This is a genomic window from Psychrobacter sp. SHUES1, from assembly GCF_001652315.1.
In the GTDB taxonomy this organism is placed as follows: Bacteria; Pseudomonadota; Gammaproteobacteria; order Pseudomonadales; family Moraxellaceae; genus Psychrobacter; species Psychrobacter faecalis.
The window spans coordinates 1-53569 of the sequence record NZ_LXWA01000028.1 but is presented as its reverse complement, the minus strand read 5'-3'; the positions used below and the strand labels follow the sequence as shown (position 1 = coordinate 53569).

Annotated in this window: 42 protein-coding genes and 1 pseudogene; 12 read left to right on the top strand and 31 right to left on the bottom strand. The window is 43.9% G+C overall.

Going from position 1 to position 53569, the window contains the following annotated elements; all coding sequences use genetic code 11:
• Positions 1-222: helix-turn-helix domain-containing protein (locus A7325_RS14205; protein WP_156508481.1), on the bottom strand; the 222-nt coding region annotated here is incomplete at its 3' end.
• Positions 223-522: 300 nt separating this feature from the next.
• On the opposite strand from A7325_RS14205, the gene A7325_RS13655 reads away from it, so the two are divergent.
• From A7325_RS13655 to A7325_RS02225, 3 genes are all read left to right on the top strand, one after another.
• Positions 523-675 carry a hypothetical protein gene (locus A7325_RS13655; protein WP_156508480.1) on the top strand — a complete coding sequence of 51 codons (153 nt, stop codon included), beginning with the start codon at positions 523-525 and terminating at the stop codon, positions 673-675.
• A gap of 111 nt (positions 676-786) precedes the next feature.
• On the top strand, positions 787-2358 hold the full coding sequence (locus A7325_RS02230; protein WP_068404228.1) for a M16 family metallopeptidase: 1572 nt from the start codon (positions 787-789) through the stop codon (positions 2356-2358).
• A gap of 51 nt (positions 2359-2409) precedes the next feature.
• Positions 2410-3963 carry a M16 family metallopeptidase gene (locus tag A7325_RS02225; RefSeq protein ID WP_227514922.1) on the top strand — a complete coding sequence of 518 codons (1554 nt, stop codon included), beginning with the start codon at positions 2410-2412 and terminating at the stop codon, positions 3961-3963.
• A 96-nt stretch (positions 3964-4059) separates the two neighbouring features.
• Here A7325_RS02225 and A7325_RS02220 read toward each other — a convergent pair whose 3' ends face one another.
• Positions 4060-5037 carry a D-Ala-D-Ala carboxypeptidase family metallohydrolase gene (locus tag A7325_RS02220; protein ID WP_068404226.1) on the bottom strand — a complete coding sequence of 326 codons (978 nt, stop codon included), beginning with the start codon at positions 5035-5037 and terminating at the stop codon, positions 4060-4062.
• A 275-nt stretch (positions 5038-5312) separates the two neighbouring features.
• Here A7325_RS02220 and rodA point away from each other — a divergent pair, with 275 nt between their 5' ends.
• Complete coding sequence (gene rodA / locus A7325_RS02215) at positions 5313-6455, top strand: rod shape-determining protein RodA (RefSeq protein WP_068404242.1); 1143 nt, start codon at positions 5313-5315, stop codon at positions 6453-6455.
• A 1219-nt stretch (positions 6456-7674) separates the two neighbouring features.
• Positions 7675-8022 (top strand): annotated as a pseudogene (locus A7325_RS14200) (septal ring lytic transglycosylase RlpA family protein); the annotation flags it as partial.
• Positions 8023-8187: 165 nt separating this feature from the next.
• Here the strand turns inward: A7325_RS14200 and radA are convergent.
• The 14 genes from radA to A7325_RS02140 all read right to left on the bottom strand — a co-directional run bounded on the left by radA (position 8188) and on the right by A7325_RS02140 (position 21060).
• Entirely contained in the window at positions 8188-9624 is a 1437-nt protein-coding gene (gene radA, locus A7325_RS02205) for a DNA repair protein RadA (protein WP_068404223.1), read from the bottom strand.
• A 426-nt stretch (positions 9625-10050) separates the two neighbouring features.
• Complete coding sequence (lptB, locus tag A7325_RS02200; RefSeq protein ID WP_197488858.1) at positions 10051-10761, bottom strand: LPS export ABC transporter ATP-binding protein; 711 nt, start codon at positions 10759-10761, stop codon at positions 10051-10053.
• A 205-nt stretch (positions 10762-10966) separates the two neighbouring features.
• Positions 10967-11455, bottom strand: a complete 489-nt coding sequence (gene lptA / locus A7325_RS02195; protein WP_180952567.1) for a lipopolysaccharide transport periplasmic protein LptA — start codon at positions 11453-11455, stop codon at positions 10967-10969.
• Positions 11456-11596: 141 nt separating this feature from the next.
• On the bottom strand, positions 11597-12181 hold the full coding sequence (gene lptC / locus A7325_RS02190) for an LPS export ABC transporter periplasmic protein LptC (RefSeq protein WP_068404219.1): 585 nt from the start codon (positions 12179-12181) through the stop codon (positions 11597-11599).
• Positions 12178-12744: a KdsC family phosphatase gene (locus A7325_RS02185; RefSeq protein ID WP_068404217.1), complete on the bottom strand. Its 567-nt coding sequence runs from the start codon at positions 12742-12744 to the stop codon at positions 12178-12180. The genes lptC and A7325_RS02185 overlap by 4 nt, the downstream gene beginning before the upstream one ends.
• 126 nt (positions 12745-12870) lie before the next feature.
• Entirely contained in the window at positions 12871-13863 is a 993-nt protein-coding gene (locus tag A7325_RS02180) for a KpsF/GutQ family sugar-phosphate isomerase (protein ID WP_068404216.1), read from the bottom strand.
• Positions 13864-14112: 249 nt separating this feature from the next.
• Positions 14113-14649: an RNA chaperone Hfq gene (gene hfq / locus A7325_RS02175; protein ID WP_068404214.1), complete on the bottom strand. Its 537-nt coding sequence runs from the start codon at positions 14647-14649 to the stop codon at positions 14113-14115.
• A 371-nt stretch (positions 14650-15020) separates the two neighbouring features.
• Positions 15021-16214, bottom strand: coding sequence for a tRNA (adenosine(37)-N6)-dimethylallyltransferase MiaA (miaA, locus tag A7325_RS02170; protein ID WP_068404212.1), 1194 nt, complete (start codon positions 16212-16214; stop codon positions 15021-15023).
• A gap of 61 nt (positions 16215-16275) precedes the next feature.
• Complete coding sequence (gene mutL / locus A7325_RS02165) at positions 16276-18039, bottom strand: DNA mismatch repair endonuclease MutL (RefSeq protein WP_068404211.1); 1764 nt, start codon at positions 18037-18039, stop codon at positions 16276-16278.
• A 51-nt stretch (positions 18040-18090) separates the two neighbouring features.
• A complete protein-coding gene (tsaE, locus tag A7325_RS02160) occupies positions 18091-18615 on the bottom strand; it encodes a tRNA (adenosine(37)-N6)-threonylcarbamoyltransferase complex ATPase subunit type 1 TsaE (protein WP_068404209.1) in 525 nt (174 codons plus the stop codon).
• Positions 18608-19243: a 6-pyruvoyl trahydropterin synthase family protein gene (locus tag A7325_RS02155; RefSeq protein WP_068404206.1), complete on the bottom strand. Its 636-nt coding sequence runs from the start codon at positions 19241-19243 to the stop codon at positions 18608-18610. The genes tsaE and A7325_RS02155 overlap by 8 nt, the downstream gene beginning before the upstream one ends.
• A gap of 153 nt (positions 19244-19396) precedes the next feature.
• Positions 19397-19726 carry a YnfA family protein gene (locus tag A7325_RS02150; protein ID WP_068404238.1) on the bottom strand — a complete coding sequence of 110 codons (330 nt, stop codon included), beginning with the start codon at positions 19724-19726 and terminating at the stop codon, positions 19397-19399.
• 11 nt (positions 19727-19737) lie between these two features.
• A complete protein-coding gene (locus A7325_RS02145) occupies positions 19738-20544 on the bottom strand; it encodes a PhzF family phenazine biosynthesis protein (RefSeq protein WP_068404204.1) in 807 nt (268 codons plus the stop codon).
• A gap of 54 nt (positions 20545-20598) precedes the next feature.
• Complete coding sequence (locus tag A7325_RS02140) at positions 20599-21060, bottom strand: methyltransferase family protein (protein WP_068404202.1); 462 nt, start codon at positions 21058-21060, stop codon at positions 20599-20601.
• Between the two features lie 279 nt (positions 21061-21339).
• On the opposite strand from A7325_RS02140, the gene htpX reads away from it, so the two are divergent.
• The gene (gene htpX, locus A7325_RS02135) at positions 21340-22254 is read left to right on the top strand and encodes a protease HtpX (protein WP_068404200.1); all 915 of its coding nucleotides are present in this window, start codon (positions 21340-21342) and stop codon (positions 22252-22254) included.
• An 86-nt stretch (positions 22255-22340) separates the two neighbouring features.
• On the opposite strand, the gene betT is transcribed toward htpX, so the two are convergent.
• From betT to nspC, 3 genes are all read right to left on the bottom strand, one after another.
• A complete protein-coding gene (gene betT / locus A7325_RS02130) occupies positions 22341-24581 on the bottom strand; it encodes a choline BCCT transporter BetT (protein ID WP_068404198.1) in 2241 nt (746 codons plus the stop codon).
• A 274-nt stretch (positions 24582-24855) separates the two neighbouring features.
• Positions 24856-26127, bottom strand: coding sequence for a saccharopine dehydrogenase family protein (locus A7325_RS02125; protein ID WP_068404196.1), 1272 nt, complete (start codon positions 26125-26127; stop codon positions 24856-24858).
• Positions 26128-26384: 257 nt separating this feature from the next.
• Positions 26385-27599 carry a carboxynorspermidine decarboxylase gene (nspC, locus tag A7325_RS02120; protein WP_068404194.1) on the bottom strand — a complete coding sequence of 405 codons (1215 nt, stop codon included), beginning with the start codon at positions 27597-27599 and terminating at the stop codon, positions 26385-26387.
• A 90-nt stretch (positions 27600-27689) separates the two neighbouring features.
• Between nspC and A7325_RS02115 the strand changes: the two genes are divergently transcribed.
• Positions 27690-28355 (top strand): DUF924 family protein, encoded by a 666-nt coding sequence (locus tag A7325_RS02115; protein ID WP_068404192.1) that lies wholly within the window; start codon positions 27690-27692, stop codon positions 28353-28355.
• 182 nt (positions 28356-28537) lie between these two features.
• On the opposite strand, the gene A7325_RS02110 is transcribed toward A7325_RS02115, so the two are convergent.
• Together A7325_RS02110 and lpxB are read right to left on the bottom strand one after the other, a co-directional pair.
• Positions 28538-29407: a ribonuclease HII gene (locus A7325_RS02110; protein ID WP_264753690.1), complete on the bottom strand. Its 870-nt coding sequence runs from the start codon at positions 29405-29407 to the stop codon at positions 28538-28540.
• 102 nt (positions 29408-29509) lie between these two features.
• Entirely contained in the window at positions 29510-30904 is a 1395-nt protein-coding gene (gene lpxB / locus A7325_RS02105; RefSeq protein ID WP_227514921.1) for a lipid-A-disaccharide synthase, read from the bottom strand.
• Positions 30905-31443: 539 nt separating this feature from the next.
• Between lpxB and A7325_RS02100 the strand changes: the two genes are divergently transcribed.
• Complete coding sequence (locus tag A7325_RS02100) at positions 31444-32526, top strand: 3-deoxy-7-phosphoheptulonate synthase (RefSeq protein ID WP_068404188.1); 1083 nt, start codon at positions 31444-31446, stop codon at positions 32524-32526.
• A gap of 137 nt (positions 32527-32663) precedes the next feature.
• On the opposite strand, the gene pepN is transcribed toward A7325_RS02100, so the two are convergent.
• A complete protein-coding gene (gene pepN / locus A7325_RS02095; RefSeq protein WP_068404236.1) occupies positions 32664-35279 on the bottom strand; it encodes an aminopeptidase N in 2616 nt (871 codons plus the stop codon).
• A gap of 395 nt (positions 35280-35674) precedes the next feature.
• Here pepN and pal point away from each other — a divergent pair, with 395 nt between their 5' ends.
• Together pal and A7325_RS02085 are read left to right on the top strand one after the other, a co-directional pair.
• Positions 35675-36193, top strand: coding sequence for a peptidoglycan-associated lipoprotein Pal (gene pal / locus A7325_RS02090; RefSeq protein ID WP_068404186.1), 519 nt, complete (start codon positions 35675-35677; stop codon positions 36191-36193).
• Between the two features lie 95 nt (positions 36194-36288).
• Positions 36289-37086: a 4'-phosphopantetheinyl transferase family protein gene (locus A7325_RS02085; RefSeq protein WP_227514920.1), complete on the top strand. Its 798-nt coding sequence runs from the start codon at positions 36289-36291 to the stop codon at positions 37084-37086.
• Positions 37087-37211: 125 nt separating this feature from the next.
• Here A7325_RS02085 and A7325_RS02080 read toward each other — a convergent pair whose 3' ends face one another.
• Entirely contained in the window at positions 37212-38057 is an 846-nt protein-coding gene (locus A7325_RS02080) for a hypothetical protein (protein ID WP_068404185.1), read from the bottom strand.
• A 615-nt stretch (positions 38058-38672) separates the two neighbouring features.
• On the opposite strand from A7325_RS02080, the gene A7325_RS02075 reads away from it, so the two are divergent.
• A complete protein-coding gene (locus tag A7325_RS02075; protein WP_068404183.1) occupies positions 38673-39431 on the top strand; it encodes an IclR family transcriptional regulator in 759 nt (252 codons plus the stop codon).
• Between the two features lie 205 nt (positions 39432-39636).
• Here A7325_RS02075 and mmsB read toward each other — a convergent pair whose 3' ends face one another.
• The 8 genes from mmsB to A7325_RS02035 all read right to left on the bottom strand — a co-directional run bounded on the left by mmsB (position 39637) and on the right by A7325_RS02035 (position 51634).
• Positions 39637-40590: a 3-hydroxyisobutyrate dehydrogenase gene (gene mmsB / locus A7325_RS02070; protein WP_068404181.1), complete on the bottom strand. Its 954-nt coding sequence runs from the start codon at positions 40588-40590 to the stop codon at positions 39637-39639.
• A 111-nt stretch (positions 40591-40701) separates the two neighbouring features.
• Positions 40702-41934: an enoyl-CoA hydratase/isomerase family protein gene (locus tag A7325_RS02065; RefSeq protein ID WP_068404180.1), complete on the bottom strand. Its 1233-nt coding sequence runs from the start codon at positions 41932-41934 to the stop codon at positions 40702-40704.
• 57 nt (positions 41935-41991) lie between these two features.
• Positions 41992-42774: an enoyl-CoA hydratase gene (locus tag A7325_RS02060; RefSeq protein ID WP_068404178.1), complete on the bottom strand. Its 783-nt coding sequence runs from the start codon at positions 42772-42774 to the stop codon at positions 41992-41994.
• A 79-nt stretch (positions 42775-42853) separates the two neighbouring features.
• Positions 42854-44014, bottom strand: coding sequence for an acyl-CoA dehydrogenase family protein (locus A7325_RS02055; protein WP_068404176.1), 1161 nt, complete (start codon positions 44012-44014; stop codon positions 42854-42856).
• Positions 44015-44208: 194 nt separating this feature from the next.
• Positions 44209-45693, bottom strand: a complete 1485-nt coding sequence (locus A7325_RS02050) for a CoA-acylating methylmalonate-semialdehyde dehydrogenase (RefSeq protein WP_068404175.1) — start codon at positions 45691-45693, stop codon at positions 44209-44211.
• A gap of 367 nt (positions 45694-46060) precedes the next feature.
• The gene (locus A7325_RS02045) at positions 46061-48157 is read right to left on the bottom strand and encodes a propionate--CoA ligase (RefSeq protein ID WP_227514919.1); all 2097 of its coding nucleotides are present in this window, start codon (positions 48155-48157) and stop codon (positions 46061-46063) included.
• 312 nt (positions 48158-48469) lie between these two features.
• On the bottom strand, positions 48470-50134 hold the full coding sequence (locus tag A7325_RS02040) for a fatty acid--CoA ligase (RefSeq protein ID WP_068404173.1): 1665 nt from the start codon (positions 50132-50134) through the stop codon (positions 48470-48472).
• 315 nt (positions 50135-50449) lie between these two features.
• Positions 50450-51634, bottom strand: coding sequence for an MFS transporter (locus tag A7325_RS02035; protein ID WP_068404230.1), 1185 nt, complete (start codon positions 51632-51634; stop codon positions 50450-50452).
• A gap of 438 nt (positions 51635-52072) precedes the next feature.
• On the opposite strand from A7325_RS02035, the gene A7325_RS02030 reads away from it, so the two are divergent.
• The gene (locus tag A7325_RS02030) at positions 52073-53116 is read left to right on the top strand and encodes a dienelactone hydrolase family protein (protein ID WP_068404171.1); all 1044 of its coding nucleotides are present in this window, start codon (positions 52073-52075) and stop codon (positions 53114-53116) included.
• Positions 53117-53569: the final 453 nt, after the last annotated feature.

Below are 53569 nucleotides of genomic sequence, written 5' to 3'. Positions count from 1 at the left end.
AATAGCCACAATAGTTATGGCGTTGTTAGCCCGTCTGTCACAAGCCTTGTTATTAGCATGCTTTGCTCGGTAACCTCGTAGGCTTTTATTGCGTCTAAGCTCTCTTGATATGGTACTGGGACTTCTGTTTAACGTCCTCGCTATAAAATTAATACTATGTTTTGCCCCTTTAAGGACATAAATCTGGTATCGTTCACCTAGGCTTAGATGTGTATAGCTCATGGTTGCAATCTCACTTTGGTCGGTGGATAAAAACTTTGATGCTAGCGCATCTAGGTCTTTTTTTCACCTTGCATTTGGTATTGCACTTCATGTGTTAATCTAAGTAATAAAAGCGTTTAGTAATTAAGAATAATCTTCCTAAGGATAGGTTTATAAATCTTATAATTGTCTAAGCAAGTTTCGCTTAAGGTTTGGACACAAAAATCTGACCTTTAATAAGCCAAACTTCGCCTACCCTTAGCATGATTATGCCACCCTATTTTGTTTACTTTACTTGGCCACTTATATTGGAAATGACCTATGTTATCACTATCGAACGATTATAAAAAAATGACCCAAATGGGCGCCGCTTTGCTTGTTGCTACTATCGCGTTGTCTTCAACTGGCTGTAGCACTACACAAGAATTTAAACCGACTGCTAGCGTGATGGTTGGAGCACACAAGTCTTTATAATGGCGTTATGTTTATCATAAATAGGCATATTCATCTAAGCATAAATATACGCCATTCTCATTTTATCACTCAGTCACTTATCAGCTACCTTTTATATAAGTAGAACCTATCATGTCCTCATCTTTACCTACTATCTCTTTACGCTTTGCCTGCGCTTTAGCGATGGCGACTACCCTTGCGGCTTGCCAAACCAGCGCAGTTTCTTCGACAAATGAAGTTGCTACGACTAAAAATGCCGCAACAACACAGGTAGTGAATAAAAATCAAACGCTAGAAAATACCGAACAATCTTCAGCATTGACCATGGATATGTCTGGCCGCCACGAATACCAGCTCGAAAATGGTCTAAAGATAGTGGTCAAAGAAGACCACCGCGCGCCTGTGGTCATGACCCAAATTTGGTATCGCGTCGGCTCAGCAGATGAGCCTCTCGATAAAGGCGGCATCTCACATGTGCTTGAGCATATGATGTTCAAAGGCACCGCCGATGTATCAAGCGACGATTATGAGCGTTTGATTGCCAAATTTGGCGGCGTCAATAATGCCTTTACCAGTTACGATTTTACCGGTTATTACGAGCTATTCCCTGCCAATCGCTTGCCGTTAGCCTTAGAGCTAGAAGCAGATCGCATGACCAATTTGGTCTTTGATGACAAAGCGTTTGCCAAAGAGCATCAAGTGGTCATGGAAGAGCGTCGTCAGCGTACGGATGACAATCCGATTGCCAAAGCTTATGAGTCATTTCGCTTGCTGGCAATGCCAAACAGTCCAAAAGGCGAATCGGTCATTGGCCCTATGAATGAGCTAGCATCAATCACCCTTAGCGATTTAAAAGACTGGTACAAAACATGGTACGCACCTAATAATGCGACGTTGGTTATCGTCGGCGATGTCGAACCAACCGACGTATTAGAGCAGGTCAAACGCTATTTTGGGGAGCTAAAACCAAGCGCGTTACCTAAGCGTCCTATGGTCACGCAAAAGGGCTTTCGCGGTTATCAGCAAGTAGAATCCGAGCAAGCGGTACAAGTGCCAGTTTTATTAATGGGTTATAACGTACCCAGTCTGGTGAGCGCTGGTGCTAATAATGAAAAACAAGCCTATGCGCTATCACTTGCGCAAGATGTATTGGATGGTGGTCTATCAGCGCGGCTAGAGAACAGGCTGGTACGCGAGCAAGGACTGCTTACCACAGTTGGTACGTCTTACGATTTGCTCGATCGCGGCGATGGGCTGTTTTTGATACAAGCAACCCCGCGCGAAGGCATCAGCTTGGCGCAGGCACAACAAGCCATTATCAATGAGATTAATAAGCTATCAACCGACCCAATTGCTGCCGATGAAATCGAGCGCGCCAAAACCAATACTGTCACCGGCTTGATATACGCACAGGATAGCATGGAAGGTCAGGCGCGTATGATAGGCTCCCTGCAGTCTATCGGTCTTGATGACAGGTTACTGGCCAAATTGCCAACCAAGCTTGATAGCGTAACCATTGCAGATATCCAAGCGGCAAGTAAAAAGTATTTGGTCAAAGATAATTTAACGGTCATGCATATCATCCCACCTAAAGAGACTGCCAATAGAAATAAAGTTAGCCAAAATAAAATGAGCAAAGACACTGTTAATAAAAATGTTGCTACCGATAGCGCTACTAAAGAAGCGGCAAGCAAAGCTAAATAACATCAATGTGCGATGCAATTATCTTGGCAAAAACCCAATACTGATGACCTTATGAATAAGAAGAAAGACATGACGCAAATACATTTTCTCAAAAAAACCAAACTATCTTCTCACTTCAAGCAGCTGCCCTATTTGGGTGCTTGCGCCTTCTTTGGGATGATGAGCTTGACCACTGTAGCGCAGGCAGATATGGCAGGTAGCGAAGATGCTCGTACGCCAGCTGCTGCAGTCGATACCAGTGCGCCAATTGCCGCTCTGTCTAAGCTGAGTAGTCTTGAAAATGCCAAACCTTTAGAAGTCACGGTTCCAAAAATTCAGAGCTTTAAGACCAAAGCCGGTATTCCTGTGCTTTTCGTGCCGACCACTACCTTGCCCATTGTCGATATTGACTTGCGCTTTAACGCCGGTAGCGCACGTGACGGCAGTATCAGTAAATCAGGCTTTGGTATTGCCAATATGACCGCGACGATGCTTGAACAAGGCTCCAAACGCTTAGATGAAAACGCGTTCACGCGGGCGGTCGAAACCTTGGGTATCAGTTTAGGTAGTAGCGCCTATAAAGACATGTTTATTGTGTCGTTGCGTAGCTTATCTGATGATAAACATCTACTGCCTGCGGTTGACTTGATGACGCAAATGCTTACTGAACCGAGCTTTGATGAGCAAATCTTAGCCCGTAATAAAGCACGCTTATTGGTCGGTTTACAACAGCAAAAGCAAGACCCTGGCAGTCTTGCCAGTATCGCCTTTAGTAAGGCATTGTATGGCGACCACCCTTATGCGCATCCATCGGTTGGCACGCTTGAAAGCGTTCCTAATATTGATAGAAAACAGCTAATTGATTTTAAAAATCGCTATCTAGTCGCTGCCAATGCGTCGCTTGCCATGACGGGTAATTTGACTTTGGCACAAGCGAAAAATTTGGCGGAAGAAATTACGGCAGACTTGCCAGCGGGTCAAGCGGCGGCGGCCCTGCCCGAACCAAAGCCACTAAACCAGCCTCAACATATTCATATTCCGTTTCCTAGCACTCAAACTACGGTATTGATGGGACAACTGGGCGAAAAGCGTGCCACCGACCCGCAAGCGCAGCAAAAGCAAACCAACTTTGCCGTCGGTAATGAAGTGCTAGCAGGGGGCGATTTTAACGCGCGTCTGATGACCGAAGTCAGGCAAAACCTCGGCTATACTTATGGCATATCAGGTTCTATGAACCCGATGTTGGCGCGCGGTCCTTATCAAATTGGATTTTCAACCCGTAATGACAAAGCACGCGCAGCAATTGATGTCAGCCTAAATGTGATTAATGAGACATTAGATAAAGGTATTACCAGCGATGAGATGAAATTAACCACGGATAATTTAAAAAACAGCTTTCCGATGGGATTTGCCAGTAATGCTGGAATCAACAGCTTAATTGGTATGATGAATTTTTATCAGCTACCTAACAGCTACTTGACCAACTATGTCAATCGCATCGAACAGGTTAAACTCTCAGAAGTCAACCAAACCCTGCGCGACACTCTAAAGCCTGATAACTTTTTGATCGTGACTGTTGGTGAGGTCAATCCATGGGATGAGAAGAAACCTAAGAAAAAGTCGTAGAGCCAATATTATTTTTACAGACGCTTAAAAAATAGCTCAATAAAAAAGCTCAATCAGTAATCACTGGCTGAGCTTTTTAAATTGAAGAGTCTGCTTTTAATAGCGGCAAGCGGAGCTGCTACTGGCATGATTAAAGCCCCATTTGCGATAACCATCGGTATCAAGATGAATAGCACCGGTAGAATACAGTCCTAAACCAAAGTTATGCGACTGCCCTTGATATTGCCAAAACTCGCAGAGACTATCTTGCATGCGACTTAGCTGCCATAAATTGCCTTCATATTCAGGCACCCAGATATCCATCGCGCCTGCGGTCATGTGCTTACTCGCACTCGCCCCGCCCGCGCAATTATTTAACCCCGGACTGCGATATACTGAACGTATCTCGGTACTGGCAGGTAAAATACCTTGGCGTTTTAGCTGACTATAAAGCTGCAAGGTCGGTACAATATTTGCCCATAACTCCTGCGGTGGTAGCTGATAAGGCTCATAACCACATTTATCCCAACTACGAGCGGTCGTCAACAGCTGAGATAAGGGCGGTACATTTCTTGCGCCGACGCGTGAGCTTAAATATTGTTGATAATTGGCCACTTGGCTTGCGCGGTAACTATTACTATTTAACCATACATTAAAATCCATACTGGTAAAATCGTTATAATTACTATTTCCAAAGTTATTATTACCGCTGCTATAACGTGGCGTCCCTCTATTGGTAATGACGCGTTTGTTTTCTTCTATCGATACTGCGCTATCGAAGTTAAACTCGCGCTGTTTTTGTTGAATCAGCCCTTGCATACTGTCGCCGCTAATACCATTTGACCGACGAGCGCCTTCACTCAAGATGGTTGCGCCGCCGCTATAGCTATTGCTTTGACTGCCATAACTGCTAGCGGGTGTGATATAAGCATTGCCACTATTATTGGTCGTACCACTGCCATGACGGATTTGGATGCGGCGCTCACTATTATCACTTATAATAGCGGCGTGCACGGAAATACTGCTGGCACAAATACCTAGGACGATAATAGGCTTATAAATGTGCCCATAAATAAATTTTTTTGTCTTTATCATTACCAGAAACTACCGCTAAAAACGTTTTATCGATACTATCAAATTTTAAGCAAGCAAGCTAAACTATCGCAGCGAATTGATGGTCACTGATTCGTTATTAACACTTATCCTTATAATGTTTATATTGTCGTTACTTTATTACGGGTAAATTATGGGTTTTGCTACCAAATTCTTAATTAAGCTGCCCGATAAACATTTTGCCCTCGCTGATTGCTTACTTATCGTTTGTCAAAGCAGACTTTTCTTTCACGCCAATTATCAGTCACATATCACCTATGCCTTCTAACCTCCAGTACCGTTTTTCTCGTCAAAGCCATCACTTTGGTCGAGGTCGTGCGCCGACGCTTTGGCAACGTATCCATATTGATCCGTGGCTGACCTTATTGCTATTGACCGTTTGTTGCATTGGCTTGACGATTTTATATAGCGCAGCAAGCCAAGACACTGATATGGTCATCCGCCAAGTCATTAGTTATGGCGTGGCATTTACGGTGATGTTTACTATGGCGCAGATACCGCCTAGCCTTTATCGTACCTTTACGCCCATATTTTATGTATTGGGGCTGATATTGTTGGTGTTGGTCGATATCATTGGCGAGGTGCGTATGGGTGCGCAGCGCTGGATTAACTTACCTGGTTTTGGTAGCGTTCAACCTTCAGAGTTTATGAAGCTTGGTATGCCAATGATGTGTGCGTGGTTTTTATCCAAACGTGACTTACCGCCTTCATTATCAAGTATTGCCATCACCTTAGCGTTAATTGTCGTGCCGGTATTATTAATCGCCAAAGAGCCTGACCTTGGTACTTCCTTGCTGGTCGCAGCCAGTGGCATTTTTGTATTGTTTTTAGCGGGTCTATCATGGCGCTTGATTGCTAGTGCAGCAGCATTAGCCGTGCCATTGGTGGCATTTGCTTGGAACTTTTTATTACACGACTACCAACGTACGCGCGTTTTAACGCTATTCAATCCTGAAGCTGACGTCCAAGGTGCTGGATGGAATATCATTCAGTCCAAAACCGCCATTGGCGCGGGCGGTTTGACCGGTAAAGGCTATTTAGAAGGCACGCAGTCGCATCTACATTTTTTACCAGAAGGTCATACTGACTTTATTATTGCTGCCTTTTCCGAAGAGTTCGGTCTGCTTGGCGTGATATTGTTGATGTTTATATATGCTTGCCTGCTTATGCGTGCTTTATATATTGCATTTTCGCACCCTGATGTTTATAGTCGATTGCTGGCAGGTGCAATTGCGATGTCTTTTTTCGTATATATTTTTGTCAATGTCGGCATGGTTGGCGGCATCTTACCCGTTGTTGGGGTACCTTTACCTTTTATCAGTTATGGCGGTACTGCTATCGTGACGTTAATGGCAGGTTTTGGCCTACTAATGTCAATTCATACTCACAAATCCAGCTAAGCCATAGCAGGTATTATTTACAATCTATTCACCTGTAAAGTTCATCTTTAATAACCAATATTACATTCGATAATCACGATAAACTTGGGTTTAAATGTCTATATAACTCCCTTATATAGATAGGGTTAAAATGATACGTTAACAAATTTGCCTATAATCTGAAGCAAAATGTGCTTGGCTAAGTAATCTAATGTAATAGCGAAATTGCTCAAATTAAATGAATATCTACTTTTTTAAGCCTTTCTTATTTGTCGTTAATTCTCCATAAATTACTATTAAAACCTTAACTTTCTTACTTTAGAAATAACCATAAGTTGTTGTTATTTATAGCTATTATTATTCTTATGTTTTGGCAAAACCCAGATGAAGCCCTATTACTGACCGATTAGTACTGTTAGGTTTTATTCCTTGTTTTTTACAAATAATTGCGTTACCCTCCTTTTATTGTAGTTTGATACACAACGCGTACATAGCTACTAAGAAAGATATCATTTAATTATATTGCAGTTGTAGCTCGTCCGTATAGTTAGCAAATTGTAGATTTTGGGCTTGCAAAGTCAGTACTTAATTAACGGTTTAATAACAAAGTAATACGCAACATACTTTAAACCCTTTATTAACTTAGCAATGCAAAAAAGTCCTTTATCGATTGGTGCAACCTTACTTTGGTTGTTTGATTACTATTGTTAACTATCATTTGAGCGTGTCATAAGTGGGTTTTGCGAGTCGTATATAACGATAATTCCCGAGCCACTTATGATGATATAAATGAAAATTACCATATGTTAGAGCTTATAAAAGCCCATATTTACTATCATCGTGATAAAACAGATAGATGATAGAGCGGCTTTCGAGTTTGCGGCACTGTTAGAGTGGTCTAATATTGTCTCGCTCCCTCTAAGAGGTTTTAGAGTTAGGTTCTAATGTATACGCTATAGAGGTATTTATGAATAAGCGTTTATCTGGTTTACTTACAATGTCAGCCGTTTTATTTGCTGGCTCTGCAATCGCTACTAATGCAAATGCTGTAGAATCAAAAACCTCCCTTGCAACGATTTCGCAAGATAACGCCTCCCGTATTGACCGTGTGCTCGGTGAACTTAGTCGTCAACATGACGGCGCATCAAGCTTAGTTAAGTCTGCTCGTCAGCCCACTTCATTAGCGCTTAGCAGCCCATTGCTCGCCAGCGACACTGCCCAAGTATCCAATGATGAAGATGTTTTAGAGCGCTTAACGGCAGTCGCTTCTAATTCTGTAAGCAAATTTAAACAAACTGGTTTGGCTTCTTGGTACGGTCGTCAGTTTCATGGCCGCAAAACTGCCAGTGGCGAAACCTTTGACATGAATGGTTTAACCGCTGCTCACCGCTCGTTACCCTTGAACTGCTACGTTAAAGTTACCAATAAAACCAATGGCAAAAGCGTCGTCGTTAAAGTAAACGATCGTGGTCCATTCCATGGTAACCGTGTGATGGATTTATCTTACGGTGCTGCCAAGCAACTTGGTATTACCAATAAAGGTGTGGGTAACGTCTCTATTGAGCGTGTTTCAGGCCCCTCTTCTTAAACCATTAACGTTTTAGACCATTCGCGGTTTAAACCTTTAACGGTTTTTTATCGAAAAAACTGCTTAACGTTAGTTGTAAAAAAAGCGCCTAACTCATTTAAAGTTAGGCGCTTTTTCGTTTTTAACGTTTGACGCTAAATAGTTAACATGGGATAGCTTTTAAAACTATAACTCAAATGCGCTTTCAATCGCATCATCGAGACGCTCAACCGCGATGACATTGATACCCTTAAACTGCGGCGCATCTTTGGCAGGCGCATTGGCTTTAGGAATAATTGCGTGTTTAAAGCCGTGTTTCATCGCCTCCTTTAGGCGCTCTTGTCCGTTAGGAACCGGTCGAATCTCCCCTGATAAGCCGACTTCACCAAAAACGGCAAGTGATGAGGGTAAAGGCTTTTCTTTGATACTAGAAGCACAAGCCAATAGTACGGCCAAATCAGACCCGGTTTCAATCACCTTAACGCCGCCAACGACGTTTACATACACATCTTGTCCACTGGTATGGATACCGCCGTGACGATGCATGACCGCAAGCAGCATTGATAGGCGCTGAAAATCGAGCCCTAAAGCCATACGTCTTGGTGAACCTTGTGAGTCATCAACCAAGGCTTGCACTTCAACCAGCAGGGGTCTAGTACCTTCACGGCTTACCATCACCACAGAACCCGCTACGGGCTTATCATAACGGCTTAAGAATATCGCTGAGGGATTGGCGACTTCTTTGAGTCCCATATCGGTCATGCCAAAAATGCCCAGCTCATTAACCGCACCAAAACGGTTTTTTACCGCGCGAATCATACGAAAGCGTGAATCGGACTGACCTTCAAAATATAAAACCGTATCAACCATGTGTTCGAGCACACGTGGCCCTGCCAGCGTGCCTTCTTTGGTCACATGCCCGACTAAAAATAGTGCCGTGCCAGTTTGCTTCGCATAACGGGTCAAAATAGCTGCCGACTCACGAATTTGACTAACGCCGCCTGGGGCAGAATTAATGGCATCGGTATAAATAGTCTGAATCGAGTCAATAATAGCAATCGCCGGCTGCTCTTGGGTTAAAGCCGCACAAATGGTTTCAACATTGGTCTCCGCGAGTACACGTAATCTATCCGCTGGCAAATCTAAACGCTTGGCGCGCATCGCTACTTGGGCGAGCGACTCTTCACCTGTCACATACAGCGCGCTACCTGCCAATGAATCAGCCTTTGCCATATTGGTCGCAGTTTGCAGCAAAATCGTCGATTTACCGATTCCTGGGTCACCGCCGATCAAAACGACCGAACCGGCCACCAGTCCGCCGCCCAACACTCGGTCAAACTCACTAATGCCAGTGGGCAGGCGTGTATCTAGCGTCACGCTTACCGCATTGAGTGGCATGACCGCACTGTGCGTACCCGAATAATTGCCAGCAGGTGCACCCGCACTACGAGAAACCGCTCGGCTAGCATTCGCTTTTGCGCTACTCTTATTATGGTGCGGCATACTGACATTTGGCGCTTCGACCAAACTGTTCCATTCACCGCAGTCTGTACACTGCCCCGCCCATTTGCCAAAATGCGCCCCGCACTGCTGACAGACATAACTGCTTTTATTTTTTGCCATAACGTATGAACCTTATTGAACTGGTCAATCGAAAGTAATAAATTGCGAATAATAAGTAGAATTTTAGAATGCTCTATATGAGCTTAAGTGAAAAAATGCAAGAAAGGATGTATAGTGAGTGAAAAGTAATATAGAGACATCACGCACTGCTGATATCAATTTTTCTTGCTTGCTGTGCCTGCGCAGACAGAGGCTACAAAAAATTGATACCAGCAATACCGTCGCGTTTTTAGGATATTTTGACTATACATGCCTTTTTTTATAAACAGACAAGAGATGATGAAAGGCAGACAGTAACTTATAATGTGTTATAGATGTTAAGACTAAATAACCAAATATCCGTTGCATCATGCAGTAATTAGATATTTGGCTAAAGTTTCAGATAAAGGTTTATAGAGAACACTATCTAAGACCCAGGGAAGTTTTTTATACTCGAAAGTCTTTACCAAGATAGACAGATTTTACCAAATCATTTTCTAACACTTCAGACGATGTCCCTTCCGCAATGATGGCGCCTTCTGAAACGATATAGGCTTTTTCGCAAATGGCGAGGGTATCGCGCACGTTATGGTCGGTGATGAGTACACCAATACCGCGATTTTTTAGGGTTAAAATAACGTCTTTAATATCACCAACAGAAATAGGGTCAACACCGGCAAAAGGCTCATCTAATAGGATAAATTTTGGATTGGCCGCCAACGCGCGCGCAATCTCACAGCGGCGGCGCTCACCGCCTGAGACACTCATACCCAATGATTTGCGTACATGTTCTAAATGGAACTCGCCTATCAATTTTTCAAGCTCTTGGCGCTGCTCAGCGGTACTTAATTCTTTACGGGTTTGCAGAATGGCTAAGATATTATCTTCAATGGATAATTTACGAAAAATAGAAGCTTCTTGCGGCAAATAGCCAATACCAGCACGCGCGCGCTCATGCATGGCATATTTTGATAAATCCATTTTTCCTAGAGTGACACGGCCCTTATCCATATTGACCAGTCCAACCACCATATAAAAGCTAGTAGTTTTGCCCGCGCCATTTGGTCCTAATAACCCAACAACTTGCCCTTGCTCAACAGAAAATGATACATCTTTTACCACCCAGCGTTTGCCGTAGCGTTTGCCTAAATTTTGCATCGTTAAACGGGCGACAGGCTCGGAGCTATTGGTTGCCGCTACAGAACCATTATTAGGCTCGTTGCTATTAATTTCGTTGCTATGAATTTCATTAGTCTTAACAACGTTGTTTTTAATATCGCTCATCACTTACCTGTCAATTACTGTTAAAGTTGCAAAGTTTTTAGTATTACTATCGCTTACTTTTATATTAAAAATACTGTGCTTAGCGTATGCTGCTTCGGTTGCTGCCGCTATTGGGCGGGAAGACCAATTCTACGCGCTGACTGCCACCAGCAGTTGCTTCTACATCGCCAGCTTTTAAGCTATAACGAATGACGTTACCGGCAAAACTGGCGCCATTTTGTACCAATTTTGCATTACCCGTAAGCGTCACTATACCCGTGACCGCATTATAATCAATCTTATTGGCCTGCCCTTTTGCCAAGCCCTTTTCTTGCGTCACTACCTGCTGCATAGTGGCTGGACGGCCGGTGGCGACTGCCGAGTTGATACTACGGCCTTGCGAGAGATTGACCGTAATATCATCGGCGGTCATTTTGAACGTACCCTGCGTAATCACGACAGTGCCTGAATAGCTGGTGATACCTGTACGTTCACTATAAGTAGCCTTATCTGCTAGCAGCTTAATGGGCTGATTGGCATCTGATGGCAAGGCATGGCTGTATAACGGCAATGCTAACAACATTAGCATCGGTAGCGTTCGCAAACCGTGTGTTACTTGGATAGAGCGTGTCGATAGCAAGCGTAAAGTAGGCAAAAAAGTAGATTTCATAAAAGTTACTCGTATCATTATGGGTAGTGGCGTTTGCAAACTTCCTGCTAGGTGCTGCTGTTAAAATAAAGCTTTATCTTGGCGTTTCGCGGGCGTAAATGCAACCGCGACTTGACCAAATTCATAGTCCCCAGTTTCAAGGTTGGCTTTCATGCTTGACGCCTCAAAGCGGTTCATCCCTTGTTCAACTTTTACTGGCGCATCACTATAGACTTGACCTGTTTTGGTATTGCCTTTTAAGGTAGTGCCCATGACTTTAATCGGCTCAATATCAGACTCGCCCGCTTTGCCTTCGCTAACTAAAGTAAAACCACCTGATAAGCTCATCTCACCTGTCTGTTGACTGATGGCGGCGCTGCCCGCTTCAACACGGTAACGCTGCTCGTCTGATGGCTCCCAATTCATGGTGATGCCTTTCATCTCATCTTTATTGGTCACAGGATTATGGGTCAAGGATTCTGCACTCAGCTCGTACTCGGTCTCACCTTTTTCATTAGTCTGTACCGCCTTAATGTCAGTGGCTTCATAATCCACATCCGTCGGTTCCATACTAACGGGCGGCGTAATCTCCCCTTGCTGCTTAAAGAACCAGCCAGCAATCACAGCAATAATTAATGCCAGAACGATTAAAACACGAGTATTCACGATAAGTTATCCTCAGGTTTCGCTGCATCAAGCGTATAGTGCGCGATAAAATCTTGATAGTGACCATGACCTTTTAAAATAAGATCACATATTTCCCGTACTGCGCCGGTACCACCTGCGCGGGTGGTCACCATATCACTGCGCTTTATCACCTCTTGATGGGCATTTGGGACAGTGGCCGCAAAGCCTACCGTTTGCATCGCTTTAATATCTGGTAAATCATCGCCCATATAAGCACATTCAGCAGCGGTAATATTAAGCTCAGCATCAAGCGTCGCTAATAGCTCATTCAATGCAATCAGCTTATCATCACGACCTTGGACGATATAATTGACACCCATTTCAGCAGCACGCTTGTCTACCATAGGACTGCTACGACCAGTAATAATAGCGGTCAAAATACCATAGCGCGCCAACGATTTGACGCCGACACCGTCCTGTACCGAAAAGGCTTTGGTTTCAGTACCGTTGGCATCATAAATAATTTGACCGTTTGACAAGATACCATCAACATCCATGACCAATAACTTTACTTGTCCGGCCTTTTTTATTAAGTCTTGCATCAATTTTCTCTTATTAATGATTTTATTATGAGACGTATTCTTATTAAATACTCTTTTATTAAGGCTTTTTTAATATGTTACTTCTTAATTGTGCCCATTATTAATACATTGTTTATTAAAATAGGGCTACTTAACACCGGCTTGTAATAAGTCATGTACCGTAATAATGGCCTCCAAACGCTGTTCCTCATCGATAATCAGCAGCTGGCTAATGCCATTTTCATTCATCACACTTAAAGCATCGGAAGCGCGCATATCTTTACTGACGCGGCGTGGATTGCTGACCATCAGCTCACGCATCGGGGTTTGCAAATCAATGCCTTTTTCTAAGCCGCGGCGCAAATCACCATCGGTAAATACGCCGACGACTTTTTGTTCGTCATCAGTTACCACTGTCATTCCTAAACGCCCAGAAGACATGGTAAATAAAGCGTCTTGTAACGGTGCTTGTTGATTAATAAGCGGTAAATTTTCTGAATTGGTATGCATTAAATCTTCGACCCGCGTCAGCAGCTGGCGTCCTAAGGCGCCTGCAGGATGCGATAAGGCAAAGTCTTCTGAAGTAAAATTACGCGCATGTACCAAAGCCACAGCCAATGCATCGCCCAATGCCAAGGTCGCTGTGGTACTAGAAGTCGGGGCAAGGTTGAGCGGGCAAGCTTCTTGTGATTTACCTAGCGTCAAAATGATATCCGCCGCTCGTGGTAGCATACCGCGTTTGTCTCGGCTAATACTAATCAGGGGAATATTTAGACGCTTAACCACGGGCAGCAGCATTCTAATTTCATCTGACTCGCCCGAGTTTGAGATAGCCAGTAGGACATCGCCCTGTACCAACATCCCCAAATCGCCATGCCCCGCTTCCCCAGGATGCATGAAAAACGCTGGCGTGCCCGTAGAAGCAAAAGTCGCCGCTATTTTACGACCAATCAGACCCGATTTGCCCATCCCGGTCACGACAACACGTCCTTTGCAGGCTAGGATAATATCGCAGGCTTGAGCAAATCTATCATCGATTTGTTCCGTTAACAATGCTAGCGCCGCCATCTCCGTATGAATTGCTTCGATAGCAGTGCTAATAAATTGTTGATGGGTCAGGTTGCGGTGCGGATTACTCATACGTTAGCTCTATATTTTCGGTGAATCAATGAAACATTTTACTATACTATGGCTGATATTAATAATATAGGGCAAGACGTCGCTTTCATCATTGCCTACTTACTAAGTAGGGTAAATAGTCGCTTGCTCAGCCATGATTATACGTCTATTTATACAAAAAAAACCCACTATAATTAATAGTAGGTCTTAATCAGCTATACAACATTTTAATAACATACTTTCAATCAAATACACACCAGATAGCGTTGTTTATTGATTGCTATCGTCTATATCATCGTTTGATTTGTTTTCAAACATAGCATTGTCTGAAGAATTGTCAAAGCCACGATCTTGACCAAAGCCGCCGCGCTCAAAGCCGCGCTCTTGACCTTGTCCAAAGCTACCTCGCTCAAACCCACGATCTTGACCTTGACCAAAACCGCCACGATTAAAGCCACTACGATTGGCAAAGCCGCGCTCTTCAAAACCGCCACTACCAGCAAGGTTACTACCACGCTCAAACCCACTACTCATACCACCTTGGTAACCAGCAGGTGCGCCCGTTGAGGTTTGCGTACCCGTGCCAGTCGTCGTGCTGCTTCTAGGATTACGAGCTGGCACAACTGTGGAAATGGCATGTTTATAAACCATTTGACTCACTGTATTTTTTAACAACACCACATATTGATCAAATGATTCAATTTGACCTTGCAGCTTAATACCATTAACTAAAAAAATAGAAACAGGAATGCGATCTTTGCGCAACGAGTTCAAAAACGGGTCTTGTAAAGTTTGTCCTTTTGACATGACATCTCTCCTAAATATTATATAATTATTTTTAGTGCCAATTATTATAAGTATTTCTTTAATTATAATGGCTAAGGGCAGATACAATAATAAGTTTTATTTATAAAACGTATCTAAATAAGCACTAATTCTTGTTAAATAATTTCACTTTACCGTGAATACGTTATTATTGTAAATAATTAAGTAACCGCTTATTTTTTAAGACTTCCTACCAACAAAAGTTAATTAACGACCGTTAAAAAAGCAATGATACCGATATAATTCACACTATTTTACTATGATTTAAATTATAGCAGTTATCCAACCTTTATTTTGAAACTAATTGTCATTATTTTTACGGGGCTAATTAACGCGCTTTATATGATTTGGTTTTAATATAAATACTCTCTTACTTGGGTCATAGTAGCAAACGTTTTTATTTTGATATCACCGCGCATAAGCTTGTCATCGTTTTCATTTAGCTTTATTGCAATATTTGCCGCATTATCAGGCAAATTGGGCAACTGAGTAAGTTTGCGCAGCCAAGTATATTGACGCTTCGCCAACTGTCTGGTCGCATATAATGCCTTATTTTGCATTTGCTGACAAGCAAGTGCCTCGGTTTGAGCGCTGAGCGTCAATGGCTGATCGAGCGCTTGAGTAGTGGTGTCTTGTGGTCGTTTACTTGCACTCGCCGCTTCTACTTCTGAAAAGGCCTCATAAAATTGCGCTTTATCCAAGTGCGGCTGTTTAAATATTGGATGCTTAATATGGACTAGGTATTCTAACACTTGGCGATAACCGACGCAGCGCATAGAGGGTAAGTTTGGTGTCAAAGGGTACTGCTCAAGCAATCCGATCACTTCCGCCACTAGCCCATCATGCCACATTATATCCAAACGTTGCTCGATACGCTGATGTAGCCATGAACGTTCTGGCATCACCGCCAGCGCATGCCATTGCTGATTGGGATTATGCGCCAAGGCTTGTTTGGGCTTTTGCTGCCAGTCACTGATGGGTATATTGGTTTGCAGATAAACTTCAACCGCGCGCGTGATACGCTGAGTATCGGTCGCATTAAGACGCTCGTGGCTTATCGGATCTATTTTTCCTAGATAATCATATAGTGCACCAATACCTTCGTCTTGCCGCCACTGCTCCACACGCGCGCGCACGTCATCATCACTGTCAGGCACGGGCGATAGCCCATCAATAAGCGCCATGTAATACATCATAGTACCGCCAACGAGCAAAGGTATTTTACCTTTCTTATGACAGCTATCAATTAAACGAGCAACATCATTAACGAATTCAGCGACGCTATAACTTTGCATCGGGTCAATGATATCAACCAAATGATGCGGATAGCGTGCCAACTCTGCAGCGGTTGGTTTGGCTGTACCGATATTCATATCACGATATATCAATGCTGAATCGACCGAAATCAGCTCATAACGCCCAGTATCGTATAGCTCATACGCTAGAGCTGTCTTGCCACTCGCCGTCGGTGCCATCAAGCACACCACGCTATTATATGCCAAATTGGGATTGAGGCGATAAGATGAGCTAGCAGACGAGATTTGCATAGGATTACCTTTATTTTTTATAGGACTACTAAAACGTGTCCTCAATCTAATCAATGGACATCTAAATGGCTGTAGATGATAGCATCAACGCAATTAAAAGCTGGTTATTTATAGACTTAAAAGCATGTTTAGCAAGTAAGTCTTCGATATCTGCGTTAAATGCCCATAAATCTTCTGTAGGCATTTTTGTGGCTAAGTCAGTAAGCTGCTGATTGACAGCATTCGCATCATTAAATGAAACCTGCTCTCTAAATATATCCGACTCAAACAATAAGCTTAATTGCGCCTGCCATATTTCAGCGCCAATCAGAAAAAATTGGCTGCAACTATAAAACAGCAACCACGGTAGCGTTTTATCACTGACATTTTTAATTGCATCTAAATTATGACTCGTATTTAAAATAACCTCCAAACAATATGGTAAAGGAGCATTTTTTATCGATAGATTTTGTGACGTATTGGCCGTGCTTATTAATGTGCTACCCGGATTTATATTTTCAGTAAAAGTAGCCTGTTCTGATGATTGCGCATTATCGGTATTTTCTGACAACTGATATGGCTGTTTGGGCGCTTGTACTTGCTGACTTTTCGCTGAATAAATGGCTGATGACGTCTGTTGCCTTACAGTAGCAAAGGCGTTATTGATAGATAGATGATTATCTAATACCTGACTACTTTCATCAGCGGAATTGATGGTCTGATTGATGTTCTGTTTGGTAGCAACCGTTTTAAGCTTTGCTTGAATCGCATGACTAAGATGCGCCATGATGTTATTTAGCGGGCTGATTTTGATACGCTGTTTGGACGGATGGACATTGATATTGAGCCAATCAGTTGGTAAATCAAAATACAGCGCGTAGCCAATACCTGATAACTGCGCACTTTGGGCAAGTTGACGCAGCTGATTGCTAATCAACGCTTCTTTTACCAATCGTCCATTCACATAAATTAATTTTGGAAAAGTACTTTGAGAGTCATTGCTAAGCCATAACCAACCGTTAATGCTCACTTGACCAGCAAAGTTATTATTCACATAGTCTTTAGGCAATTGCATCAAACTGGTAAGGTCGATGGATATTTCTAAGGCGTTGTCCGTTAATGTCAACCCAGTCGCTTGCTCAAGACGTGATAAAGGCAGACGATGAGCGTTATTATTGCTGCTATTGGTATTATCGTTATCATTTGCAGACATTGCTCTTGAAGACAGCGATAACCGCTTTTTATTGTCATGAAACAAGGTTAGCGCCACATCTGCACGCGCCAAAGCCACTTCGCGGACAATGGTTTCGATATGACCGAACTCGGTCGCAATAGATTTTAAGTTGCCGCGGCGTGCGGGCACATTAAAATATAAATCTTTAACCGTGATAGTCGTGCCGCGTTGATGCACAACTGGCAACAATTTTGGCACCTCGTCCAATACACCGGCAACTTGCAACTGGCGACCAATCCCACTGTCGTCATGACTACTGGTTAAAGTCAAACGAGAAACTGCCGCAGTCGCTGCTAACGCTTCACCGCGAAATCCCAGTGTGGTAATACCATGCAAATTAGCCACATCGGCCACTTTACTGGTTGCATGGCGAGTAATGGCCATGACCATATCATCAGGATGAATACCCGTGCCGTTATCCAGCACTTCAATCATACCCATGCCGCCTTGGGTAATACGTATCTCAATATTGCTCGCGCCAGCGTCTATCGCGTTTTCAAGCAGCTCTTTGACCACAGCGGCAGGACGCGTCACCACCTCGCCCGCTGCCAATTGATTGATAAGCAGCGGCGATAGTTTTTTGATGCGGCTATTGGAGGGATTATCTGGCATTAGTGAGCGTCATACTTTTATAAAACCTCAGAGGCTGTGATGCGGTTTAACCTAAAGGTTAAGAGAAGACAAATCTAAGCCTTGCGCTTGACCCGCCTTCGATAGTCTCAGCTCAACCTGACGCGCTTCTTTATCATTATCATCGCGATCGGCTTGCGTCATATCAATAAACAAACTCGGCGGTGGTAAATAGCTGTCCGCACGGCTGGCCCATTCAATAATAACTAAGGCATTTGCTTCATCCAAATATTCATCGAAACCAATAAAGGATAGCTCTTCTGGGTCTTGCAGACGGTATAAATCTGCATGATAAACAGGTTTAATTGAACCATCTTTTTGCTCAATACTATAAGGCTCGACCAAGGTATAAGTTGGGCTTTTGACCGCACCTGTATGGCCGAGAGCCTGCAACCAATAACGCGTCAAGGTGGTTTTACCAGCGCCTAGATCACCCGACAGCCAAACACTACCCGATAAGGGCAACGCTGCCAATTGCACCGCCAAGCGCTGGGTATCTGCTTCAGAATGCAGCGTCAAGGTTTTCACATGTTGGTCTTGTTTTATATTATTAGGCATCAAACTTACCTTCCCTTACTTGCGTCTGTACTTGCGGCTGTACTTGCATAGTCACGGCTGGATTGATAAAGCTTTCACCGCGAATCAATTTGGCATATAGCTCGGGGTCATGCCATTCTGCCTTCACTTGCTCACTAAATTCAAAGTCTTCTAGATGAAGCTCACCCATTTGCGCGTTTGCCACATCGTCCGCAAAGCACTGTGCGTAACCGGTTGCGGTTTCGTGGGCAATCACCGAGTAAACGCTGACATCAGATTCACCGTTTTGCATTTGGGTTTGTTTGAGAATTTCTTGTGCCCAAAAGAAGATAACGCGTGAGAACTGCTCTGCTGACGGCGATACCGGCAAACTGATCCAGCGCGCGCTGAATTTTTTACAGGCGGCGATATATTCAGGGTCGTCTTTATTCCAAAAACAAATCGCATGATCAAAGCTATCAATAATGTCTTTAATAGACGATTTTAATAGACCAAAATCATACACCATTTGCCCATGGTCTAATCGCTTAGCTTCAAGAATCAGCTCGATCTGATAGCTATGACCATGAATAGAATGTTTGCAGCGCTCAGAGCTACAATTACGCACGATATGCGCATTTTCAAATTTGAACAGTTTACGAATACGCATAATAATTGACCAAAACAGTAAGCTTTACTGTGTTAAACATGAATATTATAAGGGTTTGCCGCGACGACACATCGGCGTGCGGCTCATTATAGCAAATCGTAATGACTGCGTAAGTAGTCACTTACTAATAGCAATATTGGCAAAATCCATTCACTAATGACGTGGTGCAAACATAATAATTGCCATGCCTAAGAGCGCGACGATAGAACCCAATATATCCCACGTGGTTGGTCTGATGCCGTTCACCGTCCACAGCCAAATAATAGCCATCGAAATATAGACACCGCCGTAAGCGGCATACACTCGACCAGCGGCGGTGGGATGTAAGGACAGCAGCCAAACAAAAGCGACCAAGCTTAGTGCACCTGGAACCAGCAGCCAAATCGTCTTACCTTCCCGCAGCCATAAATAAGGCAAATAACAACCGATAATTTCAGCCAGTGCGGTCAGCGCAAACAGTCCAACGGTTTTTAATTCAGTCAAACCAACCACTCCTAAACCGTGATAAATCCTGTCATATATTGCACAGCATTGCCAGAAATTAGCACCCTATCGCCTACGACGACGCAGTTTAAAATACCGCCTCGTTTTGATGCTTGATAAGCTATTAATTCATCTTTACCCAAACGCTCTGCCCACAGTGGTGCGAGCCCCGTATGAACCGAACCCGTCACTGGGTCTTCATCGCCACCATTGGCAGGCCAAAAATAACGTGAAATAAAATCGTAATCTTTATAATCAGCGGAGGTGGCTTGACAGGTGACCACCACGTTTAATGGGGCGAGTTGTTTTAACTGCTCGTTATCGCGCGTTACGTTTAAGACATCGGCTTCAGCATTATAAATCACAAAATAGGCTTGGGTGTTTTTATAAACTTCGACTGGTGCAACAGACAATCCTGCCAACAAGCTATCGGGAATATCTTTAGCCTTTTCAGGCTTAGTGTTTGGAACATCCATTTGTATTTTGCCATCGTCTGTTTGTACGATGGTCAAAACACCAACGGCTTTGGCGTAAAACCTAATGGTTTCTACATCAGGGCTTTTGTTAAATAGCACAAAGGCTGACGCTAAGGTTGCGTGCCCGCAAAACGCAATCTCAGTCAAAGGAGAAAACCAGCGAATATGATAAATACCGTCATCATCACATACAATAAAAGCTGTCTCCGATAAATTATTTTCAAAAGCAATAGACTGCATTAACTTATCAGAAAGCCAGTTATCTGTGATAATAACGGCTGCTGAATTGCCTTTAAAAACGGTATCCGTAAAAGCGTCGACGACATTAATTTCTAGTTGCATATTATGCTCTTCTTTTTTATTAACATTAATTTTGGCTATTTTTTATCCCGCTGTTTATACCCAACGTCTGACTTTTGCCTTATAAACCTGATAAGCCTTGCCAAATTTCTGTGCCAACATCCGCTCTTCTGGTTGGATTTGAAAACGGGTCATATGAAGTATAAATAGAGGCAACAACACAAAGGCAAGAAAGTGCGACAGATATAATGCCCAGCTAAATAATATAAGCACTAAACCCACATACATCGGATTTCGGCTATATTGATACACACCACTAGTCACTAAGCTTGAAACTTTTTCAAGCGCTTGCGGATTGGGTGTGGTCTGCGCTTTTTTAAATTGAGTAACACCTAAAATGGCGCTACCCACTCCTATGGTGCCCAAACCCATTGCCAATGCCGCAGAACCTTTCAAAGAAAATTTCAAAGCAGGTGCGACTTTAGAGACACCAGCCATGGTCGCTGCAGTAACGATAACTTGCGCGACTGGCGGTACTTTTAGTTCTAGAGATTTCATAATGAGACCTTATATAGAATTAAATAATAAATGAGCGCTTAATTACTTATTATAGTATTCAGTGTTTATTTAGCTTTTCGCCTTTTATTCTTCATTAGTTAAACACTTTACGCCGCTGTTGTCCCTACTCTACAAGTTTTAAGTGACGATTGATATTAGAATGAGCGGCTTTATTATCCATAGAAGGTTATAATTGCCATTTGTTTCATTTTTACCCTTTACTCTAGTGAAGGTGTTGTTTCTAAGATGTAGTTGAACTTAAATGAGGAAGTTAGCGTCATGATGCGTATCGGATTGTTCTTATTAACCAACTTAGCGGTGATTGTGGTTTTTAGCATCGTGTTTGGTATTTTATCCAGATTTTTTGGGATTGGCGGCGTCCATGGCGCAGGCGGGCTAAATTATACTAGCCTTGCCATTATGTGCGGTATATATGGCATGGTTGGTTCGATGGTCTCGCTGTTTATCTCAAAATGGATGGCAAAAAAATCAACGGGCACAGTAGTCATTGAAACGCCAAGAAATGCTACGGAAAAATGGCTGGTTGATACTGTCGCCAAACACGCACAGGTGGTAAATATTGGTATGCCGGAAGTAGGAATTTTTAATAATTCTCAGCCAAACGCCTTTGCAACCGGTTGGAACAAAAACCAAGCATTGGTCGCGGTCTCCTCAGGGCTACTACAAAGCATGACACCCGATGAAATAGAAGCGGTGCTCGCGCATGAGATTGGTCATGTGGCCAATGGCGATATGGTGACCCTTGCGCTCATTCAAGGGGTGGTAAACGCCTTTGTCATGTTCTTTGCGCGTATTATTGGTAGCTTCGTCGACCGTACTGTCTTTAAAAATGAAGGGGACGGCCCGGGTATCGGTTATTTCATCACCAGTATCGTGATGGATATTTTGCTGGGTTTTTTGGCGTCTGCCATCGTCATGTGGTTCTCGCGCCTACGTGAATTCCGTGCTGATGAGATGGGGGCAAAGCTTGCCAGCCGTGAAAAAATGATTAGCGCACTGGATGCCTTGCGTCCTTCTGAGCAGCGTCCAGACCAGATGCCTGAGAGCATGAAAGCGTTTGCAATCTCGTCTGGGCAGTCTACGGGCTTTAGTATCGCTAACCTTTTCCGCTCACATCCAACGCTTGATGAACGTATCGCGGCGTTGAGAAAGTATAATCCTAGCAAGGCTTAAGCCGCAGCCCTAACATACATGACAGATGATAGCGGATGGCTAGAACAGCGCCGCTATTATCTGCATCGTTTGACCGTTATAAACAATCAACCTTTACCTGTAATTCCTACTGCCGCGGTGGCTGTGTTCACATCTGTCGCTGGCGGACTGGTAATAAAAGTCAGATACGCTTCATATTGTTCAAGCACATCATCAATCACTTGCTGCTTGGTCAAGCCCATCAAATCATAACCGCCGGAGCCGGTTTGCGTCGTTACTTCTAAACGATAATAAACATCGCTAACTGGTGACATCTTGCCACTAAAGGTCGGTGACGGCGTCTCGACCATAGACACTTGATAGTAAAAGTCGTTTTGCGCGTCAGTAGATACCTTTAATAATGGCCCACCAACATCAATATCGCCCGCTATATGAGGAATATTATCACGATCAATCTTATAACCTTGGCGCTCAAACTCATTGGCGACATCGTTTAGCGCCGGACGAACGACACGCTCAAGAAATTGCTCTGTTTCTCGTTTGCTCGGATAAGCCAGCATTTGTCCCAAGCGCTGCTTCCAAGAACGCTCCGGTATATGCCCGCCACTTGGCGTAACAGAAGGACGACGCAGCACCGTACCTTCGCGCTCAGCCCGTTCTATTTTTAACGCTTTAGAAAAAGAGAACATCACCAGATAAACAATAATCGTCACAGGAAGAGCAAAGATAAGCGTGGCATATTCCATGGTAATGACGCCGCCTGCAATCAACATAGAGATGGTCAATACTGCCGTCAACACCGCCCAAAAAATACGTAGCCACTTTGGGCCATCTTCGCTTGGATCAGGGATAGAGGTTGAAAAGTTCGACATCACCATCGCCCCTGAGTTAGCACTGGTGATATAAAACAGCAATCCTGAAAGCGTCGCTAACGCTATCAAAATAGTCGCCCCCGGAAACAACTCAAGTAGCGCGTACCATCCGCGCTCTGGGCTTTGAACCGCAAGCTCGGCAAAAGCGGTATTTCCTTGTAATACCTCATAAAGGGCGGAATTACCAAAGAAAGAAACGATGATAAAGTCACATAATACCGGCACTGTAATCGCGGCAATGACAAACTCACGTAATGTGCGTCCACGCGAAATACGCGCTAAAAACACCCCAACAAACGGCCCCCATGCGAGCCAAAACGCCCAAAAGAATAGCGTCCAACTGCCCATCCAATCGCTACTACCGGGAACATAGGCAAAGGTTTTAAACATCCGAGCAGGTAGCGTGACAAAGAACTGACCCAAATTTTCAACTAAGGCATTTAACAAAAACGCCGTCTCGCCAGCGATTAGGATAAACGCCATCATTGCCACCGCGCTCCATAGATTGAGCTCGGAGATCCAGCGGATACCGCGATCAACCCCCGAAGTGGTGGCCAAAATGGTCAAAACAACCGCACCAACCACGAGGGCAATCTGTAACGTTAAGCCTTCTTCAAAACCAAATAACTTTGAGAAACCAACGTTTAAGAGTACCACGCCGATACCCATGGTCGTCGCCACGCCGAACACTGTGCCGACCAAGGCAAGAATACTAATACCATGGCCGATAGGACCTTTTACCCGCTTACCGAGCAGCGGATAAAGCGCCGCCCGAATGGATAAAGGCATGCCCCAACGGTAGGCAAAATAACCCATTGCCATACCAAGCAGTGCATAAATAGACCAGCCGGCAATGCCGTAATGGAACATTGTCCAAACCACAGCGTCTTGCATAGCAGCAGCACTTGCTCCTTCACCAGACGGCGGGGTCAAATACTGTACGACGGGGCCAGTGACTGAAAAAAACAGCATGTCAATGCCTACCCCAGCGGCAAATAACATCGCTGCCCACGTTCCCAGTTTATACTGTGGCCGCGAATCATCAGGCCCAAGGCGTATGCTACCTGCTTTAGACAGTGCTACCCACAGCACAAAACCGATGACCATCACCATGGTAATCACGTAATACCAGCCAAGATTGGTCGCAATCCAATCAACGACTGTTTTCATCGTTGTACTGGCATTGATAGGCATCAAAATTGCCCATATCGAAAACGCCACAATCACAACTGATGAGACAATCAGTACGCTCCAATTAATATGAGCCACACTGTTTTCTGACAGCTCCTGTGCTCCTTTTTTCAGATCGCTGCGGGAGATTGGCACATCTTCATCAAACGGTTTTGATTGGCGTTCTGTACCGCCAAACTGCCTGCGCTCAAACGGCGGGCGCGAGCTTTCGCTAGGCTCATTTACTGATGGATTATTTGACTCGTCAGCCTCCCTTAAGCCATCGTCATTCGGTTTGTCGCTCATTTATATTCCTTATTTTTATATGACTGTCCGTATTAGGTTCACTATATTCTACCCCTAGTTTAATGTCATTATGCTGAATGTGTTTATCCAATGATGATATAGGCTTAGCGTCAGTAGTAAAGCATCGTGAGAGAAAATCATACGTATGAAACTATTTAAAGCTAAAGTAATGAAAAAGGGCACTTTCATTCACTATAAAGTTTGTTGCATAAAAAAAGCCCACCTAACGCTCTTATCGAGAAATTAGACGGGCTTTTTTATGGCTTAAGATATATTACATATCAAACTCAAGCGCTCTATCACCGTTGGCGTCTTGGATACGCGTTGGCAAACCAATCTCATTTAGCAAGTTGATAAATGGCTTTGCATCAAGTTCTTCAACGTTGACCATTTTGCCCGCATCCCACTCGCCCGTCGCGACCAACATTGCAGCAGCAACGGGTGGCACGCCTGCAGTATAAGAGATGCCTTGGCTACCGACTTCGTTATAAGCGTCTTTATGATCGGAGATATTGTAGATAAATACCTCGCTATCAACGCCGTTAATTTTGCCTTTAACCTTGTCGCCGATGCAGGTTTTGCCCGTATAATTTGGCGCAAGCGAACTTGGATCCGGCAGTACGGCTTTCACCACCTTAAGCGGAATCACTTCTTGCCCTTCAGCAGTCATCACCGGCTGCTCAGACAATAGACCTAGGTTTTGGAGCACAGTAAACACATTAATATAATGCTCACCAAAGCCCATCCAAAAGCGAATATTTGGCACATCTAGGTTAGCCGATAAAGAATGAATCTCGTCATGACCACTTAGGTAACTGTTTTGCTCGCCAACGACTGGCAAATCATCGGTACGTTTGACTTCAAACATCTTATTCGACTGCCACTTACTGTCTTGCCAAGAATAAACCGTACCGGTGAACTCACGGAAATTAATCTCAGGGTCAAAGTTGGTGGCAAAATACTTACCGTGGCTGCCAGCGTTGATATCGATAATATCGATATCCGTCACCGAACCTGCATCCATCATGTCATAGCCAAGTCGCGCATAGGCATTGACCACACCAGGATCAAATCCAGCACCCAAAATCGCCGTGATGTTCTTGTCGGCACAGCGCTGTTTACGCTGCCATTCATAGTTGTCATACCATGGCGGCGTCTCGCAAATCTTGCGCGGATCTTCATGAATGGCGGTATCAATATAAGCCGAGCCTGTTTCAATACAAGCCTCTAAAACGGTCATATTGACAAATGCCGAACCGACATTGATAACGATTTGAATACCCGTCTCTTCAATCAGCTGTATCAGCGCTTGCGTATCCATCGCATCGACTTGATGGGTATGTAATACCGCAGGCAGCTTAAAGCTATTCTTCTCTTTGACACTTTGGGCGATGGCATCACATTTATCTTGCGTGCGTGAGGCAATATGAATCTCGCCAAGGACGTCATTATGCATCGCACATTTATGCGCGACCACTTGCGCCACACCGCCTGCACCGATGATAAGCACGTCTTTTTTGCTAGGGTTGGTTTGATTTGTGTTCAATGAACAATCCTCCTTTGTGTCCCTGTCGATACCATCGATGGTGGCGAGTCAAAACAGAAACGAGTGAATGATATGCGTGAATTAAAAAGGAAGACCGAGGAAAACCCACACACCCGTCGGGCAAAGCAGTATTTGGCTACTTGCTTTTACCCGCGGCGATTATAACAATTTTTACCCACCTTTCGGCAATAATTAATCGATAAGATGACATGCAATTTTATTATTCAAATCTTACCAGCTTATTATTAATAGCAAAATTAAGACAAGCTGGCCTTATAATCTTGATAATCAAACTCACGCTGCACATCTATCGACCCATCTAAACGGCGGATAACGATTGCAGGCATGCCCACACCATTGAACCAGTTTTTCTTGACCATGGTATAACCGGCAGCATTGCCAAACGCAATGGTATCGCCAATTTTCAAATTACTCGGTAAGGCGTACTCACCAAAGATATCGCCTGCCAAACAAGAACGACCGTAAATAATAGTATTGTCTGCAGCGCCCTCTTTTTGATCTTTATTTACCGGCATCATATCTATTGATTCTTCATTAATGGACACAATGGGAGCAGACTCGCGATAAATCAGTAAATCAAGCATATGTGCTTCGATAGAGGCATCGACGACGGCGAGATTTTTTTCATTGTGCATGGTATCTAAGACGGTCGTGACTAATGAGCCAGCACCATGAATACTTGCTTCGCCCGGCTCAAGATAGACTTGTACGCCGTATCTCTCGCTAAAGCCTTTTAATCTATCAGCCAGTTTTTCGAGTGGATAATCAGGCGCGATAAAGTGAATACCACCGCCCAAGCTCACCCATTCAAGCTGCGCCAGCACCTCACCAAACCTGTTTTCGATATCGGCTAAGCTTGCGCTAAATGCTTCAAAGCTATCATTTTCACAGTTGTTATGAATCATGACGCCTGTGATATCAGCAAGTACGGCGGTAATCTTATCTTTATCATGCTCACCTAAGCGGCTAAAGGGACGCGCAGGATCAGCAATAATAAAGGACGAATTACTGGTCTTTGGATTTAAGCGTAGCCCTACTGGTATATTTTGTGCTTTGGCTTGGTCTTTAAAAGCATTCAGCTGCGAGATGGAATTAAAGATTATTTTATCGGCATAGCTCAATACTTCGTCGATTTCATCGGCGCTATAAGCAACGCTATAAGCATGGGTTTCTTTTTTATTATCACCGCCTTTACCTTTACCAAAGGTCTCATAGCCCAACCGCACTTCATTCAATGAAGACGAGGTTGTACCATGCAAATAAGGCTGCATGACATCAAACACGCCCCAAGTGGCAAAACATTTGAGCGCGAGCAAGGCTTTGGCGCCAGATAGCTCGCACAGACGCGCGATAATCTGCATATTGGCAACGATTGCCGCTTCATCAAGTAGATAATAGGGCGTTGCAGGCAAAGATGAAGGGCTGGTTTGTAACGGTAAATTTGTATTCATAAGAGGTTACCTAATAGCTGCGGTCGGTATCATGACAGACCTAAATAATTGCGCTATAGTAGACTAAATTCATCATAATTAGAATATCTTATGGCACTCTCGACCGATTATTCTACGGCTAAAAACCCAGCCAACCTATCCCAGCTAGACCCACAAAACATCAGCTTAGAACATCTTGCTGCGGATGCGCGTGCGGTATTGGATTTTTGGTTCGATAAAGACAATGAGCAGTATTGGTTTGCGCAAAATGATGCTTTTGATAAAAAGATAAAAGACAAGTTTTATGATATTTGGCAGGCAGCAAAACAGGGTGAATGCGTGTCGTGGCGTATCGCAGATGCAGCGACTGATAGCAATAGCTCAGTCACAGCGCTAGCAGGACGCTTGGCAGAAATTATCGTGTTAGATCAGTTTTCGCGTAATTTATGCCGTGAGCAAGCGTGCGCTTTTGCCCAAGATGGCATGGCGCTAGCATTGGCACAAGAAGCCATTGGACAACCATATTTTGATACGCTGCCAGCGCAGTGGCGCAAATTTATTATCATGCCATTTATGCATTCTGAATCGGCCATGATTCATGAGCGCTATCTGCCGCTGTTTAAGCAATTAAATGATGCAACAACCTTAGAGTTTGAAGAGCGTCATAAAGAGATTATCGATAAATTTGGACGCTATCCACATCGTAACGACACGTTGGATCGTGAAACGACTGACGAAGAAGAAGCGTTTTTAAAGCAGCCCAACTCATCGTTCTAAGTATTTTTGGGACTTTGAAGGTTTCTGTTGTTAAAGGTTTAAATAAAAAAACCCTCTGTTCTTAATAAACAGAGGGTTTTTTTATGACTAAAAGCATTTTCTTATTTAAATTTATTTGCTTAGGCTATTTTATTAAGCAGTCTCATTCTGCTAGCTAATGATCATTTTTAGGTCAGGCAATATTAACTTTCAAGCACTTTTCTTACCGGTGCAAAGCTACGTCTATGCGCGGCTAATACGCCATGAGCTGCAATCGCTTCCATATGGGCGCGCGTTGGATAGCCTTTATGCTTGGCGATGCCATATTCAGGATGTTCGGCATCAAGCGCATACATAGTCTTATCACGGCTGACTTTTGCTAAAATACTGGCCGCCGCGATACTGGTATGTCGGCCATCGCCTTTTACCCACGCTTGACAGTCAATCGCTGGCTCTTGAATACCATATTTAGCAATGCTTACATAATCTAAATCCGGGCAACGATTGCCATCAATCAATATCTCAAAACGTGCTTTCTGTTCTTCATCAAGGTATTTAGCGACTACTTCCAATAAAATCTCAGTACATAAGCGCATACCAAGCATGGTTGCTTGCAAGATATTGACTTGGTCGATGACCGCTGGCGGTATATCAGCGACGATGTGCGCGACTGCATGCTGCTGAACCAACGGATAAAGAATATCGCGCTTTTTTTCACTCAGCTGTTTCGAGTCCGTCAGTATAGACAATGGCGTATTTTTTAGTGGCTCATTTTCAATTAAACCTGACCACGCCGCAGGTAATATTGCCGCAGCGACAGTAACGCTACCTAGCAGCGGGCCACGCCCTGCTTCATCCACGCCAATTTGTAAGGTTGCTGGTTGCAAGTTTTCTAAACTTAATGAGTATTGCGCAATCAGTTCTGCGATATTGATTTGCCCTGATAACTGTATGGGAGCCGCCAGTTGTATGTATTGTCCTTTAATATCAACTTGCTCAATAACTCTTTCAGTCTGAACGGTATGCTTAGGCATAGCTGGGCTTTTTATAGGGTTATTTTCTGTAGAAGACATAGTACTCATAACTTTATTATTTCTTAACTTTACGGTTTAATGAATTTTTTGCGTGCCTAACATAATTAGCGCTTGATTACTGAGCTTAGTTATTAATCTTGATTACTGAGCTTGATAATTGTCTTGGCTGTCGTAATTTTCTTGACTGACATGACCGTCTTGTCCATTAAAATCATGACTTTGATAACTGTCGCGGTTTTGAACAAACCACTGTTCGATGACGCTATGCGCAGGGTCATGATTGCTTTGTTGTTGCAATGCATACTTGGTATCAATCAGCGCTTTTAATTGTTCAGCGTACGCGCGCGGCTGCAACAAACGCATCACGGTACGACAGATATTATCACCACTTGCCTGCTCTTGGATAAGCTCGGGCACGATTGCGCTGTCTGCCAAAATATTGGGCAAACCGACATAAGGGACTTTCACCAAACGTTTTGCTATCTGATAAGTCAGCTGATTTAATTGATAAATCACCACCATTGGACGCTCAAGCAGCATGGCTTCCAAGGTTGCAGTACCCGACGCTAACATAACCATGTCTGATGCCGCCATCGCCAGCTGACTAAAGGCTGGCTGACTTTCATCATAGACCACCGCAATCGCCGCCCGCAGTTGCTCTGAGCGCTTATCGATCACATCTTGCACGATATATTGATGGTTTTGATCGACAGTTGGAATGATAAAGCATAGCTTAGGATCTAACAGCAAAAGTCTTTGGATACCATCGAGCATAAGCGGCAAAATAGCCGTTATCTCACCACGCCTAGAGCCGGGCATGACGCAAATAAGCTGACTGACCTCATCAAAGCGGTCGATGAAAAACTGCTGCAAGCCATCATTATGCCAGACCAATTCGCTACGGCGCTGATTGATGGGCGTCTCAAGTAAGGTCTGATCAATGGTTCGTAGTAGCGGATGACCGACGCAAATCGCGGGATGATTATAACGCTCGTAGACCGGCAGCTCAAATGGGAATAGGCAAAGTACCAGATTGGTCGCTGCCATAATGTTATGAATACGCGACTCACGCCACGCCCAAATAGAAGGGCTGACATACTGCACGCAAAACACGCCCTGCGGCTTTAATTTCTTTGCCACTCTAAGGTTAAAGTCGGGTGCATCAATGCCGATAAACCAATCAATACTTGCCGTTTTAAATGCCGTCAGCAGCTCTTGACGCGCTTTAAGCAAGTCCGGTAACTGCGCCACTACTTCGACCAAGCCCATCACAGCTAAGCGCGATAACGGAAAAATACTTTGTAGCCCTTGCGCTTGCATCTTTGCGCCGCCAACCCCAACCCAAATAATATCATCACGCAGATTATTCATCTGCTGCATAAAATCTGCACCCAAACTGTCGCCTGACACTTCCCCGGCGACAATCCCTATCACCAGTGGCAAGCTTGTAACCTCAGGCAATTTATCAAAAGCACCATAAGCATCCGGTGCTGGCGTTGTATCAGCAGGTTGGTGAGGCGTAGCAGGATCTGTCATGATAAGCTCTCAATATTAAAGTGGTACAATTTAATTGGTGCCATTTGAGTAGCACAGTTAAATGAAACAAAAGATAAAATGCGTCTATCATAAAAATGATTATATAAAATATAACATAGCTTAACCGTAATAAGATGCCCATTAAAAGGCATCTTGATAGCATTCTATAATGCTCGAACTTAGTCGTTTATATTGCCATCATACGTGACAGTGCTGGAAATAGCTAAAAATAGCGAAATTAGTGCACAAAATCCATTCAGTATCACTCATTTATATCTGCCTATAAACGTTCTGTTTAATGCAAATTTGGACTTAGGTTAGCGATAAAGCATCATTTCACCTATGCTTTACACTGCCTTATTATTCTTATATACCTATGAGTGACAGCATGTTAAGACGGGATGCAGCCATTAGCCATAACAAAGTTTTGGTCGCCACATTCCAGTTAGCAGTCAATTAACTGTACGACTGCCCTTGTCAACCAGCGCTTTTGTCCGCATAATGAATATCCCTATAAATCAGCTAGACGATATATAATCATGACAACACCAGCTACTCATAATGCAGATATTGACGACGTGAATATTGAAAAATTCATTCCTTTAATCACACCCGCTGAGCTAAAGTCTGAGCTACCTTTGTCGAATGACGCCTATAACACGGTTCTAAAAGGTCGCAATACCATCCAAGATATCCTCGATGGCAAAGACAAGCGTCTATTTGTGGTTATTGGCCCCTGCTCTATTCACGATATTAAAGCCGCCCACGAATACGCCGATCGCTTGGCGGTATTGGCAAAAGAGATTGAAGACAGCATCTTCGTTGTGATGCGCGTTTATTTTGAAAAGCCGCGTACTACGGTTGGCTGGAAAGGCATGATCAATGACCCTGATATGAACGACAGCTTTGATATCGAAAAAGGTCTGCGCACTGCTCGTAAGCTACTGCTTGATTTGAATGAAAAAGGTCTGCCGTGCGCAACCGAAGCCTTAGACCCAAATACGCCGCAGTACATTCAGGATTTGATTAGTTGGTCAGCGATTGGTGCGCGTACCACCGAAAGCCAAACGCATCGTGAAATGAGCTCAGGCTTATCGTGCCCAGTTGGCTTTAAAAACGGCACCGATGGCGGCATGACCGTTGCGGTTAATGCCATGCAAGCGGTAAAAGAAGGTCATAGCTTCCTCGGCTTATCAGCAGATGGCAAAGTTTCTATCATCAAATCTAAAGGCAACCCCTACGCGCACGTAGTCCTACGCGGTGGTAATGGTAAGCCAAACTATGATGAAACCGCTGTTGCACAAGTTGAAAATGAGCTAGCAAAAGGCAAAACCAATAGCAAAATTATGATTGACTCAAGCCACGCCAACTCAGGTAAAGACCCGTATCTGCAACCAATGGTCATTCAAAACGTTGCCGAGCAGATTAAAAACGGTAATAAATCTATTATCGGTTTGATGATTGAGAGTCATTTAAAAGGTGGCAATCAAAAGCTAACGGCAGATTTGAGCCAGCTTGAATACGGTAAATCTATCACCGATGGTTGCCTAGATTGGGAAAGCACCGTTAGCGCTCTACACAATCTACGCGATATGGTTAAAGACGTTTTGCCGAATCGTTAGTAGTGACTGGTCAGAATTAGTCGTTATCGACCATTCATAAAAAAGCCCGTTTAATATCAGATATCAGACGGGCCTTTTTTATGTCTTTTAACTGACTAATCTTGCTTTATAAGTATTAACTTATAAAGTACTGCTCTTTACGCAGTTGCAGAACCTTCATTTGCCGCACCTAATACACTGTTTAAGCTTTCAATTACATGCTTAGAAGTCGCTTGCTTTTGTAGTTCATGCAACTGCTCATGCGCCATTTGACGGTGCGGTTCAATCAAAGTATTCCAACGTGCCAGCACTTGCAATAAGCGTGACGCTAACACCGGATTGGCGTCATCCAGCTTTTTAATCACAGCGATATAAATATCTAAACCCTCTGGTGTCCACAACACCGTAGGCTGCGAGGTAAAGGCGCTGATGACTGAGCGCACACGGTTGGGCGTATTCCAATCAAAATCGTTATGCGCAAGTAAGGATTTAATAGTATCAGGCGTAACCGCATCAGCAGAGGCTTGCACACTAAACCATAAATCAATGACCAAATCATTATTTTGGAAGCGCTGATAAAAATCCGCCAGATACTTATCAGCGTTTGCCAGTTGATGATTGACCATCGCCTTTAACGCGCCAAAACGCTCGGTCATACAGCTGGCGTTATGATACTGCTGCTCTGCCCATTCAGTAGCGCCATCGACGTTAGCGGTCAGTGCCATATCAAGCACCACATTACGTAAAGCGCGATTGCCACGAGCTTCCGCACTATCTTCATAAACCTGTATTGGTAACTGCTTATAAAGCTCAGACCACTGATCTTTTAGCGCTGTCGCCAGCTGTTGATATAAGCTTTCACGTTGTGCTTTTACCAGCTCTGGATCGTATTCTTGATGAATAGCAGCTGCCAGCTCCTGTGATGATGGAATATCCAGCAAACGTGCCGCCAACATCGCATCATTAGCAGCCAGTTCAGGTAAGGCCTGCGCCACTGCTTGTAGATACACCTCAGGACTGCTTTTCGCGCCGTGACCTTGCAGTAAAATACGATTGACCAGCATTTGCGTAACTTGCCAGCGGTTAAAACCGTTGGTTTCATATTTGAGCAAAAATGCCAAGTCTTCATCTTGATAATCATAATTCAGCTGTACTGGCGCGCTAAAATCGCGTAACAACGACACGACTGGCTCGCTCATTACATTTTCAAAGGTAAAAGTCTGCTCTGCTTGATCCAGTAGCAGCATACGTTCAGCGATGATATGACCAGAATTTTTATCAAATAATGCGGTCGCTACGGGTATCGGCAAGGGTTTTGGTGCATCAAAACCTGCAACCTGACGGGTTTGCTGACTCAAAGTAATAGTCAATGTCTGCGTCGCGCTGTCATAATCTTGGTGACCAGACACCACTGGCGTACCGGGCTGACGATACCAGGCGATAAAGTCCTCAATCTTGCTATCGGTAATACTAAGCGCCGATAAAAAGTCTTCAACCGTGACCGCTTGCCCATCATAACGGCGGAAGTACTCGTCCGTACCTTTACGAAAGTTATCAGGCCCTAACGTATTGGCAATCATACGGACGATTTCAGCGCCTTTCTCGTAAACAGTGGTGGTATAAAAGTTATTAATCTCAACGAAACTCTCAGGACGTACAGGGTGCGCCAATGGTCCGGCATCTTCAGCAAATTGATGCGCGCGCAAGGTTGCCACGTCATCGATACGTTGGACAGCACTTGACTGCTGATCGGCCGAAAATGATTGATCCCGATAAACGGTAAAGCCTTCTTTTAGACACAGCTGAAACCAATCACGGCACGTGATACGATTGCCTGTCCAGTTATGAAAGTATTCATGAGCAATGATAGATTTGACACTAAAGCTGCGTGCATCTGTGGTCGTTTCAGGACTAGACAAGACACAAGCGGTGTTAAAGATATTTAAACCCTTGTTTTCCATCGCGCCCATATTAAACTGACTGACGGCAACAATCATATAACGGTCTAAATCATACGCGCGGCCATAATTGACCTCATCCCACTGCATCGAGTCTTTTAATGCTTGCATACCGACAGCACATTTATCAATATCTTCAGATTTTGCATAGAGCTCAAGCTTCACCTCGCGTCCTTCGCTCGTCGTATAGCTGTCAGTCAATACATCTAAGTCGGCGATGACACAAGCAAACAGATAACTTGGTTTATTGGTCGGGTCTTGCCATATCGCGTAATGACGCTCAGGCGCATCCGACACTTCACCCGCTTCGAGCAAGTTACCATTACTCAATAGCGTCGGGAAACGCTTATCGGCTTCAAGACGCGTGGTAAATCTTGCCAGCACATCGGGACGGTCTGGATAAAAGGTAATCTTGCGAAAGCCCTCAGGCTCACATTGGGTGACGAACATAGTATCGTCACCACTACCGGCGATATATAAGCCTTCAAGCGCGGTATTGGTATGCGGATGGATACGTACTTGTAGTTGTAATTTGCTATGCTCCGGCGCATCGGTAATGGTCAATTTACCATCCGTTTGCGTATAGCACTCGCTGTTAAGTATTTCACCATTCAGCTTAATAGATAACAGCTCAAGTCCTTCGCCATACAGCACTAAGTCGCTCTCAGTCTGGCGCTGCATCATCAAAGTACTATCCACAATAGCATGGTCATCGAATAACTTAATATCCAAATCGACGGTTTCGACCGCAAAGCTTGGCGGTTGATAGTCTTTCAAATGTATTTTACTTGGCGCATGTGGCGGCACATCTGGCATGTCAGGATTGATAATTTGTGCGTCAGTTTCAGTAGTGGACATGGAAATTCCTATTATTATTCACGTTTTAAACAGTCAATTGATTATTTTACAGTGCCCTATTAATTAGCACGGTGTTCGTTATAAACAAAGTTTTTAAGATAGTTACATTGACCTAAACTATGAAATTTCAAGTACGATGAGTAATTAAATTGGTTAAGGTAGAAATCAATTCAAAGGTTTTAATCAGAATGCTACATATCTTTAGGTAAACTCTCGAACTATTTACAGTAATACTACTTACATAAAGTAACATTTAGTATATGGTAGATAGTAATTACCTAAGTTTTACCGTAAGCAGTTCAAAAACAACAAATGCCATTAAAATCAATGCTATTAAAATTTTAGGAGCTTATATGTCTACCAGTATTGCAAAAGTTGCTGCCCTCGCAGTATTATCAAGCGCTGTCGTATTTGCGTCAGGTTGTGCTAACAAACGTGCGACATCAGAAGTGGTCGTTGCCCCACTAGGTATCCCAGGTGGTCAAGTTGGTTATAACGGTGCGGTTATCGTTGATAATTCAAATGCCGTTATCACTGGTGCAGAAAATCTACAAGCCGTGGTTTATTTTGCTTTTGATAGCAGTGAAATCACCTCAGAAGCTGCCAGTGTATTAAACCAACACGCTAGCCTCCTAAGCTCAAATCCAAACGCTGGTGTCGTTATCGCAGGTCATACCGATGAGCGTGGTAGCCGCGAGTACAACATGGCACTAGGTGAGCGCCGTGCCCAAGCTGCACGTAATTATCTTGCCGCTCAAGGTGTTGCTGTAAATAACGTCCGTATCATCAGCTATGGTGAAGAACGCCCTGCTGTTGCCGGTACAACAGAAGATGCCTATGCCCAAAACCGCCGTGCTGAATTGTCTTACTAATAGTATTTAATAAGAGTTAATCAGCCGTAATTTAAAGAAGCCCAGCAATCTATTGTTGGGCTTTTCTTATTCTATTCATATTCTACAGATAAATTATGTCATCTTTAAAATTACGTGATATTCACTACCAGCAACTTGACGCTACCACCTGGTATGCGTCAGCTCAGATTATCATGCCTTCTTTTTTAAATTATCCCGTTTTACTCAGCGATTTACCGCTGTTATTTAATCCCAATCTATTTTTAAATACGAGCGTGGAAAAATTGCGTCACATGCAATGGCAATATCGCATTCCTACCGTGTCTCTATCCACACGCGAGATAGCTCATCTTCAGCGCCAACAGCAGCGCACTGGCGTACGATTATTATTACATTCACTACTTAATAAGCTAGAGATGATTGATACCTTGAATGATGCAAGTTTTCCATATCGACTTGCCAATAGTCAATACTACGTCTGCTTTAGTCATACTGGCACCCATAAGCGCATCATTTCTAATCAGCATAAAAACGAAAATCTATTTGAACATTTGGATAATAAAGTCGCGGTGATCATTAGCGCTTATCGACCTGTGGGCATTGATATAGAAATAAATGCCGTTAAATGGAAGGTGGCGCAGCGCTTTTACCACGCCAATGAGATGGCTATCTTGCAGACCTTACCACCTATGCAAAGAAATATAATCGCCAAGCTACTATGGCAAATAAAAGAAAGTTTTATTAAGGTTTTTCAGTATAAGCTGGCACAAGGATTAGGAAAGGACTACTCTTACCTCATTGCTGATTTAGTAAGTGGCGCTACAAGCAAATCACCTTTACTGGACATTAACGACAATAAAAGCAATTACCGTATCGCTCTTTTACCTCATCAGCAAACCGTGATTGTTTATTAAATATTTCCTAATGCTTTTAAAAAAATGAGTGAGAACTATATTTTAGACCAAAAAAAACGACCCTAAAAAGGATCGTTTTTTATTGCTACTTATCTTCTAATAACAGTCATTAAACTGTGATTAGCTTAGAAGCGGTAAGTTGCACCAAGTTTAACAATTGGCATCCACTCTAACCAGTTTTTATCTTCTAGATCTTTTTCTGCGCGATCAGCAACAATATTTGCAGCAGAGTTTGGATTATCATCAGTGCGATTGATTGTAGCGTCCACTTTACCCATGTACGCTGCACCAAGTTCACCAAACACACCAAAGTTGTTAGTAATGTTAGGACGGAAACCCACGGTTAAGTAAGGTGCTAACTTGTTACGGTGCTCAATTGAACCTTCTAGGTTACCAACGTACTCGCCAGCAACATCTGGAGCATCTACAGGAGCTTGACCTGTATAATATCTATCACCATCAATACTGTAATAACCGTCACCTTCAGAATTTGCACGTACATCGATATCGTTGTCAGGAACGATGATACCAGCGCCCATTGTGAACCAGTTACCAGTAGGACGTAACTGTACACCTAGGTACGGGTTGCTAAAATCTGTATCAACATCGTAGTTAATGTCATTTGCATCAAAGTCACCGCCGAATAGGTCGGCAACGTCGCCACCTGCCCAACCAGCTTGTAATTCAGTTTTGTCGTTAAGTGCCCAACCGATATTAGCACCATAACCTAGTGTACCTACTTCAGCACTGATAGCCGCTGGATGAGTCACAGTTTGGAAAAAAGTTCTGTCGCTATATGAGTTTGCTGGTTGTACGACAGCAACTGGCTCAGCTTGATAAGCTACTGCAACTGGCTCTGCTTCGTATACAACCGCATCGTTGTTATCAACAACGATAACTGGTTCAGCTGCTAGTGCAGCAGTAGATGCTAATACAGCAGCAGAAATTGCTGTTAATTTAATAAGTTTCATAAATACTCTCCTAAAGTGTGAAATAACTCGCCCGTAAAAAAATGATAATTTAAATTTTTTATAAACAACCATTTTGTTGAGCAGATTAAAACAATTTTGGCTTAAAAAGTCACCCCCATGAATGCACTTTTTATTTGCCGTTATGTAAAGATTGCATAGATATTGTAATATTTGCTACACCAACCTGCAAAACTTCGCTTTCCTGTTACACAATACTCTCAAAGCAACTGAATAGTCAGAACATGAATATTACATCGCTTAACGCTCATGTAAAGGTATTACAAAACATGTCAGTATAATGGCCTACCTTCCCCTTTAACTCAATTACAGTTATAGAGTTTATTACTACAGTTTGTTGTGGTTTGTGAGCTAACGTATCTAATGCTACCCAAAATAAGATCTAGAACAGAAGTGCGGGAAATTAGTCTGAACTATAAAAACGTAAATATATCGTTTACATCTAATAAGATAGCTTGTTTGAGTGCGTTATTATGCTAAATTAGAGCTATTAATAGATGTCTTTTTAGTATTTGCATTTTTGGACTTTTCATTAGCGTATTAATGATTTTTTTCTACTTTTCGCTTTACCTTTATTATTCTTATTGAGCCATTTTTATGCCAAAAGTTTCGTCGATTACCCGTGTTTTAGAGATTATCGAAGCGGTGTCTTATGCGTCAAAACCCCTCTCACCACTTGAACTGTCGCAAGAGCTTGATATCCCAAAACCTACTATCCATCGCTTGATTCAAAACTTAGTCGATGAAGGGTTTGTGACCGTCGATATTGGCGGCGGTATTATTCCTGGCAAGCGGGTGCGTAATTTGAGCGTTGAGCTTTGGCAGCAGCGTCAGTTTTTTAATGAGCGGCAAATTATTTTACAAAAATTGGTTGATGAGATTAAGGAGACTTGCGGTATCGCCATTCCTTACCAGATGGACATGATGTATACCAATCGCGCTAACACCTCGCTGCCTTTGCAAATATATCTGCCTGTCGGCGCGAAATCACCGATGTGGTGTACGGCTACGGGTAAGTTATATTTAAGCCAGTTGTCTGCGACCAGCCGCGCTAAAATACTACAAGGCCTACCGTTAGATAAATTTACCAAAAATACGATTACCGATATTGATACATTAAATGCCGAGCTTGATCGTATCGCAGAGACAGGCATTGGTATCGATAATGAGGAATTTATCTCAGAGATGGTAGGGGTGTCAGTGCCTGTACTAGACAAAAAATCTCGCTATCTGGCGTCGCTATATATCCACGCACCAACCATTCGCGTGTCATTAGATGAGCTAATGGAGCATGTGCCGCGCTTGCAAAAGGCAGCGCATGATATTCAAGCATTGGTGTATGAGCTACAAAACTAGGGTGTGTGACATTAAGAAAAAATATGACTGAGTAAAAAGGACTGAGTCCTGTGCAATACAGAACTCAGTCCTTGTTATAAACTAAACCGTCCAACATTTGGGGGTCAGTTCAGCGCAGACCTTTTTTATGCTTTGTTAATAACATGTTGGCAATTAGAAAAACACTCTATGCAAAATTGATTAAGGATTTGAAGCGTTTCGTGCTTTAAGACAAGACCGAACTGTCATGACGCGCCATAATACTAGAAAAATCTTTATCGCCATTTTCTACTATGTGAGATTTATAAAGCTCAGTAGCCTTGGCTCCCATCGGCGTTTCAACATCGGTATCCCTAGCCGTTTGCATCGCAAGATTAAGGTCCTTTTGCATGAGTTTACTCATAAAGCCGCCTTTATAACCGTTGCTAGAGGGCACATTTTCCATCACCTGCGGATAAGGGTTATAAACCTCTAGCGTCCAGTTACGGCCCGAGCTTTGTAGCATAATATCTGATAGCACTTTAGGGTCGAGACCGTTTTTTACGCCTAAATTAATCGCCTCTGCCGTCCCTGCCATGAGAATACCTAACAGCATATTATTGCAGATTTTCGCCACTTGTCCGGCACCATGCTCGCCTGCATGAAAGATGTTTTTGCCCATAACGGCGAGTATTGGTTCGGCTTTAGCGAATGCATCGTCACTACCACCGACAATAAAAGTTAAAGTGCCAGCAATGGCGCCTCCTGTACCACCGGAGACTGGCGCATCTAAGAAGTCGATACCAACCTTACTTGCTGCTTCTGCCACCAATCTTGCATCAGCTGCTGCGATGGTACTGCTATCGATGACCAAAGTACCCTTAGGTAATTCTGCTAGTAGGCCATTAACGCCATTCTCACCTAGATAGACAGAATGGACGTGCTCGCCCGCAGGCAACATGCTAATGACAACTTGTGCATTGCTCGCAGCATCTTTAGGACTATCAGCCACACTGGCACCTGCTTGCTGCAAGCGCGCGGTTGCCTCCGCAGACAAGTCATAAACCGATAGCGTATAACCTGCCTTTAACAAGTTCTCTGCCATCGGTGCGCCCATATTGCCAAGCCCAATAAAGGCGATATTTGGCTTAGTAGTATCGTTTGATGCCTTATTACTTAAATCTGTATCCTTTGTACCCATCTCATCGCTCCTTGATGATTGCTTATTATTTATACATATATGTGGACAATGCTTTATGGAATCTTACATTTTTTAATTTTTACCTGATTTGTTTCATTGAACTATAAGTTTTTAGCGCACAAGTTGGTTACCGAATGCGCCTTCGCCCAACCAGCCGCCTAAAGGGTGCTGGCCTTTAGCATAAGGGTTTACAAAGTGGCTATGAATATATGCTTGCCCTTCGCTACTGAGACACTCTGCTAATGAGCGTGACCATTGTGGATTGCGATCTTTATCAATCAGTAGCGCCCGTACGCCTTCTTTAAAATCAGGATTGGCGGCACAATGTACGGCGACATTGGTCTCTAAATACAAGACTTGCTCTAGCGACAAATCAGTCACTTTATAATAAAGCGAATAGGTCAAAGCGGCCGTAACTGGACAGCCTTTACGATAAGTCTCTACTGCTCGCTGCGTCCAGCTGTCTGCTGCAAAGTTTGTATCTAATTTTGCGAGCGCTTCGTCACTTTGTAGAAGTGCATCAATATCTCCTAAGCCGCCGCTGTTCATCAATTGCTGGATAGGATGCCAATAGGTTGCTAATTTGCTAGCAGGCAATTCGGCTACAGGATGTGCTGCTAATGCGCGACTGACGATACTATGAGCGCTATCGTTGTGACATTTATCGGTGCTATCTGCTGCCGCTTGCCAATCACTCTGTTTTAAACTTTGTATAACGGCATCATAATCACTACTGGCAACGGCATACTCTGCAAGATTGGCTAATAAAGCATCTTTGCCGTTACACATCGCACCCGTTAGCCCTAAGAACAAACCTGTTTTAGCTGGCATGCGCTGCAAGAACCAACTGCCAGAGGCGTCAGGGAACAGTCCAATGGTTACTTCTGGCATAGCAAAGCGGGTACGCTCGGTGACCAAACGATGACTACAACCTGCCATCAAGCCCATGCCACCACCCATAATAATGCCGTCACCCCAGAGTATTAGTGGTTTGGAATAAAAGTGCATCTGCCGATAAAGACGATATTCATGACCAAAAAATTCTGTCGCATAAGGATTCGGTAGCGGTGCATCACTAGACATACTGTCATAAAGCTTGCGAATATCACCGCCAGCACAAAATGCCTTATCGCCTGCGCCTTTTAATACCAATGCCACTACCTGATCGTCGTTTTGCCACTGCTCTAGCTGCTTGGCTAATAACTGACACATCTCAACGCTGAGCGCATTCAGAGACTTTGGCGTATTTAACGTCATTATGCCAATCAGATGACCGCACTCTGTCGGCTCAGTATTGAACAGGACTGGCGCTTCTTGTTCTGTGTTTTCTGTTACTGCTGTCATAAAAGAGACCTACCAAAATTAAAATGAGTAAAGTAAATATTAAGACATGCCTACAGGCTATTTATTTTGCCAATTGGGTGTGCGCTTTTCTAAGAATGCTTGTACGCCTTCGCGCTGATCGTTGGTGTCGAATAACTTAACAAAAGCCTCGCGTTCATGGATAAGGTTTTGGGCAGGCGGGGTATTTCTTGCTGCTTGGATAAGCCGCTTAGAATAACTGACCGCCACAGGTGATTGCTTAGCGACTTTTTGCGCTAAGGCTTGCGCCGCTAATAAACCCCCACCCTTTGCCGTGACTTCTTCGACTAAGCCAATGCGTAATGCGGTCTCGGCATCGACGCGCTCACCACACAATATCATCCGTTTTGCCCAACCTTCACCAACCAGTAAAGGTAGGTTTTGCGTCCCACCTGCACAGGGCAGTAAGCCCACGCCCGTCTCTGGTAAAGCCATCTGTGCATGCGCTTCTGCGATACGAATATCACAGGCCAGCGCGCACTCAAGTCCACCGCCCATAGCATAGCCATTGATAACCGCGATGCTAACGCCGCGATACGCTGATAGCGCTTCGAACGCTTCACCAAACGCGATAGCCATACTTATCGCGCGTCCTTTATCGCCGTCTGAGAAATTGTTTAAATCCGCACCTGCTGAAAAGAACTTTTCCCCATCGCCATGGATAATTAAGGCATAAACATCATCATTGGCATTGAGGTCAGTGACCAGCTGCTTGAGTGCCGGCAGACTTTCCATCGTCCACGTATGGGCTGGTGGGTTATTCAGTGTGACGGTAGCAATATGGCCGTCGATTGAGAGCTTTAAGTTGGTATAATCGGTCATGGAACATCCTTGTTATTATCTTTCTATAAAATGGCTTTATTCAAAACGCTTAATAAAGCAGTTTTATAGTATTGTTGGGCTAGCGTAATTGAATCAACGCATCATCCTGCATAAGCTGGCGCGAGACAATCACCCGCATAATCTCATTGGTGCCTTCCAAAATCTGATGCACACGCAAGTCTCGCACATGGCGCTCAAGCGGATACTCATTTAGATAGCCATAACCACCATGTAGCTGTAAGGCTTCATTAGCGACATCGAAACAAAGATCAGTTGAGAGACGCTTTGCCATCGCACAGTAGGTAGATGCTTGCGAGTCATTGTTATCGACTTTATTAGCTGCTAAATAAAGCATTTGCCGCGCAGTAATGGTTTGTGTGAGCATGTCAGCAAGCTTAAACTGTACTGATTGTAAGCTGGCAATCGGGCTACCAAACTGGCTACGCTCTTGCACGTAATTGGTCGCTGTCTCTAGCGCTGACTGCGCCGTACCTACTGCACAGATACCAATATTGATACGACCGCCATCTAAGCCTTTCATCGCAATGCGAAAACCTTGGCCTTCCTCGCCGATTAAATTTTCTGCTGGTACTTTGACATCTTTAAAGCTGATGGTACGGGTTGGTTGCGCTTTCCAACCCATTTTATGCTCGTTTTTACCATATTCGATACCAGCGCTGTCAGCGTCTACCACAAATGCTGAAACCCCTTTTGGCCCTGCACCGCCTGTACGCGCCATAACCACTAAGACGTCAGTCGAGCCTGCGCCTGAGATAAAGGTTTTTTCGCCATTAAGCACATAATAGTCGCCTTGTTTATCGGCTTTGGTACGTAATGAAGCCGCATCAGAACCAGCATTCGGCTCAGTTAAGCAGTAACTGCCAAGCCATTCACCGCTGACCATATGGGGCAAATACTTTTTACACAAAGCATCGCTACCGTACTCACCAATCATCCAACCCGCCATATTATGGATACTCATATAGGCGGCAACGGCGGTATCACCCCAGGCCAGCTCTTCAAACACCATGGCAGAGTCTAAGCGTGGTAGCCCTAAGCCATCATATTCTGAATTGGTATATAGCCCTAAAAAGCCAAGCTCGCCGGTTTTTTTGATGACATCGACTGGAAAGTGCGAAGTACGATCCCATTCAGCCGCATTGGGCTTTAGCTCTTTTTGCGCAAACTGTCTGGCAGTTTGGCGAAAGGCGATTTGGTCTTCGGTCAATGAAAAATCCATAGGGTCATCCTTGTGCATGTATAGCAAATATGGGAAAAAAGGTTATAAGCCGTCAGTCTACCGTGGTTTAAACTGTGCTGGTTATACAGTATAGCAGCGCTATAACGACAATCATAAAACATGCTTTTGCTAAAAAATACTGAGCAAGAGTGTCGCTATATTGCTTGGACGCTGCAAATATAGTCGTTTGACGATTACATTGAAATAGTAGTATTGACGCTGCGGCTTGCCTCGTCATCAAACCAGCGGGCAGTGACCGTTTTGGTTTGCGTATAGAACTGTACCGCTTGCTTACCATAAGGACCCAAATCGCCAAGCTTACTAGCACGCGAGCCTGAGAACGAGAACATCGGTAGTGGCACAGGAATTGGCAAGTTAATACCGATTTGACCAACCATAATATCTTGTTGAAATTTATGCGCAGCAGCGCCTGACTGAGTGAAGATAGCGGTACCATTACCATGTGGATTGGCATTGAGTAGCTCAATCGCTTCATCAAGGTCGGCTGCACGCATGATACATAGAACAGGTCCAAAGATTTCTTCTTTGTAGATTTGCATATCCGCAGTGACGTTATCAAAGATAGTCGGCCCCACAAAGTTGCCTTTCTCAAAGCCTTCAACCGTGATGCCGCGACCATCAAGAAGTAGACTAGCACCCTCTTCTACCCCCGTACCAATTAAGTGCTCGACACGCGCTTTTGCAGCAGGTGAAATGAGTGGACCTAAATCCTTGTCGTTTTTACCTGCTGAGACTACTAAGCCTTCTGCTTTGGCTTTGATATCATCAATCCATTCCCCTGCTGCACCGACGAGCACCACAACTGATAGCGCCATACAACGTTGACCGGCGGCACCAAAGGCGGCACCTGCTAGCTGATTGAGCGTTTGCTCTTTATTGGCATCAGGCAATATAACGCCATGGTTTTTGGCACCCATCATGCACTGGGCACGCTTACCTGATTTACTGGCGCGCTCATAGACATGCTTGCCGACGTTGGTTGAGCCAACGAATGAAACTGCTTTGATATCTGGATGATCACAAATGGCATCAACGGTTGCTTTACCGCCGTGCACGACGTTGAGTACGCCTTCAGGGACGCCAGCTTCTACTGCCAACTCAACCAAACGCATGGTCACCATTGGATCTTGTTCAGAAGGTTTAAGGACAAAGGTGTTACCCGTAGCAATCGCCATTGGGAACATCCATAGTGGAATCATCGCGGGAAAGTTAAATGGCGTGATACCAGCACAGACGCCAAGTGGCTGCCAGATACTATAGGTGTCGACGCCTGTTGCGACGTTTTCAACGAAGTCGCCGATTTGCAGATTGGCAATACCTGCGGCATGCTCGACCACTTCTAAACCACGAAATACATCACCGCGCGCATCAGCAATGGTTTTTCCCTGCTCTGCGGTTAAGATTTCTGCCAGCTCATCCATATGCTCGCGAATCAATTCTTGATACTTTAAAAAAATACGCGCACGTGTGGTGATAGGCGTTTTGCGCCATGTCTGAAACGCTTTTTGGGCGGCAGCGACGGCTTGATTGATTTCATCGTCAGTAGTTTGCGGAACTTTTGCGATGACTTCTTGGGTGGCGGGATCAGTGATGTCAATCCATTCGCTGGTATTAGAATCAACAAATTGACCATCGATAAGCTGCTGAACGTGATGCATAAGATATCCTTATCTTGTTTGTTTGCCCACCATTTACTGGTGTGCCAGTATTTATAAAAAAGTATTCATACAAGTATATTGTTAAAAGGGATAAAAACTGTCCGTTATTAACCTTTAAATGTTATTTTAAAATGATTTATTTCGTATCGTTATTGACTATAGCAATAAATCAATTTTAGGGTCAAGCGCTTTATCAAACTTTTATTTGCGATAGTCGCCATCTATAAAATTTATCGGTCTAAAAACCAAAAAGCCCATGCTGGTACATGAGCTTTTTATTACTTTTAAAGTTGTATTTAAAAATGTGATTAAATTTTGATTAGAATTGACAAGGTCATGTCAATAGTTCAATCAATGGCTTTTGATCTTAATAATCTTTCATCGATTTTTTAATCGCATCAATCGCCGTTGGATTGTCAAGCGTTGACATATCTCCCGTTTCATTACCTTCCGCTAAAGCACGGATAGCGCGGCGTAAGATTTTGCCAGAGCGTGTTTTGGGTAATGCTTGCGGGAAATAAATCGCCGCTGGACGAGCGATACCGCCCAAGGATTTTACTACCGCACCGATGACTTGCTGTTCAATACGGAAACGGTTTTCGGTCGTCGCCACTTGCTCATGGTCTTTTAGCACACAAAAAGCAATCGGCAACTCGCCTTTTAATTGATCTTTGATACCCACGACCGCACATTCAGCCATCTCTGGGTGGGTACTGATGGCTTCTTCAATCTCTTGCGTGCCAATACGATGACCGGCGACGTTAATCACATCATCGGTGCGTCCTAAAATATAAAAATAGCCGTCGTCGTCGGTCACGGCATAGTCTGATGTAGAGTAGTGCTTGCCATCAAACAGACCAAAATAGCTGCTGATAAAGCGCTCGTCATTACGCCATACGGTGGTGAGACAACCGGGCGGCAGTGGTGCGCGAATGGCGAGCAAGCCCTTTTCGCCAGCTTTACAAAGCTCACCGGTTTCTTCATTGATGACGTGCGCATCATAACCATACATTGGATAACCGGGCGAGCCTTGTTTGTGCGGTTTATGATTAAATTTGGGCGTGTTACTTAGGATTGGCCAGCCAGACTCTGTCTGCCAATAATGATCTAAAATCGGCACCCCTAAATGCTTGGTCAACCAATTGGCCGTTGATTCATCGAGTGGCTCACCTGCCAAAAAGAATGATTTAAGGCTAGAGACATCATAGCGCGTCATCCACGTTTCATCTTGTTTTTTCAGCATACGTACACCCGTAGGTGCAGTAAATAGAATATTTACCTTATTTGCTTCGACAATCCGCCACCAAATACCTGGGTTTGGACGATGCGGCAAGCCCTCATACATAACACTGGTCATGCCAGCGAGCAATGGCGCATAAATGGTATAAGAATGCCCAACTGCCCAGCCGATATCTGATATCGCCCAAAAAGTTTCGCCGGCTTTGCCATCGTAGATATAATCTATCGACGTCGTTAGCGCCACTGCATGACCGCCGGTATCGCGCTGCACACCCTTTGGCTTCCCAGTGGTGCCTGAAGTATACAGAAGATACGACGGCGTATTGGACTCTAACCAAACTGGCTCAACAATGGCGTTGGCCTCACAACTGATACGGCGCTGGGATGCATAATCGACATCGATAGATTTTTTCTCGAACGGCAACACGCCACGATTGACCACTAGTACATGCTCGGGCTTGATTGTCGCTTGCTCAACACCTTGATTGACAAGGCTTTTATAATTAATCACTTTGCCGCCGCGTAGACCTGCATCGACAGTGATGACCATTTTTGCCTCGGCATCATCCATACGGATGGCCAAGTTATAGGCAGCAAAACCACCAAATACCACCGAATGTACCGCACCGATACGCGCACAGGCTAGCATGGCATAAGCGGCTTCTAAAATCATCGGCATATAAATGATGACGCGATCGCCCTTCTCGATACCATGACGCTGTAGCACATCGGCGAAGTAATTTACTTCTTTATAAAGGTCGTTATAAGTCAGGCGCCGCTTAGTATAATCGGTATAAAGCTCAACGTTATTGCCCAAATCTTTAAAGGCATCGACTACGGCAGGAAAAGTTTCTATCAACTCTTGGTTAATCTCAGAGGATAGCCAAATAAAAGCATCTTGCTCGGCGCGCTCTGCAAGGTGGCGATCGACACAGTTGTAGCAAAGATTGGTTTCACCGCCAACATACCATTTAGCAAATGGCAGATTGCTGTCGTCAAGAATTTGCTCAGGCTCTTTATGCCAATAAATCCGCTTGGCTTGCTCCGCCCAAAACTGCTCTTTATTATCAATAGAGGACTGATAAATATCAGCAAAGCTTTGCGCGCTATTAAATGATGGGGGAGAATCTTGGCTAGAGGATTGATTAAGGTTTTGATTATTATTGTGATTTATAGCTGGCTGGCTAGTTTGTTGAGAATTTTGACGAATGGCTTGCTCGTTCATAATGGCTGTCCTTAGCGTAAACGATGGGTAATGCTGTACGTTTTTATAAAAAACAAGGTTATAAGAAGCGATGTTATAAAAAGCGCTTTTATAAGAAATTATTTTATAATATGACGCTTTATAAGATACGCTCTTATTCAATACTATCATAATATAAAACTGGCTGTCCCTGCCAAAACTGAAAAACCGATACGTTATGTATCGGTTTAAAATGTAGCAGAGCTAGGGATAAAGGTCAACTACTACGCATGTCAGCCATTTGATATTTTGCTTAACGCAAGCGTTTTAGACAGCTGACTATTTAATGAAGTCTTATTTCTGCTCATCATACATTTCGCGCATGACTTTTTTATCATGTTTACCAACCGAGGTTTTTGGTAGCTCATCGACAAACTTAAACTGACTTGGCACGCCGTATTTAGGAATAATTCCCCGCGCTACCGCCTGTTCAGCAAGCGCTTTGATGTCATCGGCGTTAGTATCTTGGCAATTAGGTTTGAGTACAATCAAAGCTAGCGGACGCTCGCCCCATTGCTTATCGCGGATGCCAATCACTGATACGTCAGCGACTGCGGGATGCAAGGATAAAATCGTTTCAATCTCTAACGATGATATCCACTCGCCGCCTGACTTGATGACGTCTTTTAAACGATCGGTGATTTTAATATAACCATCGGGGCGCATATAGGCGATATCTTGGGTATGCATATAGCCATTTTCCCACAGCTCTTTACCAGCATCGTCATTTTTTAGATAGCTTTGGGTTAGCCAAGGCGCGCGCAGCACCAACTCGCCGGTATTGTCTTTGCCCGTACCGACGGACTCATTATCAGTATTCCATATTTGCGCATCGACCATCAGTACTGGCTTACCCGTCATACAGCGGCGGGCAATATCTTCGTCCTCAGACATCTCAGGCTCATTGAGACTAAATTCTGTCAAGCTAATCAGCGGCGCGGTCTCAGACATACCGTAGCCAGTATAAACCTCAATATCTTGCGCCAGTGCGGCTCTTGCTAAACCTTCAGTCAGTTTCGAACCACCGATAATCATTTTTAAACCATTAAAATTGGCATCGCGCTCTTGTGCTTCTTTGAGTACCATCTGCAAAATCGTTGGTACGCAGTGGGTGATACTGACCTTTTCATTGATAATCAAATCCATTAACACGTCAGGTGCGTAGCGTCCGGGATAGACTTGTTTTAAACCAACCATGGTGGCGGTAAACGGGAAGCCCCACGCATGAACGTGGAACATCGGCGTCATCGGCATATAAACATCGCCGTAACTGACGCCTTGTTTATTGGGCAGCATACCCAAGGTCGCGGCTTCCGTCAGACTGTGCAAGACCAGTTGGCGGTGGCTAAAAAACACCCCTTTTGGATCGCCTGTTGTACCTGAAGTATAAAAAGTCGTGGCAATAGTGTTTTCATCAAAATCTGGGAAATCAAACTCGCTACTGGCGGCCTCTAACAATGCTTCATATTCTCCAGTGACGCGATTTTGATTACCGCCAAAGACGCCTTCATGTGACACGCCATTGTCATCAAGCCAAATAATATGCTCAATGCTAGAGTTTTCAAACTGATAGTCTTTCACCAATGGCGCAAATTCAGAGTTTAGTAGCAATACTTTTGGCTTAGCATGATTGATGGTATAGAGGATTTTTTCAGGTGATAGGCGGATATTGACGGTTTGCAAAATATATTCTGACATCGGTACGGCGAAATACGATTCTAAGTAACGATGACTGTCCCAATCCATCACCGCAATCACATCACCGGCATCAAGGTTTAAGTCGGCTAAGACATTGGCTAAACGATTGATACGCTCAAACAACTCTTTATACGTGAGGCGTTTTTTATCGGCATAAATAATTTCTTGCTCTAGCGACACTGTTTTGGCACGGTTTAAGAGTTGCTTGACGATTAAGGGATAATCGTAGGCTGACGGCGCGCTATGATAAATATTTGACATAAATTTGACTTCCTTGTGGGTGATTTTAATTATTTTAAAGCACTTTTAATAGGGTTTAAGAAACATATAAAAACAGAGCATTTTTATCGGTATACGCGTGGCTATTATTGATGGCAATACTTATCGTCATTCTTGATAAGCTTCATTGATAGTAAGAAAAAACCTAGGCTATGTAAAGCGTGCTTGCGTAAGTCGCTGACGACTATAGGTTCTTTGATTGACGTTTAAATACTTGGGTTATTGTGTTATGGCAAGTTAGGTTATAGGGTCAAGTAATGTTAAAAATGTGATGTTAAAGGGTAGTAAAAATCTATATTACTCCGCGCGAGCCGCTGTTTTGACCATCCCAATACTAGCGACCAATAACGCTAGCACTTGTACAAACAATAACAACCAAACCGTCAGCGACCATTGCCCACGCGCGTAAGCGATGCCGCAGAGCCACGCACCCATCGTGCCGCCCGCATAATAACCCATATAATATAAGCCTGAGGCCAATGAGCGTCCTTTTTTGACATTGACCGCAATATAGCTGATGGTGGCCGCTTGGGTAATAAAGACGCCACTGGACATGATGGCAAGCCCCAGTACGATGCCCCAAAGCGGTGTCACGAGAGTTAAGAGCACGCCAAACATCGAGATAATAACTGCCACGCGAACCGTACGTGCCGAACCAAAGCGGCGCAGCAACGTCGTCGATAATGGCGTGATGACAACGCCAATTAAATACACCGCAAAAATATTGGCAAGCGCACCTGTGCTTAATTCATAAGGTGTATCGGCCAAATGTAAATTAATAAAGGTAAAACAGCCAACCAACGAGAACAACACGCAAGCACCAAGCAAACAGGAAGTGACAACATAGCGATTGACCAAATGCTCACCGAGGGTCTGCATGGCTGAGCGAAAATTAGGATTAGCAACGAAGTGCCGTGATGCGGGCAGCATTTTACCCACCCATAGCGCCCCGATCAGCGTCATACCTGCCATCACATAGTAGCCAGCGCGCCAACCGATAAGCTCGTGCAAGTGCCCAAGTAAAAAGCGCCCCATAAAGCCGCCGAGCACCGACCCTGACACATAAAATGACATCAGCTCAGTGAGCGCCCGTCCCTCAAACTCTTCGCCGATATAAGCAATCGTCACCACCGTAATACCGGGCACAGACAATCCCTGCATAAAGCGCCACATGCCCATCCAGCCGATATTTGGACTTTGGGCAATTAACGCAGTGGGTATCGCTAAAAACAATAACGCCCCAACGATAAATGACTTGCGTCCTACTGCATCAGACAGCATGCCCAAAAATGGGGACATGATAGCAATTGCCAATATGGTGGCACCAACAATCATGCCCGCCTGCACCTCAGTTGCAGTGAAATCCATCATCAAGACCGGTAAAATAGCTTGAATAGAATAGACCTGCAAAAAAGCAAACATCCCAATCAAGCCAATCGTCAGCTTAAGTACCCATGAAGGCGCGGCAAAGGGTGTGTTGATACGGCGATTGCTGACGCTATTATCTTGGCTAATACCAGCGGCTTTGCCATTAACATCGCTATCATTATTTATACTGTTATTTATATGATTGTTCAAAGTATGACTTACTATATTGAGTGCTTTTTTAGCTAGAGCTGACTTTTGTGCTAGCTCGTACTAAATGACGCATGGGTGATAGAAATAAGTGGTAGCAATTACATCATGCCTACCATAAAACTTATAACGGACTATAAAAAGATGCCTGATTGGTGATTTTATCATAGCAAATACCAGACTCAGGTTTCGGTATGTTATTCACGCCAGCTTTTTAAATGCGGCTTTATAAAAGCCGTTTTAGCACTGGAGAGGTGACTGTTATTTTTGACAGTGAATAGATTACTGTCTACTATTATTTTGCTTTGCTATTAAAACCAACCATCATCTAACAGACCCTTTATCATGTTAAACAACCCTTTTTATCTAAGATTGATTACCCTAACCGGCACACTGATTATTTCTGTGAATATGACAGCAATCGCAGCACAACCAACAGACTCAATTCAAACACTTTCAATTAAAGAGCAATCAACCGTTACCTTACCAACCACAGCAACCAAAGCGACTTCAAACGAAACATTATTAACCCCTGCATCATTAGCCAAAGTTCCTGCAAGTAAAGCAACTTTAACCACCACAACATCTACAGCTTCCAGATCAAACTGTATCGCTGATAGTGTCATTACCGCAGCTGAGCTGTCAGCTACGCGTGATAACGGTCCTTTTACTGTGGCGAGTAAAGCCGTTCCCCGTCAGCTGGCCAATGGCTTCGGCGGCGGCACCATTCATTATCCTACCAATGCTGGAGACTGCGGCCTGTTAGGCGGCATCGCAGTGATTCCCGGTTATGTGTCTTATGAAGCGTCTATTAAATGGTGGGGTCCGCGTCTGGCATCTTGGGGATTTGTGGTGATTACTATCGACACCAACTCTATTTATGATGACCCAAATAGCCGTGCAACGCAGTTGAGCGTCGCCCTCGATCATATTCTGAGCGATAGTACGGTAGGTGCGCAAATAGATAGCACACGTTTGGGCGCCATCGGTTGGTCGATGGGTGGTGGTGGCGCGCTGCAGTTAGCAACCCAGCGCAGTGACGTTCGCGCCATTATTCCGCAAACGCCCTATCATGATGAAGACTACGGCATTATGGACACGCCCGCGTTATTTATTACCTGCCAAAATGACCGCATTGCCTCTAATAAAAAGTACAGCAGTGCGTTTTATAATCATGCTGCTGGGCCAAAAATGAAGCTTGAGATAAAAAACGGCAGCCACTTTTGTCCAAGCTATCGCTTTAATGAGATATTACTCAGCAAACCGGGTATTGCTTGGATGCATCGCTACATCAATGGTGATACTCGCTTCGATAAATTTTTATGCCATAACGAAAACTATGGCAACAGCCCTCGTATATCCGCTTACGATTATAAAGATTGTGGATAAGCACTGCTCTTAAATCGCCTTGCATTTAATACTTTTCCTCACTTATCTTTTTTAAACTTACATATTTATAGTGCTGATATCCTTTTGCTTACAGACTTTGCATGCTCAAAAAATCATAATCAAAAACTATGCATATTTATTGCTATAGTCAAGGAATTTTAGAATCGCTACAAGGTGACCGACCGCAGATAGTACATTGAGTACATCTAGGGTGGGCAACACCGTAGCGGTTTAAAAGTGCTGTGACTATATGACTAACAATTAAAAAAACTCATAAAATAATGGGTGGTGTGTCAGAAAGTATGCTGAGGAGAAGAAAGGAGGGTGACAGCCAAAGCAAGATGATATATTTGAGGTTATGAAGACACAAATACAGATCAATTGCCCCGACTGTCACAGTCCCAGTTTTTCGATACACGGCAAAAAAAGCTATGGCAAGCAGAACTACCAGTG

Bases quoted from the DNA above. Each gene is read 5' to 3' on its own strand.
- nspC (WP_068404194.1), bottom strand. From the start codon at position 27,599: ATGAATACAAATTTACCGTTACAAACCAGCCCTTCATCTTTGCCTGCA.
- A7325_RS13655 (WP_156508480.1), top strand. From the start codon at position 523: ATGTTATCACTATCGAACGATTATAAAAAAATGACCCAAATGGGCGCC.
- mmsB (WP_068404181.1), bottom strand. From the start codon at position 40,590: ATGGGTACAAAGGATACAGATTTAAGTAATAAGGCATCAAACGATACT.
- htpX (WP_068404200.1), top strand. From the start codon at position 21,340: ATGATGCGTATCGGATTGTTCTTATTAACCAACTTAGCGGTGATTGTG.
- A7325_RS02055 (WP_068404176.1), bottom strand. From the start codon at position 44,014: ATGGATTTTTCATTGACCGAAGACCAAATCGCCTTTCGCCAAACTGCC.
- A7325_RS02220 (WP_068404226.1), bottom strand. From the start codon at position 5,037: ATGATAAAGACAAAAAAATTTATTTATGGGCACATTTATAAGCCTATT.
- miaA (WP_068404212.1), bottom strand. From the start codon at position 16,214: ATGCAAATCTCGTCTGCTAGCTCATCTTATCGCCTCAATCCCAATTTG.
- A7325_RS02230 (WP_068404228.1), top strand. From the start codon at position 787: ATGTCCTCATCTTTACCTACTATCTCTTTACGCTTTGCCTGCGCTTTA.
- betT (WP_068404198.1), bottom strand. From the start codon at position 24,581: ATGAGCGACAAACCGAATGACGATGGCTTAAGGGAGGCTGACGAGTCA.
- radA (WP_068404223.1), bottom strand. From the start codon at position 9,624: ATGGCAAAAAATAAAAGCAGTTATGTCTGTCAGCAGTGCGGGGCGCAT.
- lptB (WP_197488858.1), bottom strand. From the start codon at position 10,761: ATGCAAAATTTAGGCAAACGCTACGGCAAACGCTGGGTGGTAAAAGAT.
- rodA (WP_068404242.1), top strand. From the start codon at position 5,313: ATGCCTTCTAACCTCCAGTACCGTTTTTCTCGTCAAAGCCATCACTTT.
- A7325_RS02225 (WP_227514922.1), top strand. From the start codon at position 2,410: ATGAATAAGAAGAAAGACATGACGCAAATACATTTTCTCAAAAAAACC.
- A7325_RS02065 (WP_068404180.1), bottom strand. From the start codon at position 41,934: ATGACAGCAGTAACAGAAAACACAGAACAAGAAGCGCCAGTCCTGTTC.
- A7325_RS02110 (WP_264753690.1), bottom strand. From the start codon at position 29,407: ATGTCTTCTACAGAAAATAACCCTATAAAAAGCCCAGCTATGCCTAAG.
- A7325_RS02075 (WP_068404183.1), top strand. From the start codon at position 38,673: ATGCCAAAAGTTTCGTCGATTACCCGTGTTTTAGAGATTATCGAAGCG.
- lptA (WP_180952567.1), bottom strand. From the start codon at position 11,455: ATGCTAATGTTGTTAGCATTGCCGTTATACAGCCATGCCTTGCCATCA.
- A7325_RS02185 (WP_068404217.1), bottom strand. From the start codon at position 12,744: ATGCAAGACTTAATAAAAAAGGCCGGACAAGTAAAGTTATTGGTCATG.
- A7325_RS02045 (WP_227514919.1), bottom strand. From the start codon at position 48,157: ATGAACGAGCAAGCCATTCGTCAAAATTCTCAACAAACTAGCCAGCCA.
- hfq (WP_068404214.1), bottom strand. From the start codon at position 14,649: ATGTCAAAAGGACAAACTTTACAAGACCCGTTTTTGAACTCGTTGCGC.
- tsaE (WP_068404209.1), bottom strand. From the start codon at position 18,615: ATGCCTAATAATATAAAACAAGACCAACATGTGAAAACCTTGACGCTG.
- A7325_RS02030 (WP_068404171.1), top strand. From the start codon at position 52,073: ATGTTAAACAACCCTTTTTATCTAAGATTGATTACCCTAACCGGCACA.
- A7325_RS02180 (WP_068404216.1), bottom strand. From the start codon at position 13,863: ATGAGTAATCCGCACCGCAACCTGACCCATCAACAATTTATTAGCACT.
- A7325_RS02145 (WP_068404204.1), bottom strand. From the start codon at position 20,544: ATGCAACTAGAAATTAATGTCGTCGACGCTTTTACGGATACCGTTTTT.
- A7325_RS02085 (WP_227514920.1), top strand. From the start codon at position 36,289: ATGTCATCTTTAAAATTACGTGATATTCACTACCAGCAACTTGACGCT.
- A7325_RS02080 (WP_068404185.1), bottom strand. From the start codon at position 38,057: ATGAAACTTATTAAATTAACAGCAATTTCTGCTGCTGTATTAGCATCT.
- mutL (WP_068404211.1), bottom strand. From the start codon at position 18,039: ATGCCAGATAATCCCTCCAATAGCCGCATCAAAAAACTATCGCCGCTG.
- A7325_RS02155 (WP_068404206.1), bottom strand. From the start codon at position 19,243: ATGCGTATTCGTAAACTGTTCAAATTTGAAAATGCGCATATCGTGCGT.
- lpxB (WP_227514921.1), bottom strand. From the start codon at position 30,904: ATGACAGATCCTGCTACGCCTCACCAACCTGCTGATACAACGCCAGCA.
- A7325_RS02140 (WP_068404202.1), bottom strand. From the start codon at position 21,060: ATGAAATCTCTAGAACTAAAAGTACCGCCAGTCGCGCAAGTTATCGTT.
- A7325_RS02100 (WP_068404188.1), top strand. From the start codon at position 31,444: ATGACAACACCAGCTACTCATAATGCAGATATTGACGACGTGAATATT.
- A7325_RS02050 (WP_068404175.1), bottom strand. From the start codon at position 45,693: ATGCATCACGTTCAGCAGCTTATCGATGGTCAATTTGTTGATTCTAAT.
- A7325_RS02115 (WP_068404192.1), top strand. From the start codon at position 27,690: ATGGCACTCTCGACCGATTATTCTACGGCTAAAAACCCAGCCAACCTA.
- A7325_RS02060 (WP_068404178.1), bottom strand. From the start codon at position 42,774: ATGACCGATTATACCAACTTAAAGCTCTCAATCGACGGCCATATTGCT.
- pepN (WP_068404236.1), bottom strand. From the start codon at position 35,279: ATGCCAGATGTGCCGCCACATGCGCCAAGTAAAATACATTTGAAAGAC.
- A7325_RS02040 (WP_068404173.1), bottom strand. From the start codon at position 50,134: ATGTCAAATATTTATCATAGCGCGCCGTCAGCCTACGATTATCCCTTA.
- pal (WP_068404186.1), top strand. From the start codon at position 35,675: ATGTCTACCAGTATTGCAAAAGTTGCTGCCCTCGCAGTATTATCAAGC.